General features: G+C 72.3%; 47 protein-coding genes, 3 tRNA genes and 1 other RNA gene. 19 read left to right on the top strand and 32 right to left on the bottom strand.

Annotated features, from left to right (window positions below):
• Positions 1–34: 34 nt before the first annotated feature.
• On the bottom strand, positions 35–415 hold the full coding sequence (locus H9640_RS01975) for an STAS domain-containing protein (RefSeq protein ID WP_191789037.1): 381 nt from the start codon (positions 413–415) through the stop codon (positions 35–37).
• 271 nt (positions 416–686) lie between these two features.
• Between H9640_RS01975 and H9640_RS01970 the strand changes: the two genes are divergently transcribed.
• Together H9640_RS01970 and H9640_RS01965 are read left to right on the top strand one after the other, a co-directional pair.
• Positions 687–956, top strand: a complete 270-nt coding sequence (locus H9640_RS01970; protein WP_191789036.1) for a DUF7218 family protein — start codon at positions 687–689, stop codon at positions 954–956.
• Positions 957–969: 13 nt separating this feature from the next.
• Positions 970–1542 (top strand): DUF6328 family protein, encoded by a 573-nt coding sequence (locus H9640_RS01965; RefSeq protein ID WP_225226511.1) that lies wholly within the window; start codon positions 970–972, stop codon positions 1540–1542.
• A 33-nt stretch (positions 1543–1575) separates the two neighbouring features.
• Here the strand turns inward: H9640_RS01965 and H9640_RS01960 are convergent, their stop codons facing one another.
• The 3 genes from H9640_RS01960 to H9640_RS01950 form a co-directional block, all read right to left on the bottom strand.
• Positions 1576–2037: a DUF1579 family protein gene (locus tag H9640_RS01960; RefSeq protein WP_191789035.1), complete on the bottom strand. Its 462-nt coding sequence runs from the start codon at positions 2035–2037 to the stop codon at positions 1576–1578.
• A 38-nt stretch (positions 2038–2075) separates the two neighbouring features.
• Positions 2076–2477: RNase P RNA component class A (gene rnpB, locus H9640_RS01955), an RNA gene on the bottom strand.
• A gap of 14 nt (positions 2478–2491) precedes the next feature.
• Positions 2492–2878, bottom strand: coding sequence for a tautomerase family protein (locus H9640_RS01950; protein WP_191789034.1), 387 nt, complete (start codon positions 2876–2878; stop codon positions 2492–2494).
• 100 nt (positions 2879–2978) lie between these two features.
• Here H9640_RS01950 and H9640_RS01945 point away from each other — a divergent pair, with 100 nt between their 5' ends.
• Entirely contained in the window at positions 2979–3752 is a 774-nt protein-coding gene (locus H9640_RS01945; protein WP_191789033.1) for a YaaA family protein, read from the top strand.
• 170 nt (positions 3753–3922) lie between these two features.
• Here the strand turns inward: H9640_RS01945 and H9640_RS01940 are convergent, their stop codons facing one another.
• From H9640_RS01940 to H9640_RS01920, 5 genes are all read right to left on the bottom strand, one after another.
• Positions 3923–5152, bottom strand: a complete 1230-nt coding sequence (locus H9640_RS01940) for a bifunctional RNase H/acid phosphatase (RefSeq protein WP_191789032.1) — start codon at positions 5150–5152, stop codon at positions 3923–3925.
• Between the two features lie 360 nt (positions 5153–5512).
• Positions 5513–6322 (bottom strand): hypothetical protein, encoded by an 810-nt coding sequence (locus H9640_RS01935; RefSeq protein ID WP_191789031.1) that lies wholly within the window; start codon positions 6320–6322, stop codon positions 5513–5515.
• Positions 6323–6413: 91 nt separating this feature from the next.
• The gene (locus H9640_RS01930; RefSeq protein ID WP_191789030.1) at positions 6414–6914 is read right to left on the bottom strand and encodes a DUF6318 family protein; all 501 of its coding nucleotides are present in this window, start codon (positions 6912–6914) and stop codon (positions 6414–6416) included.
• An 819-nt stretch (positions 6915–7733) separates the two neighbouring features.
• Positions 7734–8468: a zinc ribbon domain-containing protein gene (locus tag H9640_RS01925; protein WP_191789029.1), complete on the bottom strand. Its 735-nt coding sequence runs from the start codon at positions 8466–8468 to the stop codon at positions 7734–7736.
• Positions 8469–8506: 38 nt separating this feature from the next.
• The gene (locus H9640_RS01920; protein ID WP_191789028.1) at positions 8507–9382 is read right to left on the bottom strand and encodes a Nif3-like dinuclear metal center hexameric protein; all 876 of its coding nucleotides are present in this window, start codon (positions 9380–9382) and stop codon (positions 8507–8509) included.
• Between the two features lie 70 nt (positions 9383–9452).
• Here H9640_RS01920 and H9640_RS01915 point away from each other — a divergent pair, with 70 nt between their 5' ends.
• Both H9640_RS01915 and H9640_RS01910 read left to right on the top strand, forming a co-directional pair.
• Positions 9453–10304 carry a helix-turn-helix domain-containing protein gene (locus tag H9640_RS01915; protein WP_191789027.1) on the top strand — a complete coding sequence of 284 codons (852 nt, stop codon included), beginning with the start codon at positions 9453–9455 and terminating at the stop codon, positions 10302–10304.
• A 4-nt stretch (positions 10305–10308) separates the two neighbouring features.
• Positions 10309–10737 (top strand): VOC family protein, encoded by a 429-nt coding sequence (locus H9640_RS01910; protein ID WP_191789026.1) that lies wholly within the window; start codon positions 10309–10311, stop codon positions 10735–10737.
• A gap of 9 nt (positions 10738–10746) precedes the next feature.
• Here H9640_RS01910 and H9640_RS01905 read toward each other — a convergent pair whose 3' ends face one another.
• The 10 genes from H9640_RS01905 to H9640_RS01860 all read right to left on the bottom strand — a co-directional run bounded on the left by H9640_RS01905 (position 10747) and on the right by H9640_RS01860 (position 26184).
• Positions 10747–12543 carry a bifunctional 3'-5' exonuclease/DNA polymerase gene (locus tag H9640_RS01905; RefSeq protein WP_191789025.1) on the bottom strand — a complete coding sequence of 599 codons (1797 nt, stop codon included), beginning with the start codon at positions 12541–12543 and terminating at the stop codon, positions 10747–10749.
• A gap of 206 nt (positions 12544–12749) precedes the next feature.
• Positions 12750–13610 carry a carbonic anhydrase gene (locus H9640_RS01900; RefSeq protein ID WP_191789024.1) on the bottom strand — a complete coding sequence of 287 codons (861 nt, stop codon included), beginning with the start codon at positions 13608–13610 and terminating at the stop codon, positions 12750–12752.
• A 289-nt stretch (positions 13611–13899) separates the two neighbouring features.
• Positions 13900–16005, bottom strand: coding sequence for an SWIM zinc finger family protein (locus tag H9640_RS01895; RefSeq protein ID WP_191789023.1), 2106 nt, complete (start codon positions 16003–16005; stop codon positions 13900–13902).
• Positions 16002–17165, bottom strand: coding sequence for a VWA domain-containing protein (locus H9640_RS01890; protein WP_191789022.1), 1164 nt, complete (start codon positions 17163–17165; stop codon positions 16002–16004). The genes H9640_RS01895 and H9640_RS01890 overlap by 4 nt, the downstream gene beginning before the upstream one ends.
• Entirely contained in the window at positions 17162–19792 is a 2631-nt protein-coding gene (locus H9640_RS01885) for a DUF5682 family protein (RefSeq protein WP_191789021.1), read from the bottom strand. Before H9640_RS01885 ends, H9640_RS01890 begins: the two co-directional genes overlap by 4 nt.
• Positions 19783–20940: an ATP-binding protein gene (locus H9640_RS01880; protein ID WP_191789020.1), complete on the bottom strand. Its 1158-nt coding sequence runs from the start codon at positions 20938–20940 to the stop codon at positions 19783–19785. Before H9640_RS01880 ends, H9640_RS01885 begins: the two co-directional genes overlap by 10 nt.
• On the bottom strand, positions 20934–24728 hold the full coding sequence (locus H9640_RS19525) for a DUF4132 domain-containing protein (RefSeq protein WP_191789019.1): 3795 nt from the start codon (positions 24726–24728) through the stop codon (positions 20934–20936). The genes H9640_RS01880 and H9640_RS19525 overlap by 7 nt, the downstream gene beginning before the upstream one ends.
• A gap of 329 nt (positions 24729–25057) precedes the next feature.
• Positions 25058–25131: transfer RNA gene (locus tag H9640_RS01870), tRNA-Val, on the bottom strand.
• A gap of 173 nt (positions 25132–25304) precedes the next feature.
• Positions 25305–25787 carry a peroxiredoxin gene (locus tag H9640_RS01865; protein WP_404821877.1) on the bottom strand — a complete coding sequence of 161 codons (483 nt, stop codon included), beginning with the start codon at positions 25785–25787 and terminating at the stop codon, positions 25305–25307.
• A complete protein-coding gene (locus H9640_RS01860; RefSeq protein ID WP_030151692.1) occupies positions 25771–26184 on the bottom strand; it encodes a DUF3052 domain-containing protein in 414 nt (137 codons plus the stop codon). The genes H9640_RS01865 and H9640_RS01860 overlap by 17 nt, the downstream gene beginning before the upstream one ends.
• Before the next feature lie 519 nt (positions 26185–26703).
• Here H9640_RS01860 and aceE point away from each other — a divergent pair.
• Positions 26704–29466, top strand: a complete 2763-nt coding sequence (aceE, locus tag H9640_RS01855; RefSeq protein ID WP_191789018.1) for a pyruvate dehydrogenase (acetyl-transferring), homodimeric type — start codon at positions 26704–26706, stop codon at positions 29464–29466.
• Positions 29467–29538: 72 nt separating this feature from the next.
• Here the strand turns inward: aceE and H9640_RS01850 are convergent, their stop codons facing one another.
• Positions 29539–30225 carry a hypothetical protein gene (locus H9640_RS01850; RefSeq protein ID WP_191789017.1) on the bottom strand — a complete coding sequence of 229 codons (687 nt, stop codon included), beginning with the start codon at positions 30223–30225 and terminating at the stop codon, positions 29539–29541.
• 155 nt (positions 30226–30380) lie between these two features.
• On the opposite strand from H9640_RS01850, the gene H9640_RS01845 reads away from it, so the two are divergent.
• The 7 genes from H9640_RS01845 to H9640_RS01815 all read left to right on the top strand — a co-directional run bounded on the left by H9640_RS01845 (position 30381) and on the right by H9640_RS01815 (position 37575).
• Positions 30381–31493, top strand: coding sequence for a PucR family transcriptional regulator (locus H9640_RS01845; protein WP_191789161.1), 1113 nt, complete (start codon positions 30381–30383; stop codon positions 31491–31493).
• A 140-nt stretch (positions 31494–31633) separates the two neighbouring features.
• Positions 31634–32668: an ACP S-malonyltransferase gene (locus H9640_RS01840; RefSeq protein ID WP_191789016.1), complete on the top strand. Its 1035-nt coding sequence runs from the start codon at positions 31634–31636 to the stop codon at positions 32666–32668.
• The gene (locus H9640_RS01835; RefSeq protein ID WP_191789015.1) at positions 32665–33672 is read left to right on the top strand and encodes a beta-ketoacyl-ACP synthase III; all 1008 of its coding nucleotides are present in this window, start codon (positions 32665–32667) and stop codon (positions 33670–33672) included. Before H9640_RS01840 ends, H9640_RS01835 begins: the two co-directional genes overlap by 4 nt.
• A gap of 138 nt (positions 33673–33810) precedes the next feature.
• Positions 33811–34059 (top strand): acyl carrier protein, encoded by a 249-nt coding sequence (locus tag H9640_RS01830; protein WP_030151686.1) that lies wholly within the window; start codon positions 33811–33813, stop codon positions 34057–34059.
• Positions 34060–34168: 109 nt separating this feature from the next.
• The gene (locus H9640_RS01825) at positions 34169–35413 is read left to right on the top strand and encodes a beta-ketoacyl-[acyl-carrier-protein] synthase family protein (protein WP_191789014.1); all 1245 of its coding nucleotides are present in this window, start codon (positions 34169–34171) and stop codon (positions 35411–35413) included.
• Between the two features lie 216 nt (positions 35414–35629).
• A complete protein-coding gene (locus H9640_RS01820; RefSeq protein ID WP_191789013.1) occupies positions 35630–36388 on the top strand; it encodes a DUF5819 family protein in 759 nt (252 codons plus the stop codon).
• Positions 36385–37575, top strand: coding sequence for an HTTM domain-containing protein (locus H9640_RS01815; protein ID WP_191789012.1), 1191 nt, complete (start codon positions 36385–36387; stop codon positions 37573–37575). Before H9640_RS01820 ends, H9640_RS01815 begins: the two co-directional genes overlap by 4 nt.
• Positions 37576–37632: 57 nt before the next feature.
• Here the strand turns inward: H9640_RS01815 and H9640_RS01810 are convergent, their stop codons facing one another.
• The 4 genes from H9640_RS01810 to H9640_RS01795 form a co-directional block, all read right to left on the bottom strand.
• Entirely contained in the window at positions 37633–38133 is a 501-nt protein-coding gene (locus H9640_RS01810; RefSeq protein ID WP_191789011.1) for a DUF3145 domain-containing protein, read from the bottom strand.
• Between the two features lie 290 nt (positions 38134–38423).
• A complete protein-coding gene (gene def, locus H9640_RS01805) occupies positions 38424–38909 on the bottom strand; it encodes a peptide deformylase (protein WP_191789010.1) in 486 nt (161 codons plus the stop codon).
• Between the two features lie 33 nt (positions 38910–38942).
• A complete protein-coding gene (locus H9640_RS01800; protein WP_307824127.1) occupies positions 38943–39758 on the bottom strand; it encodes a DUF1206 domain-containing protein in 816 nt (271 codons plus the stop codon).
• Positions 39759–40025: 267 nt separating this feature from the next.
• Positions 40026–40376 carry a DUF488 domain-containing protein gene (locus H9640_RS01795; protein ID WP_191789008.1) on the bottom strand — a complete coding sequence of 117 codons (351 nt, stop codon included), beginning with the start codon at positions 40374–40376 and terminating at the stop codon, positions 40026–40028.
• 769 nt (positions 40377–41145) lie between these two features.
• Here H9640_RS01795 and H9640_RS01790 point away from each other — a divergent pair.
• Positions 41146–41847 carry a PAS and ANTAR domain-containing protein gene (locus tag H9640_RS01790; protein ID WP_191789007.1) on the top strand — a complete coding sequence of 234 codons (702 nt, stop codon included), beginning with the start codon at positions 41146–41148 and terminating at the stop codon, positions 41845–41847.
• A 110-nt stretch (positions 41848–41957) separates the two neighbouring features.
• Here the strand turns inward: H9640_RS01790 and H9640_RS01785 are convergent.
• A tRNA-Ile gene (locus tag H9640_RS01785) sits at positions 41958–42031 on the bottom strand.
• Positions 42032–42094: 63 nt separating this feature from the next.
• On the opposite strand from H9640_RS01785, the gene H9640_RS01780 reads away from it, so the two are divergent.
• A complete protein-coding gene (locus H9640_RS01780; protein WP_191789006.1) occupies positions 42095–42601 on the top strand; it encodes a hypothetical protein in 507 nt (168 codons plus the stop codon).
• Positions 42602–42655: 54 nt separating this feature from the next.
• A tRNA-Asn gene (locus H9640_RS01775) sits at positions 42656–42728 on the top strand.
• Between the two features lie 173 nt (positions 42729–42901).
• On the opposite strand, the gene dnaG is transcribed toward H9640_RS01775, so the two are convergent.
• Positions 42902–44839 carry a DNA primase gene (gene dnaG / locus H9640_RS01770; RefSeq protein ID WP_191789005.1) on the bottom strand — a complete coding sequence of 646 codons (1938 nt, stop codon included), beginning with the start codon at positions 44837–44839 and terminating at the stop codon, positions 42902–42904.
• A gap of 79 nt (positions 44840–44918) precedes the next feature.
• A complete protein-coding gene (locus tag H9640_RS01765) occupies positions 44919–45800 on the bottom strand; it encodes an AraC family transcriptional regulator (protein WP_191789004.1) in 882 nt (293 codons plus the stop codon).
• Between the two features lie 88 nt (positions 45801–45888).
• On the opposite strand from H9640_RS01765, the gene H9640_RS01760 reads away from it, so the two are divergent.
• The 3 genes from H9640_RS01760 (at position 45889) to H9640_RS01750 (ending at position 48480) form a co-directional block, all read left to right on the top strand.
• Complete coding sequence (locus H9640_RS01760; protein ID WP_191789003.1) at positions 45889–46344, top strand: VOC family protein; 456 nt, start codon at positions 45889–45891, stop codon at positions 46342–46344.
• An 83-nt stretch (positions 46345–46427) separates the two neighbouring features.
• The gene (locus tag H9640_RS01755) at positions 46428–47276 is read left to right on the top strand and encodes a helix-turn-helix domain-containing protein (RefSeq protein WP_191789002.1); all 849 of its coding nucleotides are present in this window, start codon (positions 46428–46430) and stop codon (positions 47274–47276) included.
• Positions 47277–47421: 145 nt separating this feature from the next.
• A complete protein-coding gene (locus tag H9640_RS01750; protein WP_191789001.1) occupies positions 47422–48480 on the top strand; it encodes an iron-siderophore ABC transporter substrate-binding protein in 1059 nt (352 codons plus the stop codon).
• A 93-nt stretch (positions 48481–48573) separates the two neighbouring features.
• Here H9640_RS01750 and H9640_RS01745 read toward each other — a convergent pair whose 3' ends face one another.
• The 5 genes from H9640_RS01745 to H9640_RS01725 all read right to left on the bottom strand — a co-directional run bounded on the left by H9640_RS01745 (position 48574) and on the right by H9640_RS01725 (position 55279).
• A complete protein-coding gene (locus tag H9640_RS01745) occupies positions 48574–49839 on the bottom strand; it encodes a deoxyguanosinetriphosphate triphosphohydrolase (protein WP_191789160.1) in 1266 nt (421 codons plus the stop codon).
• An 84-nt stretch (positions 49840–49923) separates the two neighbouring features.
• A complete protein-coding gene (locus H9640_RS01740; protein ID WP_191789000.1) occupies positions 49924–50682 on the bottom strand; it encodes a metallophosphoesterase family protein in 759 nt (252 codons plus the stop codon).
• A gap of 114 nt (positions 50683–50796) precedes the next feature.
• Positions 50797–52629, bottom strand: a complete 1833-nt coding sequence (locus H9640_RS01735) for a glycoside hydrolase family 13 protein (RefSeq protein ID WP_191789159.1) — start codon at positions 52627–52629, stop codon at positions 50797–50799.
• A 63-nt stretch (positions 52630–52692) separates the two neighbouring features.
• On the bottom strand, positions 52693–53625 hold the full coding sequence (locus H9640_RS01730) for a sugar ABC transporter permease (RefSeq protein WP_191788999.1): 933 nt from the start codon (positions 53623–53625) through the stop codon (positions 52693–52695).
• A 1-nt stretch (position 53626) separates the two neighbouring features.
• Entirely contained in the window at positions 53627–55279 is a 1653-nt protein-coding gene (locus H9640_RS01725; RefSeq protein ID WP_191788998.1) for an ABC transporter permease subunit, read from the bottom strand.
• Between the last annotated feature and the right edge of the window lie 138 nt (positions 55280–55417).

Here is a 55417-nt window from a genome sequence, read left to right as displayed (position 1 = left end):
CGGCCCCCCCCCCCCCCCGACCGGTCGTCCGGGCTCAGACCGTGCTGTGATGCCTGTCCTCGACCGGACGCTCGATCTGGTGGTGCGGCAGCGACGGGAAGATGTCGATCACGCCCAGCATCTCCAGGACGTCGGTCACGACCGTCGGCGGGTTGCGCAGGCTCACCTGGAGCCCTTCCTCGCTGCCGATCGTGTAGAACTGCACCAGGAAGGCGATCCCGGTCGAGTCCATGAACGTCACCTTCGAGGTGTCGATCACCACGGGCACGTCACGGTCCAGGGCGTTCGCCAGGGCCGCACTCGCCTCGCTCCGCAGGGCGACGTCGATCTCGCCCCACATGTCCACCACGCTCGTGTCGGGCTGCTCGAAGAGCGTGATCCCGCCTGTCGTCGTCGTTGTCCTGCTCGCAGTCATGACGTGAGCCCCCGCTCGTCGCGTTCTCGGCACCCGACGCCTGCAGTGCCGCCAACAGAGCAAGAGTACCCCCTCCAGGCGCCCGCATGACAGCATTCTGGGGATTGCTTTACCTGGAGCGGGCATCAGGTGCATCTCCGGGCGAATCCTCCCCCTGCTCGTGGCGGTCTGACCGGGTCTGCACCACCTGAGCGCACCTTCTCGCGCGAGTGGAGCGCCGTCGTCGTACGGTCGGACGACCTGCCACGACCCGACCCGAGAGGTGGACACCATGCCCAGGCGAGACCCCGGCCCGTCCGTCAAGGACAAGGAGCTGTACGAGTCGCTGCGCGACGAGGGGAACTCGAAGGAGAAGTCCGCGCGGATCGCGAACGCGGCCGCCGCGTCGTCCCGGAGCGAGGTCGGGGCCAAGGGAGGCTCCTCACCCGCCTACGAGGACTGGAGCGTCGCCGAGCTGCGCAAGCGCGCCCGCGAGGTCGGCGTCGAGGGCCGCTCGACCATGCGCAAGGGCGAGCTCATCTCCGCGCTGCGGAACCACTGAGCGGGGCAGCCGGATGAACAGAGGGGCCGACGCCGGCGGCCCCGCGGGATCGGGCACCTCGGGCGACGGGGCCGGCACCGGGCAGCCCGGTGGCGTGCAGGACCGCCCGCGCCACGACTCGCGGGACGAGACCGACGACGAGCGGGCCGACCGGAACTGGGCCGAGCTCCTCCAGGAGCTGCGCGTCACGCAGATGGGCGTGCAGATCCTCACCGGCTTCCTGCTCACGCTGCCGTTCCAGCAGCGTTTCGGCGAGCTCGACTCCGCGCAGCGCAACGTCTACCTGTGCCTCGTGGTGCTCTCGGTGCTCGCGACGGGGCTCCTCGTGGCCCCCGTCTCGCTGCACCGCATGCTGTTCCGCCAGCACCTCAAAGCGCGGCTCGTCACGTCGGCCGACCGGCTGGCCCGGGTAGGGCTCGTGGTCCTCGCGCTCGTCGTCACGGGGACGGTGCTGCTGATCTTCGACGTCGTCGTCGGCTGGACGGCCGCGGTCATCGCAGCGGTCGGCGCGCTCGTGCTGTTCGCGCTGCTGTGGGTCGCGCTGCCGCTCGGGCTGATGCGGCGGGCGCGAGCGGGCGACGAGTAGGGCGAGCGGGCGACGAGTAGCCGGTCGCGGCGTTCAGACCCGGTGGTCGTAGACGGCCTCGACGGCCTCGTACGCGGCCTCGCCCGGCACCAGGTTGAGCATGGTCATGCGCCCGCCGCCGCCCTCGACCGGCGCGACGAAGATCTGCCAGCCCCAGTCGGGGCCCTCCGGGGCCGCGTAGCTCCCCGTGAGTCGCACGACGCCGTCGTCCCCCACCGTCCCACTGAAGAGCATCCACGCGGGCGACGAGTGCCACGAGTCGAGCCACACCGCCGACACCCCCTCCTCGCCCGAGCCGCCGCTCAGAAGCAGGAGACCCTCCTGGGGCGCGTCGCCGTCGGACCACGTGTAGGCGAGGGACACGTACTCGCGCGCCGTGACCGTGACCGACGCGGTCGCGGCCGACGCGACGAACTCGTCGGTCGGGAGGAGACGCTGGCGGTGGACGCCCTGCCACTGCCCCACGAGGTGAGCCAAGCACTCGACGATCCTCATCCCGCCAGCCTACTGACGGGCTGAGGTGGAGGACAGGGCGGATGAGTCGGTCGGTACGCCGGGTTCTGTCCCCGCGCGCGGTTGCCCCCGCACGGGTGACGGCCATCCATCTACGACGTACGTTGCCGCACGCCTCCAGCGGTCTACCCGACTGTGCTTCTCATCAGAGAATCGGGCGGGCCGCCCTCCAACACAGTCTGTCTGACCTTGCTCCAGGTGGGGTTTACCTAGCCGGACCAGTCACCTGGCCCGCTGGTGGTCTCTTACACCACCGTTTCACCCTTACCGCCCGCGACCGGAGTCGTGGGAGGCGGTCTGTTCTCTGTGGCACTGTCCCGCGGGTCACCCCGGGTGGGCGTTACCCACCACCTTGCCCTGTGGAGCCCGGACGTTCCTCGGCGACGCCACGAGGGCGCCGACGCGGCCGTCTGACCGACTCATCCGCTCACGCAGCCTACACGTCCACGCGGTAGCCCAGCGCGAGCTCGTCGCCGCTCTTGCCGCGGATGCCCCAGCTCTCGGGCGGGCTCTCAAGGATGACGACCTCGAGGTCGTCCGCCGCCAGTCCCAGGAAGGGCGCGACGTCGTCGAACATCGCGGCGATGAGCGCCCGCTTGGCCTCGCGCGAGCGGCCCGTGAAGCACACGACCTCGATCACGAGGTAGGCGTCGCTGCGCGCCGGCGCGACCAGGTCGCCGTCCTCCATCAGCAGGAAGCGGTGGAACCGCTTGTCCTCGGGCAGCCCCCAGGCACCGACGACCGCCCGGTGGATCGCGTCGGAGATGTCCTCGCGCCTCATCTCCCAGACCGTGCGGGTGCCGTAGATCTTGACCTGGACCATGCGGCACAACCTAGCGCCGCGGCTCGGGGCGCGCCACGGGTGACCATCGCCACGCGCGCGACGGGCGGGAGGGCCGCCGCGCCCGCCCTAGAGTGGCGGTGTGCTTCTGCTCCTGCCGCCCTCCGAGGGAAAGTCCGTGCCCGACGACGGCGCTCCCCTCGACCTCACGTCCCTCAGCTCGCCGCAGCTCACCCGGCACCGCAAGGCCGTGCTCAAGGCGCTCGTCGCCGCGAGCAGGCGACGTGACGCGCTCGAGGTCCTGGGCGTGAGCAGCGGTCTCGCCGACGAGGTGGCGCGCAACGTGTCGCTCGCCACCGCACCGACCGCTCCCGCCGCGGAGATCTACAGCGGGGTGCTGTACGCCGCCGCCGGCCTGGCCGACCTACCGCCCGCCGCTGCGGCGCGGGCCGAGGACTCGGTGCGGATCGTGTCGGCGCTGTGGGGCGCGGTCTCCCCCGCCGACCGCATCCCCGCCTACCGGCTGTCGATGGGCACCAAGCTCCCGCCGCTCGGGGCGCTCGGCCCGTCGTGGCGCCCCCACCTCGCCGCAGCCCTGGACCCGCGGGCGACCGGCGACGTCGTGATCGACTGCCGCTCGGCGCCCTACGCGGCCGCGTGGAAGGTGCCCGCCGGGGCCGAGCACGTCGCGGTGCGGGTGCTGCGCGAGCTCGACGGCAAGCGCAGCGTGGTGTCGCACAACGCCAAGCACACGCGCGGCGTCCTCACCGGACACCTGCTGACACGCGCCGAGCCCGTGCACACGGCCGACGAGCTGCTCAAGGCCGCGTACGAGCTGGTCGGGACCGCGCTGCTCGACGCGACGCTGCTCCCCGGGGCGCGCGGTGCGGCGACGCTGGAGCTCGTCGTCTCCTGAGGTTCTCTCGAAGCCGTGCGACCTGACGGTGCCGAGCATGCTCGAGACCGGGGCGTCAGATCGCCGAGGACGAGGTTCCGCGTGGTCGAGAACGAGGTGGAGGTCGATGGGGGCCTCATGGCGACCTCGAGGTCGTTCTCGGCACCGGGCGCGCACTGGCGCGCGGGGGCTCAGGGCTCGCTCGGGCACCCGACGACGGTCAGCTCGGTCGCGCCGTCGGCCCACAGCCGCACGATGCTCACCGACCCCGGCGGAACCCGGAAGCCCGCCCAGCGCGAGGGCGGTGCCTCGATCGCCCGCCCGACGGCGGCGCGCACCTGCACCGCGTGACCCACCACGACCACGGTCCGACCAGTGCCCTGCGCGAGAAGATCCTGCAGCCCGGCCCAGACCCGGTCCCCGACGTCAGCCATCGACTCTCCGCCCGGCGCCACCTCGGTGCCCGAGACGAGCCACTGCTCGGGATGCCCGTCCCAGCGCTCGGCGATCTGGCCAGCCGTCAGTCCTTCCCACTCGCCGAAGTGGACCTCGGCGAAGCGCTCGTCGGTGCGGACGTGCAAGCCCAGTCGGCGGCTCACCGCCCGCGCGGTCTCCTGCGCACGGACCATGGGCGACGCGACGATCTCGGTCGGCTTCGGCAGGTCCGTCCAGCGGTCCCGACCGACGCGATAGATCAGGTCGGCCGCCTGGGCGGCCTGTACCCGACCCCGCGCCGTGAGCGACGGGCCAGGGACCGATGAGCCCGAGTACGCCCCCGCGACGGTGAGCGGCGTCTGGCCGTGCCGGACCAGGACGACGGTCAACGGCTCGGCACCGTCGAACCGGGCGCGGGCCCCCGAGGGGCGCGTGGGTGTGTCGAAACCAGGGCCAGCAGCGACGGCACCGGGCGCACCGCTCGCGTCGGCCGGCTCCTCGACTGCCGGGTCCGGGTCCGCCCGCCCCTGGTCGGTCACAGGTGTGGTGTCGGCCGCCGAGTAGTCGTGGGCGATCTCGCCGCGCGAGTCCATGACCTGGTTCGCGAGGGCGTCGGCATCGGAGTTGTCGGCGCGCGGCACCCACTCGTAGGTGACCTGCGACGCGGGCAGGATCAGCGCCGCCTCGGCCGCGAGCCGCCGCATGTCCTCGTGCTTGATCTTCCAGCGTCCCGACATCTGCTCGACGACGAGCTTGGAGTCCATGCGGACGACCACGCGCGCCTCGGGGTCGATCTTCCGCGCGGCGTCGAGCCCCGCGACCAGCCCGGAGTACTCGGCGACGTTGTTCGACACGACGCCGAGGTACCGAGCGCGTTCGGCCAGCACCTCGCCCGTCAGGGCGTCGCGGACGAGCGCACCGTATCCCGCAGGACCGGGGTTGCCGCGCGATCCCCCGTCCGCCTCGACGATCAACGTCCTACCCATGCCTCGTCCTCCACGTCTGCCATCGTCCTGTCGATCCGCTCGGTCGGTGTGCCCGGTCGGTCTGACCGGTCGGCCGTCCCGGGCGAACGTCGCTATCCGGACCCCGCTGAGTCACAGTTCATGGTCGGGACCCGCACCGAGCGGTCGCCTCAGTGTTCCTCGCGCGGGCTGCTGGCGTCGAACCGACGGCGGTGGAGGCACTCCCCGCAGCGGCTGGCTGCGGGGCCGCTGGCTCGCCGGGTCGCTGGCTCGCCGGGTCGCTGGCTAGCTGGTCGCTGGCTGGCTGGTCGCTGGCTGGCACCGAGATGCTGCTCGTTGTCGCTCGTGAGTGCTGCCGGGCGACAACGAGCAGCATCTCGTTCAGTCGAGGGGCTCGGTGACGAGGCGGGAGCGGGCTTCGTGGATGGTCAGGGGCGGGGCGGTGGTCGTGGTGTGGGCGGTGCCGGTGATGGGAGTCCAGGTGGCAGAGCCGGTGATCTGGAAGCGGCCGTGCCAGGTCGTGGCCAAGGTGATGGTCGCGGTCGCTTCCTGGGTGTAGACGTGCGCCACGGTGTGGTGGGGGTAGGCCTGGCCCGGGTCCGAGGTCGTCACGGGCGTGGTGCCGTCGTCGTAGTCCCAGGTGAAGCTGACCGGCGTGGCCTCGATCGTGACGGGGATACCCAGCAAGGTCGTCGTGAACGTCTGGGGTGTGGGGCTGGTATAGGTGATCGTGTCGACGTTGACCAGGGTCCAGCCGTCAGGGGGCTGGATCGTGACCGGGGACGGGGCGATCGTCAGGCGCTGGAACTCGGCCTCCGCCAGGGGCGCCAGGTCCACTGCGGCCAGGCAGTCCCCCGGATCGGCCGGGTTCTGCAGCTCCCAACCGGACAGGCCACTGATCGTGCCGTCCGGGTTGTTGACCCAGGTCTGCTTGAAGATCGGGTCCAACGCGACCTGCTCCGCATCGCACGCCACGACCAGTGCCCCCTCACGCTCCCCCGGCCCGCACGCCCCCACCTGCCCCTTGGTCGTCGGGAAGTCATCCGTGAAACAGATCGACGCGGGCATCCGTCGAAACTCCTCCGACGCTGGCGAACCATCCGCATTCCGCGGCCGATGCGCCGATCCGTCGGCGGAAACATCGATCGCATTGACGAGTACTGAGTCGTTCTGCGCCTGCCCGCTGAGCACACCGTCCTCATTGGCCCTAGCACTCGGTGCACTCACTACGAGACCGAGCGTCAACACCGTGACTGCACCGAACTGAATCGTTCTCCTCATGTCAGCCCTCCACAACGAGGGCGAGGATCTTCCACCCATCGTTCGTGTGGAGTGTGTCAATCTGAAGACGGCCCGAGCTGCCATCATCCTCAGAGATCACTTCTCCCGCTGCGCCTTCGCTGCGATGTGGCGATTGGACGTAGTCCGCGACCACCGGGTAGCCGCCGATCAAAGTATCGAGTGCGCCGACGGTCACCGACGAGAGTTCTAGTTCCGCTCCTGTGTAGGCGTATCCGTTCTCCATTGTCGTGACACTCTCGCTACGAACAGTCGTGCAGAACTCACAGGTCTCCTCCCAGGTCATGGCGTCCCACTCCGCTAAGTCGCCGGTAGCCATGACATACGGATACAGCTCCAGGAAGTACGCCGCCGCCGCAGCAGCCCCGACCTCGTCGGTACGATCCATGTCTGCCGGCCGCTCGGGCTTCACCGGCCCCGCCGGAGTCGGCGTCGGCGTGGGGATCGGCTCCTCGCTCACCACCGGTGCTGGCGACTCGATCACCGGATCAGTCGACGAACACCCCGCCACCAGGCTGGCAAGTACCGCGCCCGTCAGCACCAGCGCACCCCGACGCCGTCGTGCACCTGCAGCGGGAGCAGGATCGCTTCCCGGACCCTCCCAGCCCACGACCTGTGCGGCATGCCGTCTGCCGCGCCCGGCCAACCCCTGCGAACCCATCCCTGCCCCCTCGGTAGGTACCCGGCACAGGGCCACACCGCCCGTGCCTCCCCAGGAACCTAACGGGTCAAAGCACCCCACCGGAACCCCTCGTCCCAGGCTGTGGACAACCACCAAGATCGCCCGCCCATACTCGACAACGCATCCCAAGGGCCAGCGGCGAGCGGCGAGCGGCCAGTGCGAGCCGAACATGCGGTTACCGCCACACGACCATGCGGTTGGCGTCCCGATTCCCCCGAAAACCGACGCCAACCGCATGCTCGGCACCGACGCACCACGCGGCCCCAGACCGGACACGTCCACAAGCACGATCACGATCACGATCACGATCACGATTACCGAGTGTGCAGTTCGGGTCGTCAACACCCCCATCCCTACCGCCCGAACTACACATTCGGCGCCTCGACGACGCGCAGCACCAGGCCCCTCGGAACGGGAAACCCCGACCACGACCTTTCGCCGCTTCGACCACGACCTTGAGGCCGCCAACCGCCCCACAACGACCTCAACCTCGTTCTCGGCGACCCGCACCGGCACCGACCCCGCCCCGGCACATCGGCCCGCCCCCAGCAGACCCCCCGGAAACCACCGAGGCCCCGCCCCCGACGACGGGGACAGGGCCTCAGGCCGCAGCAGGACGGGTCAGGCGTCGAGCCGCACCAGGATGCGCGAGCACTCTTCGCAGCGCGCGACCTGCTCGGGTCCCTTGGCCTTGATCGCGGCGACGTCGGACGGGTTGAGCTCGAGGCGGCAGCCTTCGCAGCGGCGGCCGTTGAGCACGGCGGCGCCCAGACCTCCGAGCTGGTTGCGCAGGCGGTCGTAGAGGGTGACGAGCCCGGCGTCGATCCCGTCGACGGCCTTGGCGCGTGCGGCGGTGACGGTCGCGACCTCGGCGTCGACCTCGGCGAGCTGTGCGTCGCGCTCGGCCTCGACCTCGCGCTTGGCGGCGACGAGCTCGTCGTTGGCGGCGTCGAGCTTGGCGAGCGCCTCTTCGTGGGCCTCGAGGCGCTCCATGACGCCGAGCTCGATCTCCTCGAGAACTCCCTGGCGGCGGGACAGCGACTCGAGCTCACCGACGAGCGCCTGGGCGTCCTTGGCGCCGACCTGGCCGGAGTCGAGGCGGGTCTGGTCGCGCGCCGCGCGGTTGCGGACCTGCTCGACGTCGCCCTCGGCCTTGGTGAGCTCTCGCTTGAGGTCGCTCACGGCGGTGCGGGACGCGACGAGCGAGGTGCTGAGGTCGGAGATCTGCGCGTCGAGCTCCGCGATGCGGGCGATCGAGGGCAGGGAGGCGCGCTTGTGCGTGAGCTGCTGCAGGCGGGTGTCGAGTGCCTGGACCTCCAGCAGTCGTCGCTGGTCCTCGGGGGGTGCAGTGCTCACAGGATGCGTTCCTTTCGATGCAGTTGTGGGGCGCCGTGTCAGGCGCGGTGCGCGGAGCCGATCCGGGCGGTCCAGGGGTCGGTCCGGCGGACGCTCACGCGGGTATCCACCGTACCCGTATCTGCGAGCCGTTCGGTCAGGTCGGCGGCCGCGTAGCGCAGCCAGGGCCACTCGCTCGCGAAGTGCGCGACGTCGACGAGGAACGGCCCGCCCGCGGCGCCCCCCTCGAACTCGGCGCGCTCGCGCAGCTCGGACGCGGGGTGGTGGCGCAGGTCCGCGGTGACGTAGACGTCGGCGCCCGCGCAGCGGACGGCGTCGAACAGCGAGTCGCCCGAGCCGCCGACGACGGCCACGGTGCGCACGGTCGCGTCGAGGTCGCCCGCGACGCGCACTCCTTGCTCGGTCTCGGGCAGCGCGACGGCGACGCGCTCGGCGAAGGCGCGCAACGTCGTCGGCTCCTCGAGGCGGCCCACCCGTCCGATGCCGGTCTCCGCGAGGGCGACGGCGCCGTCGGGTGCGGACGGGACGAGGGGCGACCGGTCCACGAGGCCGATCGCGTCCGCGAGCGCGTCGGCGACTCCGCGCGGCGCGGCGTCGGCGTTGGTGTGCGCGACGTACAGCCCGGTCCCGGCCCGCACGAGGCGGTGCACGAGCGAGCCCTTGAACGTCGTCGCGGCGATCGAGTGCACCGGCCGCAGGAAGAGCGGGTGGTGGGTCACGATCAGGTCGGCGCCCCACTCGATCGCCTCGTCGGCGACGGTCGCGACGGGGTCGACCGCGAAGAGGATCTTGCGCACGGGCTGGGCCGGGTCCCCGGTGACGAGCCCGACGGCGTCCCACCCCTCCGCGGTCGACGGCGGGTAGAGCGCCTCGAGGGTCCGGACGACGTCGGCGAGCGTGGGGTGTGCGGTCACGGGACCAGGCTATCCGCCGCGGGCCGGCGACGACGCGCGCCGAGCGACTCCCGCGACCTACCGTGGGGGCATGGGACAGCACTACGTGCGCGCCTCCCCGACCGGGCCGCTGGGGTCTGCGGTCGGCTCGATCCTGGGCTACGAGATCACGGACGAGGCCCCCTCGGTCCACCGTGGGCTGCCCTCGCCGTGGCTGACGTTCGTCATCAGCCTCGACGGTCCTGTACCCACCGCGACGGGTCCCGGTGACGCGCCGCTGCACCGGTACTCCTCGCTCGTCGGGGGGCTGCACCTGTCCCCTGCCTACATCCATCAGCCCGCGCACCAGGAGGGTGTCCAGCTCGCGCTCGACCCGCTCGCGAGCCGCGCACTGCTGGGCGTGCCGCCCCGGGAGCTGGGCATGGTGACCGACGCCGACGACGTGCTCGGCCCTCTCTCGCGCGACCTGCGGGAGCGGGTCGGCGGGACGGCGTCGTGGGACGAGCGGCTCACGCTCGTCGCCGAGGCGTTGCGCCGCCAGGCCGCAGGCCGCGGGCCCGGCCTCGGACCGGTCCGGGTCGAGGTCGCCGAGGCGTGGCGCCACATCCTGCGCCGGGGCGGCCGGGTGTCCGTGCCCGACGTCGCCGCGCACGTCTGGCTCAGCCCTCGCCAGCTCACGTCGCTCTTCTCGGCCGAGCTCGGTCTGAGCCCCGGCGCGGCGTGCCGCCTGGTCCGGTTCGACGCGGCCAGGGACGAGGTGCGCGCGGGGTTCCTGTCGCCGTCGGGCCTGCACCTCGCGGACGTCGCGGCCCGCACCGGGTACGCCGACCACTCCCACCTGGTGCGTGACTTCCACGCGTTCGCGGGCCTGAGCCCGACGGCGTGGCTCGCCGAGGAGCGCGCAAACATCCAAGCCGGGGGCGGTGCACCGCGAGCAGGCTGAGGTCATGGACACCGACACGACACAGGCACCCCCGGCTCAGGTCTGGCCCACCCTCCAGGCGCACGACGCGTCCGGGCTGATCGACTTCCTCGTCGACGTGGTGGGCTTCCGACGCAACACGGTCATGACCGGCGACGGGGGCGTCGCGCACGCCCAGCTCGACTGGCCGCCGGGCGGCGGCATCATGCTGGGCTCGTTCAAGCCCGACGGCGAGTGGTCACGTCCGCCGGGCACGTTCGGCGGGTACGTGGTCGCCGGGGAGCCCGGCAGCGGGACCGGGATCGAGGAGATCGCGGACCGGGCGGGGCGCGCCGGCGCGGTGCTCGCTCCCCTGCGCGAGACCGACTACGGCAGCCGTGAGCTGGTGCTCGCGGACCCCGAGGGCAACCTCTGGTCGGTCGGGACGTACCGGGGCGAGCCGCGGGCCGCCTGAGCGAGAGCGCTACTTCGCCTGCGAGTAGTCGTCGACGATCGCGACCGTGAGCGGGAAGTCGACGGGGAAGTCTCCGAAGAGCAGCTTCCCGGCCTCTGCGCCCGCGGCCCGGATCTCCTCCGCGACCTGCTCGGCGAGCTCTGCGGGGGCGTGCACGATGATCTCGTCGTGCAGGAAGAAGACCATGTGCGGCTGCTCGGTGAAGGGCGCGGGGGCGCGTCCCGGCCGCGCCGCCCCGGGCATCGCGGCGAGGCGACCGCGCAGGGAGGCCATCCAGCACAGCGCCCACTCGGCGGCCGTCCCCTGCACCACGAAGTTCCGGGTGAACCGGCCCCAGGCACGGGTCTGGCTGCGGGCCCGGGACTGAGCGTCGCTCGACGCGGACTCGTCGTACGCGCTGCCCTGCGTCTCGTCCCAGCCCGATCCGGGTGGGGGCGAGCTCCGGCCGAGGCGCGTGGTGACGATCTCGCCGCGCTCGCCCGCCCGCGCAGCCTGCTCGACGAGGTCGAGAGCACGCGGGAACGCCTTCGCGAGCCGTGGGAGCATACGCCCGCTCTCGCCCGTCGTCCCGCCGTACATGGCGCCGAGCATGCCGATCTTGGCCTGGGCGCGCGTCTCGACCGCACCCGTGTCGACGATGCCCTGGTACATGTCGCCACCGCGCCCGGCCTCGGCCATGACGAGATCGCCCGAGAGGCCGGCGAGCACCCGGGGTTCGAGCTGTGCGGCGTCGGCGACGACGAGCTTCCACCCGGGGTCCGCGACCACGGCCGAGCGGACCTGGTGCGGGAGCTGGAGGGCTCCCCCGCCGTTGGCGGCCCAGCGTCCGGTCACGACTCCTCCGACGACGTACTCGGGCCGGAAGCGGCCGTCCCGCACCCAGGTGTCGAGCCAGTTCCAGCCGTTGGCGGTCAGGAGGCGGCTGAGCTTCTTGTACTCGAGGAGCGGCGCGACGACGGGGTGGTCGACGCGTTCGAGGTCCCACTTGCGCGTCGACCTCACGCCGACGCCCGCGTACTCGAGGGCCTTGAGGAGCTCGGGGGCCGAGTCGGGGTTCAGGGCGGGCGCGTCGAGCGCCGCACGCACGTGCTCGGCCAGGGCCTCGAGCCGCGCGGGCCGCAGTCCGAGCGGCGGCCGCGCACCCAGGATGCCGGTGAGCATCGCGTCGTGCAGGTCCTCGCGCCACGGCAGTCCGGCGTGGCTCATCTCGGCGGCCACGAGCGCGCCCGCGGACTCGGCCGCGATCAGCAGGCGAAGCCGTCCCGGGCCCGACGACGTCGCGACGGCCTCGAGCTGTCGGCGCAGCTCCTCCACCGGGTCGGGTGGGGCGACGGCCCGCCGGTCACCGAGGTCGAAGAGGGCGTCCGGGCGTTCGATCCCCGGGACGGGGGCCGTGGGGACCGGCTGCATGTCGTCCCAGGCGTCCCGCGGGGCCCGCGCCAGGGGCGTGCTCGTCGTGAGGACCGACCGCCGCAGGACGGCCCGGGTCAGGCGCAGGTCGTGCGCGCGCTCGACGCGCAGGCCCGCTGCGAGGGCGGCCGGGTACCAGAGGTTGGTGTCGTCCCACACCCAGCGGGTCGTGGGCGTCGCGGCCGGGGGCGCGCCGGGGGTGGCCGTGTCCACCGCGGGGCTCGGGGGGTCGGGCTGCTCGAGGACGGCACCTGGCCAGGTCGTGCGGCGCGGGGCGGGGCGCTGCCGGCCGCCGCGGGGGTCGAGGTCCTCGACGTCGACGACGCCCGGGTCTGCGGACGACGTGCGGAGCGGGACCGAGTACACGACCCAGAGTCTGCCGCGAGGGTCTGACATCCGGGGTTCCCGCTGCCCGCCTGCAGTGGCCACCGATACGCGCCGTCACGATCACAGATATTGTCGGCAATTCCTGAACGACGGAACCAGAAATCCGCCCGCCGAATGAGAGCATTCTCCTTTGCACCTCCGGAGCCGGTAGATGAAAGACATCCGGCCGCCGACCAGAAGTCGGCGACCGGACGCCTTTCCAGCCGGACGAGGCGTCAGTCCGCGTCGACCTCGAACAGGCTCCGACCGTTGAGCGGCTGCACCGGGCGGCTGTTCTCCGGGTGCACCGCGGTGAAGGCGGCGAGCTGGGACTTCGAGATCGTCCGAGGACGTTCGTAGACGTTCCAGAGCACCCCCTCGCTGCACGGCGGCGTGGTGAGCGACCCGTCGTAGCGGATCAGGTCCGACCACCCGGGCACCAGGTGCGCAGGGTTGATCTCGACAGGCCGGGGCGCGACCGACGAGGTCGCGGTCGCAGCCGACGGGATCGCGTCGAAGAATCCGGCGAGCGCCGCGTTCTCCCGGCCGAGCTCGAGCAGCACCCCGAGCACCGCGAGCCTGCCCTCGGCGCTCTGGTGCACCAGGTGGAGCTCCATCGCGGCCGGCTCGCCGTCGATCATGTGCTCGCTCGGGGTGTGCAGGTGGAACTGCCGGAGCTCGAAGCGGGTGCCGTCGAGCGTGATGGCGTTGGAGCCGACCGTGGTCAGGTCGCCCTGGATGGTCTCCCCGGTGTCGCGGACCGTGAACGCGGCCCGCTCGTAGTCGAGCACGGGCGCCTTGACCTTGCGGCTCTCCGTGAGGGAGCGCAGCGGGATGTCTACCGGTGACTGCCTGCTCGTCGGCGTCGACGCGCACGTCGAGGCGATCTCGCCCCAGTGCTCAGGGCCGGCACCCCCTTCGTAGGACCATCCTCCGCCGGGTGGCGCGAGCTCGAGCGCGCCCGCCGGGATGCTCGCCGGGGCGAGCGCCGCGGTGCTCGTGGGTGCGCTCGCGGGCGCCGCCCACGCGGACACGCCGCCGGTCAGGGCGAGCGCCGCGGCAGTCAAGGGAACGTAGAAAGCTGCGTACTTCGTCATACGGAACTCCGATCACAGGTATCGGTCGCACATGGCGGAAGAATCGACGGTGTGCCGAATCCTTCCGGCCGGATACGTCTTCCCCCGTCCGGCCCGCAGGACACTATGCGCACAATTCGCCGACCATTGAGCCACAAACAGAACATCGACACCTCGGACACATCATCTTCACAACGCCTGGGGCAACGAAGAATGCACTTCAGAGCACCGAAAACTCCGTGACGAAAATGACCAGAACTCTGCGAGGTGCGGATACGCCACGCCCACCCGTACAAGTCGCGGCGCTGCGCTACGCGTCCGCGAGCGCCTCCGCCCGTCCGAGCACGAAGCGTGCCCGGAGGAGCGTCGCGGTCGTCGTGCTGGTCGTCAGCGCCTCGATCGTGCGTCCCACGGTCACCATCCCGAGGTCGTGGGCGAGCCGCGCACGGTCGTCGAGCACGCTCTGCTGGTGCGCGGTGAGCCTGCGGCGTCCGGTCGCGCCGAGGGAGTCCACGACGTCGCGTGCGGGCTCGCACACGCGGGTCACCGGACCGCGCGGCTGCGGTTCGGCCACGTGGACCGCCGCGCCGCGGTGCAGGGCGGCGATCCGCGCCCGCAGCCGGCGCAACGCCGTCCAGCTCACCGCACGGAACGCCGGGGACATCGACGGGGAGAAGAGCTCGACGCTCCCCTGTCCGGTCCGTAGGAACACTCCGACAGGCTCCTCCGACCCCTTCGAGGCGTCGCGCTCGACGAGGACCGCGACCACCTGCTTGCGCGACGCCACGACCGAGAGCAAGGCCTCGATGCTGCGCTCGTGCTCGACGCCGACGCGCAGGACGTGCGTGACGCCGTCGGCGGACGTGACCGGCCAGGTGACGTCGCGGCGGACCTCGTCGACCCCGACAGCCCCGGTCTCGCGCACCATGACGAGGCGGACGCGGCGCCGAGCCCGGCCGAACCCGACCGTCCCGGCGGTCACCCCGTCCAGGTGCTGCGCGATCTCCCGCAGCTCGGCGACGTCGAAGCCCCCGCCGGGGACGAGGCTCGTGCGCGAGGTCGTGCTGATCGACCCGTCCGGCCGCGTCTCGGCGTCGGCGAGCTCGAACGGACCTGCGCACACCGCGGTGACCGACGCCTTCCAGAGCAGCGGCAGGTCGACGTCCCGGCGGAAGGTCGGGTCCGCGCCAGATGGCCGCGCGACCGTCGCGGTCCGCAACGTCCCGTGGCGTGCGTCCCAGGCCGTGAGCGTCAGGCCGCGGGCACCGCTGGGTGCCTGCCACCACCGCACGCCGAGCGGCACCAGGCGACCGGGGAGCTCGTCGCCGGGTTCAGCGTCGGCGGACCTGCGCACTGGTGCCCCCACCAGGTCGGGCAGGGCTCCAACGGGTGCGTCCCGCAACGCCGCCGCGAGCGCCCACGCCTCGGCGAGGGCGCCGAGCGCGTCGGACTCGCTCACGTCGTCGTCGCGCGACGCGAGGCCGTCGACGAGTCCCGCCGCGACGAGCAGCAGCCGGTGGAGCAGCAGCAGGCCCACGAGCCGCGCGCGGGCAGCGGCGCCCCGCAGCCCGTCGGCCGCGTCGGCGCCGAGGTGGGACAGCCCGGCGTCGACCACGTGCCCGACGACGGCGCTCGCCTCCTCGATCCCCGCACGCTGGGCCGTGGTCAGCTCGCCCGAGCGTTCGGCCTCGATCTCACGGGTCCACGGCCACGACCTGCCCTCGTGGGCGAAGACCCGGACGACTGCCTCGAGCCGTGCTGCGGCCTGCTCGCCGGCCGAGCGTGCACCGGCGACGACCATGCCCGCGAACCCCGCGGGGGCCACGAAGACGACCTGGGTCGGGGTGCCGGTGCCGTCCGTCCACGTGATCGTGAGCCGCGCACCGTCGGCCGCGACCTCGCACGCGGCGGGCGCGCCCGGACCGTCCTGCCCGAGCCCGGCGAGCAGCGCGGCCGGGAGCCGTTCGACGACCCGTCGCAGCGCGGGCCTGCCCGCAGCCCGGCACACGGCGACGGGTTCGAGCGCGAGGAGGTCGGCCAGGGCGTCCGGGGCGGTCGCACGGTCGCACGCGCCTCGGTCCGCGGCGACGCCCTCGTCGAGCGTGGTCGGCGCCGGTTTGGCGGGCTCCCGCGGGCCGCCGGGCTCGCGTTCGCGGGCCCACAGGCACGCCGCGACCACGTGCTGGCACACGCCCGCCGTCGGGCACGAGCACGACGCCGCCACCGGACCCTTGGGCCCGAGCCGCACCACCGCGCTCCCGCACGCGACCACGACCTCGGCCGCGGACTCCGACGTGAGCGACACGTCGCCCGCCGCGAGGTCCTTGCGGGCGCGACGCAGCAGACCGGCGTTGGCGAGCGCGACGAGCGCGGCGTCGTCGTATCCCGCGAAGACCGCGAGCCAGTCCGGCGTCATACGAGCACCTCCCCGAGCCACTCGGCGAACCGGTCGGGCGTGAGGGCCGCGACGTGCATGCCGCACTCGGCGAGGCGGCGGGCCGTCCCGTGGTCGTAGACGGGCTCCGCGGCCTCGTCGAGCGCCGCCAGCCCCAGCATTCGGACACCGGACTCCGCGAGCCGCCGCACGCCCGCGAGGAGCTGGGTGACCGAGCCGCCCTCCTCGAAGTCGCTCACGAGCACCACGACCGTGCGGCTCGGGTTCGTGACCTGCTGCTCGGCGTAGCGCACCGCCTTGGCGATGTCGGTGCCACCGCCCAGCTGTGCCGTCAGCAGGACCGCGACCGGGTCGTGCGCGAGGTGCGAGAGGTCGACCACGTTGGTGTCGAAGACCGCGAGCCTGACGGTGATCCCCGGCAGCGCCGACATGATCCCGGCGCACACCGCGCTGTAGAGCAGCGAGGCCGCCATGGAGCCCGACTGGTCGACGAGCAGCACGACCTCCCAGGTGAGCGTGCGGCGCGCCCTCGACACGAACCGCACGTCCTGCACGATCAGTCGCCCGGACTCCGGGTCGTAGCGCGAGAGGTTGGCCGCCAGGGTGCGCTTGCCGTCGAAGTTCTGGCTGACCTTGTGCACCGAGCGGCGTGACCTGTCCTTGCGGCCGGTGAGCGCGGTCGCGAACTGCGGGCGCAGCCGTCGCACGATGTCCTCCACGACGCGCGCGATGACCGTGCGGAGCCCGGCGGCGGCGCGCTCGTCGAGGCGTCCGCGCACCTGCAGGAGAGCGGTCGCGAGCTCCCGGCTGGGCTCGAGGGCCTCGGCCGCGTCCGGGTCGGCGAGCAGGTCCGTGAGCTGGTACCGGCTCACGGCGTCGACCTGCATGCGCTCGAACGTCTCGCGCGGGAAGAGCGTGCGAGCCTGGCCGAGCCAGTCGAGAGCCTTGAGCGCCGACGGGTCGAGGCTCCCGCCGGCGCGCCCGCCCGGCCCCTTGCCCAGGCGGTGCCCGCGCTCGACGTACTCGCGGTCGTACAGGTACTGCAGCGCGCGCTCGACACCGGTGTCGGCCGGGTCCTGCGGGAGCTCCTGGGCGGCGTAGCGGCCCAGGACGAGCCGCCAGCGGCGCGCGGCCTCGAGCTCTTCGGCGGTCGCCCCTGGACGGGCGGTCGGGACGGTCACGGCAGGTTCTCCTGGTCGGACGGAGGGTTGGCAGGGGTGCGCTGCGACGTGCTGACGACCCACGCGCCGAGCCCGTCGCGCGCGAGCATCGCGGAGAGCTCGCGTTCGAGCGCGAGCCCGGCGTGGAGGTCCTGCTCGGTCGCGGCCAGGTGCACGTCGATCCGCTCGGCCCGGGAGCCCGTGCGTGTCGCGACCTGCTGCGCGAGCCGGTGCGTCTCAGCCGGCTTGAGCCACGTGAACGCACGGCGCAGGTCCGGCAGGACGGCCAGGAACGCGTCCCCGTCGAGGTCACGGAGGCCGGTGTGGACGGCGTCGAAGAGCTCGGGGGTGTGCAGCAGGAGGTCGGGGGCGACGCGCAGCAGACCGCCCAGGAAGCGGACGGCGGCGACCGGGTCCGCGCCCGGGCTGAGCTGGGCACGCACCTCCGCGACCAGGACGTCGTCGTCGAGGGCGTCGTCGGTTGCGGCGAGCGCCACGAGGGCACCTCGGACGCCGGGGGCCGCGCTGCGGTCTCCGCGGAGCCGGGCGAGCTCGCGGAGCACGGGTTCCGCTCGGTCCGTCGCGGGTGCGGCACCACTCGTGGGGCGCGCGGCCCTGCGGGGGTCCGCTCCGTCGTCGGGACCGGGTGCGCGTGCGGCGCGCCCCGCCTCCCGCAGGAGGTCGCGCAGGGCGACGAGCGTCCCGACGGCGGCAGGCTCCGCGTCCGCGTCGACCGCACCGAGGCCCGGGACGAGGTAGGCGACGGTGGCGAGGCCGTGGTCGAGCAGGTCCAGGAGGTCGTCTGCGTGGTCCTCCAGGCCCAGCTCGACGCGAGCGTCCCACAGGTCCACGAGGCGGTGCAGCCCGCCCACGACGGACTCGAGCGAGGGGTCGACGTCGAGCGTCGAGCGCAGGAGCGCGACCAGGCGGTCGAGATGCTCCGACAGTCCCGCGACGACGGCCTGGGCCACGAGGCGGGCCACACCGAGCGCCGAGCGCCCCGTCGTCGCGAGCTCGTGCTCGAGGCGGTGGAGGCGGTGCACCGCGACGGCCTCGAGCGTCGCACCCTGGTGCGAGAGCTCGACCAACGACGCCTCGACGAGGGGCGTCCAGGCGTACTCCCACTCCTCGATCAGGAGCCCCAGGCCGCGCCCCGCGACGTGGTCGGGCCCCGAGACCTGGCGTGCGAACCCGCTGCCGACGAAGTCCATGAGCGCCAGGAAGGCCCGGCGCTCCCGGTGGCGCGGCGTGCGGCGCGCGTCGAGACGCGTGCGACGCGGCGTCGAGTCCGTCACCACGAGACGCAGGTCCTCGGCCCGCTCCCTCGCGCGCTGCACGAGCGGCGGCGACGCGGTCCCGGGCGGCACCTCGCCGAGCGCGCGCCCGCCGAACACCTCGGCGACCGCCTGCCCGAGCGGGCGTCCGATACCCACGTCGAGCCCGCCGTCGTCCTTGACGAAGCACGACGTGAGCGCGTCGAGGAGGTCCGTCCGCCCCGGCCACGGGCGCTCGCGCAGGTCCGCGAGACGGGTCGCCTGCTCGGCCGCCGACGCGATCTCGGCCAGGCTCACCTGCGCCCCGCGCGCGGTCGCGGCCGCGGCGACGTCCACGAGCAGAGACGTGCCCAGCGCGCTCGGCCCACCCGGCTCCCGGTGCGCGGCCCAGAGCCGCTCGTAGAAGCCGGGCGACGGCATGCCCGCCCCGTAGCCCCGCAGCCCGTCGAGCCGCTCGTGGTCGTAGCGGATGAGCCAGGCGTCGGCCGACGTCGGCGGGCCGTAGCCCCCGGCGGGACGGCGGCTCAGGACCGCCTCGCCCTCGGGAGCGCCCGTGAGCGCCTCGACGAGCGCGAGCGTGTGGAACGCGCCGGTCACCACGACCACGGGCCCCTCGACCCGGGCCCGGTGCTCGGCGACCCGGGCCGACATGAGGGCCTCGCGCGCGAGCGACCCGTCGGCGTCGAGCACCTCCTCCTCGTAGTCGAGACGTGCGAGACCTGCCCACGCGAACACGTCGTCGAACAGCTCACGCCAGTCCGCGAGTCGCTCGCTCGTGCGTGCCTCGAAGAGGTGGTCCCACACCTCGTCGTGGTCGCGGCACCCCAGCCGCTCGGCGACCGCGGCGATCGTCCGCGAGTGCGCGAGGTTGCGCTCGGACTGGAGCGTGCGGGCGAACGCGTCGTCGCCTGCTCCCTCCGTGCCGTCGTCGGGTGCGACTCCTCCGGCCACCTCGCCGGACCGGTCGCCGGTCGCGCGCGCGCCCCACGACCGGTCGACGAACGCGACCTCCGCGCCCAGCCGGGCCCCGGTGCGCAGAGCCACCCACTCGGGCGAGAACTCGGCGAGCGGGTAGAAGCCCGCGCCGCCGCCCTCGGTCCCCAGGCTCAGGACCGCGACGGGCGGACGTGTGCGCGGGTCGAGCAGCGCGGGCAGGAGCCGCCCGTACTCCTCGGGCCCCTCGACGAGCACGACGGCGGGCCGCACCTCCTCGACGAGCGCCCCGACCGCGAGCGCGCACGCCGGGCTGTGGTGGCGGACCGGCGCGAGGTAGATCCCGTCGGCCCGCAGGCGTTGGACCGCGGCGGCGGCGGCCTGCATGCGCTCGGGCGCACGACCCCACGCGGCTCGCGCCGGCGCCTGCGCTACTGCCACAGGGACTCCGCCGCGGAGAGGAAGGACTTCCAGCGCGGGTCACGTCGGGCCCGTTCGCGCACCACGTTGTCGACGTAGTGCCGCAGCCGCCGGGCGTCCTCCTCGTCGCCCTTGGAGGCCACGCCCGCGAGCTGGCGCGCGACCTCGGCCGGGGTCACGGTGCCGTCGCCCAGGTAGCGGGCCTCGAGCGACGCGGCGACCGCGACGTTCACGGCCTCGGCCGTCGACATGACGGTCTCGGGACGCTTGACGGGCGCACCGTTGCTCGTGGCCCCGGTCCGTAGGTCCTGGAACGCCGTGACGAGCACGTCCAGGACGTCTCGCGCGAGCGGCGGGCGCTCGCCCGCCGGGCCCAGCTCGGCCGTGAGCTGGGCCTCGATGAGGTCGATCTCGAACTGGCGGTCCGTGAGGGGCTTGATCGTCTCGAAGTTGAACCGTCGCTTGAGCGCCGCCGACATCTCGTGGACTCCCCGGTCCTTGAGGTTCGCGGTCGCGAGCACGTTGAACCCGGGGCGGGCCGAGACCCGCGCCTCGCTGCCGAGCTCGGGGATCATGAGCTGCTTCTCGGAGAGGATCGAGACGAGGGTGTCCTGGATCTCGGGCGCGCAGCGCGTGATCTCCTCGAACCGGACGACCTTCCCGGCGCTCATGGCCTGCTGGACGGCCGACGGGACGAGCGAGCGCTCGCTGGGTCCCTCGGCGATGAGCAGCGCGTAGTTCCACGAGTAGCGGACGTGGTCCTCGGTCGTGCCCGCGGTGCCCTGGACCGTGAGGTTCGACGTCCCGCTCACGGCGGCCGCGAGCAGCTCGGACAGCATCGACTTCGCGGTACCGGGCTCCCCCACGAGCATGAGTCCCTGGCGGCCGAGCAAGGACACGACGGCTCGGTCCACGAGCGGGTCGTCACCGTAGAACTTCCGTCGCACCCCGAGCTCGGCGTCGCCCACGACGAAGGCGCGCACGGCCCGTGGACTGAGCCGCCACCCGGGCGGCAGCTCGGAGCCCTTGGCCCGGTCGGCCGCCTCGAGGACCGCGAGCTCGTCCGCGAAACGCACCTCGGCGGGCGGGCGGATCTCCTGGGCAGGGCCGCGGTCGAGGACCGCTGCCTCTTCGTGGGTGCTCGCCGAGGGGGTCGGGGTGGTCACCATGCGCTCTTCTTCTCCCAGGCGGCGTCGAAGCTGCCACCGGCAGCGACGGTCAGGTAGTCGCGGTAGGACTCCGCGACGAGGACGGGCGGCAGGTCCGCGAGGCGCGCCTCGGCGCTCTGCCCGTAGGCCCGGGTCGAGCGGCGGAACACGAGGTCGGTGATCGCCGCGGGGATGTTCTCCTCGGGCAGGAACGCGCCCGTGAACTCGATGACCGCGGTGATCCCGACGCTCGGGTACGCCTTCTCGTAGCCCGAGAACCAGCCGCCGTCCTCGGCCTGGCTGCGCGCGTAGCCGAGCTTCGTCGCCCGCCCGCGGACCGTGAAGCTGTCCGTGAGCCAGCCCTTGCGGTCGCTGATCGCGGTCGCGCTGCGGTCCGTCACGGGCACCGTCACCTGGAGCTGGTCGAACAGCGGCCGGATCTCGTAGTCGGCGAGGTGCTCGCGCCACCGACCGGCCTGGTCGGCGCCGAGCAGCACGCCGTGCGCGACCGAGACCGTCGCGCCCTGCGCGAGGGTCACGTCCTCGTCGTCGACGTCGATGAGCGCTCCGGCATCGCCCGGTCGGAACGCCCGCTGGTCCGGACCGGGGTTCTCGAGCCACACGAGCCCGGCCGCGAGCCGGGACATGACGGGGTGCCCGGCCACGAACTCGAGCCAGTCGGCGACGGGCCACTCGCGCCCCGTGCACATGGCCTCGTAGAGGCGCTGAGTCTGGAGCGCGACGACGGCCTTGAGCTCCTTGCGGCTCGTCGAGAGCAGCGACTTGGCGGCCTTGACCTGGTCGGGGTCGTCGTCCGCGCGGGGCGCGGGCAAGGCCTTGACGACCTTGCCCGCGTCGTTGGTGAGCTCGAGCGTGAACGTGGGCGTGATGCGCCCCGTGTACTCGCGTGACCCGAGGTCGAGGTGCAGGATGCCGTCGTCCTCGAAGCCCGCGGTCTGCACCGTACGGTCGGCGAGCTCCTCGGCGGACCAGCCCCGTCGTTCGGCCAGGTCCTCGGCGAGCTGCTGCGCGGCCGCCTGCACCGTGGCCTGGCGGTGACGCCGCGCCACGGACAGCAGGAGCTGGATCGACGCGGGATCGCCGTTGGCCGCGAGCGCCCGCACGAGGGCCTCGATCTGTGCACGGCGCGTGATGTGCGTCTTGAGGTACTGCTGCACGGCACGCGTCAGGTCGGCGCCGGGCATGCCGACGGTCAGCGCGAGCAGCCCCTTGTCGGCGATGGCCGACCCGAGGTAGTTCGCCTGGTGCTCACGGAACGCGTCCTGGTGGTGCTGGTCCACGGTCCGCGAGGCCTCGGCCTCGTAGTACTGGGGGTGCTGCTTGTACCAGTGCTGGTAGCGGTCGTACCGCTGCTGGGCCTCGCCGTCCGCGTAGGCCCGGCTCTCCTCGGCAGTCGGGCCCTGGGTGTCCTTGCCGATCCACGCGTCGAGCACGAACCGGCCGAGCGCCGCGCGGCTCTCGACGTCGAGCAGGGACTCGTAGCGCGCGATCAGGCCCAGTCCGCTGGGGTCCTTGAGCTTGACCGCGAGCACGACCCACCAGCGCACGACCTCGACGGGCACGGGCTCGCCGTCGGCGGCCCAGCAGAGCGCGGGCAGACCGTCGAGCGGGAACCAGGCCATGCTCGCGGGTGCCTTGGCCTTGAGGCCCTTGGTCGCCTCGGCGAGCAGCGTCGCGGGTGCGAGCTCGAGGGCGATGTCGTCACCGAGCGCCTCAAGAGCCCCGAGGAGCGCGGCGCGGGCCACCTCGCGACGTTCCTTGGCGAGCGCGGCTCGCAGTGCCGGGACCGCTGCCGGGTCGCCGAGGCGTTGGAGCCAGACGGCGGCCGTGACACGGATCTCGGCCTTCCCGTCGCGCAGGCCCTGCTCGGCCAGCTCGCGGGCCCCGACGTGCGACTCGAGCACCTTCTGCGCCGCGACGCGGTGCGTCTTGCCTTCGCCGAGCGCGAGCTCGGCCAACCGCGGGAGGTAGCGGTTCGGGATCGTCGGAAACCCGCCGAGGATCGTGAGCGCGACCTCGAGCCGCTCCGAACGGCTGTACGTCTGGACCGTGCCCGACGGCCGCAGCCCCAGGATCGTGTCGAGCGCGCGCGGGTGCTCGGCGAAGTAGGGCCACAGGTGCTCGGGGGCGAACGTCCCGCGAGCGAACCAGGAGTCGAACACGAGCTCGGCGACGGCCGACTCGGAGTCCTGCACACCGGCCCGCTCGACCCCGTCGGCGAGGATCCGGAGGTCGACCGCGATGTCGGTCGTCGCGTTGAGCTGGTACCAGGGGTAGCGCTGCCTGCCGCCACCGTGCGAGCGCGCGAAGCGGATGTCGTGGAGCATGGTCAGACCGTCGAGCCGGCCCCGGATCGCGGGGGCCTGGAGCTCGACGAGAACGGTGCGCGGCGGCACCTTGGTCAGGGCGCCCGAGAGGTACTGCGCGACCTGCGTGAGGTGGTCGTCGGTGATGGCCGCGAGATCCTTGACGGCTCCCCGGGCGTGCGACAGGCGCCAGCTCTGGGCCTCGGCCTTGGGGAGCGCCTCGAGCGCGGCGAGCTCGTCGCGGGCCGCAGCGAGCCTGCGGTCCACCGCGTCGCGGGCCGAGCGCACGAACGCGTCGCCGAGGGCGACCTCGGGCAGGGGCGTGAACGGCGGGACGTCGAGGGGCTCGTCGACGACGACCGTCGCGACGTCGAGGGCCATGGCCCGCTCGATCGCGTTCGACAGCAACGTGCCGCGCGCGCCCCGGCCGTCGGCCGCATGGGCGCGGCGCAGGGCGTCGATGCCGCCCTCGACCCCGACGAGGTGGGTCACGAGTCCCCCGAGCCGGCTCGCGGGCATCGTGGAGAGCAGGGGTTCGAGGAGCGCGACCTGGCGCTCGGCGGGCAGGGCCGCGAGGTTCCCGGCGGCCTCCTCGCGCACGGACTTGGCGTTGTCGGTCGCGAGCTGGGCGACGAGCCCGACGAACGCGTCCAGTGCGGCGGGCCGGGTCCGCAGGAACCGCAGGAGCTCGACCTTGCCGGTCGCGCGCAGCAGGGGTGCGACCGCGGCGACGTCGGCTGGGTGCGCGACCAGGTATTCCTCGACACCGGGCTGCACCGCGAACACCGCGAGCGGGTCGCCGTAGTAGTCCGCGGTGACGGGGCGGTCGAAGATCCCCGCCACGACGGCGGTCGGGATGCTCTCCTCGGCCACGCCGCCGTCGCGCAGGATCGCGGTCAGGAGCTCGGGGGTCCACTGGCTGCGCACGCCCGGCTTGCCGTTCTTGCCCGTGGTGCGGCGGTCGCCGCACGTCTTGGCGACGTCGGTCAGGAGGGCGGCGAACCAGGCCGGGAGCCGGTCGGAGGCCCGCGAGACGTCGGGCGAGACGGCCGCGAGCAGGCGGCCCGTGCGGACGAGCGCGTCGATCCCCACGGGCTCGGTCAGCGTGTAGAGGTTGCTGCGGGCCGTGGCGCCCTTGTTGACGTTCCAGCCGGGCACGCGCTCCTTGATGGCCTTGTCCTCGGCCTGGGTCGTGTACGTCCAGGCGCCGAGCGTCGCGGGCCGGTTGAGCAACCGGTCCACCGCGTCGTCGCCGCGCTGCGACAGCTCGGTCACGAGCTCCGGCCCGTCGCCCGTGTGGACGTAGGCGATCGCTCGGGCCGCGAGACCTTCGGTGGCCGCGTCCAGGATCTTCAGTCCGTCGACCAGCCGTGCCGAGGGCTCGGCGCGCCGCCGACCCTCTGCACGGCCGGGCGCCGTGCCGCCGCCCTCGACCGCGCCGTCGTGGTCTCCCTGGAGCCAACCCTTGATCTTGTCGAACACGCGTCCCACCGTCTCCTCCGGGCCGCCGGACCGTGTCCGGAGGCCGCCGCGCTCCGTCGGCGCGGCGTCGTCGGTCACAGTAGGAGAAGCCACCGACAGGCGTCGATGCTGCCAGTGGAGATCGGTCGGGTGAATCGGTCGGGGGACGCCCGCCGCGGCCGGTCCCCTCCCCGCCCGACGGCGCCGCGCGGCCCCGGTGGCCGGGGTCCGGCGTGGTGCTGGCTGCCTCCGACCCGTGGTCGACAGGACGCAGGCGGTGCGGCTGGCAGGGGGCGAGGGAGCCTGGCGTTCGCTCGACCTCGCACGCCCTCGCCGAGCGAGAGCTGGGGTGGGCCCGGAGGGACTCGAACCCCCGACATCCACGGTGTAAGCGTGGCGCTCTAACCAACTGAGCTACAGGCCCCAGAACAGCGGTGCACAGCCTACCGGGTCACCGGCCCTGCCTCGCACATCCGCCGCACATCGGGCATCCCGTGCCCGAGGGCGTACGGCTGCCACGGGTGGACCCGGCCAGGAACAACCGACGGGCGCACCACGGCACGAGGCCACGGCACGCCCGTCGAGAGAGCTGCGGGGTCAGAGCTCCGCGAGCGCCGCCCGGTACCCCGCGAGGTCCCGGCGCTGCCCGCGCGGGTTCACGACGGACCACCGCACGACGCCGTCGGCGTCGATCAGGAAGCTGCCGCGGATCGCGAGGCCGCGCTCGTCGTCGAACACCCCGTACTGGCGGGCGACCTCGCCGTGCGGCCAGAAGTCCGAGAGGAGGTCGAACGTGTACCCCTCCTGCGCGGCCCAGGCCTTGAGCGAGAAGACGGGGTCGCACGAGATCGCGTAGAGCGAGACGCCTGCGGTCTCGAAGTCCGCGATGTTGTCGCGGAGCTCGCACAGCTCGCTCGTGCACGTGCCCGAGAAGGCGAACGGCACGAACACCAGCAGGACGGGCCGACCGCGCAGGTCCGCGAGGTGGACCGGGGTGCCGTGCGTGTCGGTGAGCGTGAAGTCGGGGGCGAGGTCGCCCGGCCGGACCGTCAGCTCGGGGGCCTCAGCGGCCACGGCCACGCGTGCCGAGCTTGGTCGCGGACCAGTCCGGTGCGATCGCGAAGGTGCTCGTGGCGTGCAGGCCGGCCGTGGTCGCGGCCTCCTGGAGGTCGTTGTGGCCCACGTGGCCGTCGCGGCCCGCCTTGGGCGTGAAGATCCAGATGAGACCGCCGTCGTCGAGGACCGTCTGGACGTCGACGAGCATGTCGGTCAGGTCGCCGTCGTCCTCGCGCCACCAGACCACGACACCGTCGGTGACGTCTCCGTAGTCCTCGTCCACCAGCTCGGAGCCGACGAGCTCCTCGATCTCGGCGCGAAGGTCGTCGTCGACGTCCTCACCCCAACCGAACTCCTGCACCACATGGCCAGAGAGGAACCCCAGGCGTCCTGCACCCTGGGGGTCCGGCGTCGCTCCCACTTGTGTCTCTTTCCCTTCTTCGTACTGCTCGATGATCTGTGACCTGCTTGGCAAAGGTAGCCCACACCACTCCCGCGTGCCTCAGCAGAGGCGGGTGCGTCGCTCGGGCCTCTTCACCGTGCAGTTGCACCAGTGTTGCGGTGTTCGGCACTCGGCACAACGTCGGCGCGCCACGGGAGGTTCGCCGAGCGCGCGACGGACGTGCCGCCGTCGGGCCGCGTCGAGACCACGGTGACGCCCGGCGGACGGACGAGGACCCCACGCCAGAACCGCTCCTCCACGCTCTGCGCACCGGACGCACACACTCTTGTGTCGTGGAGATCACGCTCTCTTGACCCCCTTGTGGTGTGACTTCCAGGCCGCGGGGTAACAGAATGGTTCGACCACCCGAGAGTGTGGAGGCACAGTCGCCACCAGCGACTGCTACCGCCGCGCAGGAGTGGCTGGAGGTGAGCGGGCACGGTGTACCGCGCCGTGATTCAATCCGAATACCGCTCCGAACAAGATATGAGGTTGCTGGTGGCTTCGTTTGACGAGACCGGACCGCTGATCAACGGTCTGCTCAGCCAAGTACCGGACATCGACCCCGCTGAGACGAGCGAGTGGGTCGAGTCCCTGGACGGACTGATCGACGACCGTGGCGGCCCCCGCGCCCGCTACGTCCTGCTCAACATGCTCAAGCGAGCACGCGAGCGCAACGTGGCGATCCCGACGTCGGTGAACACCCCTTACGTCAACACCATCGGTGTGCACGAAGAGCCGTACTTCCCCGGCGACGAGGCCATGGAGCGCCGCTACCGCAGCTGGAACCGGTGGAACGCGGCCGTCATGGTCACGCGCGCGCAGCGCCCCGGGATCGGGGTCGGCGGGCACATCTCGTCCTACGCGTCCGTCGCGACGCTGTACGAGGTGGGCCTGAACCACTTCTTCCGCGGCAAGGACCACCCGGGCGGCGGTGACCAGGTCTACTTCCAGGGTCACGCGAGCCCCGGCGTCTACGCCCGCGCGTTCCTCGAGGGCCGCCTCTCGGCGGACCAGCTCGACGGGTTCCGCCAGGAGAAGTCGCACGCGGGCGGCGGCCTGCCGTCCTACCCGCACCCGCGCCTCATGCCGGACTTCTGGGAGTTCCCCACGGTCTCCATGGGTCTCGGCCCGGCCTCGGCCATCTACCAGGCGTGGACCAACCGCTACCTGCACAACCGCGGGATCAAGGACACGAGCCAGCAGAACGTCTGGGCCTTCCTCGGTGACGGCGAGATGGACGAGCCGGAGAGCCGCGGCATGCTGCAGCTCGCCGCGCAGCAGGGCCTGGACAACCTGAACTTCGTGGTCAACTGCAACCTGCAGCGCCTCGACGGCCCGGTCCGCGGCAACGGCAAGATCATCCAGGAGCTCGAGGCGCAGTTCCGCGGCGCCGGCTGGAACGTCATCAAGGTCATCTGGGGCCGTGAGTGGGACACCCTGCTCAACGCCGACAAGGACCGTGCGCTCGTCAACCTGATGAACGTCACGCCCGACGGCGACTACCAGACGTACCGTGCCGAGAGCGGCGCGTTCATCCGCGAGCACTTCTTCGGGCGCGACCCGCGCACCAAGCAGCTCGTCGAGAACATGTCGGACGACGACATCTGGGCCCTCAAGCGTGGCGGCCACGACTACCGCAAGCTCTACGCGGCGTACGCGGCGGCCACGGCCCACACGGGCCAGCCGACGGTCATCCTGGCGCACACGGTCAAGGGCTACGGCCTGGGCTCGGGCTTCGCCGGGCGCAACTCGACGCACCAGATGAAGAAGGTCGGCCTGGCGGACCTCAAGACGCTGCGCGACTCGCTGCGCATCCCGATCACGGACGAGGAGCTCGACGCCAACCCGTACGAGCCCCCGTACTACCACCCGGGTGCCGACGCGCCGGAGATCCAGTACATGCAGGAGCGTCGCCGCCAGCTCGGCGGGTACGTGCCCGAGCGTCGTGCGGCGCCGGCCCCGGTCACGCTGCCGGGCGACAAGACGTACGAGATCCTCAAGAAGGGCTCGGGCAACCAGGAGATCGCCTCCACCATGGCGTTCGTCCGTCTGCTCAAGGACCTCATCAAGGACAAGGAGATCGGCAAGCGCATCGTGCCGATCATCCCGGACGAGGCCCGGACCTTCGGTCTGGACTCGATCTTCCCGTCCGCGAAGATCTTCAACACGCAGGGCCAGAACTACCTCGCCGTGGACCGCGAGCTCATGCTGAGCTACAAGGAGTCCGAGGCCGGGCAGATCATGCACACCGGCATCAACGAGGCCGGTTCCGCGGCCGCGTTCCAGTCGGTCGGCACCTCGTACGCCACGCAGGGCGAGGTGATGATCCCGTTCTACATCTTCTACTCGATGTTCGGGTTCCAGCGCACGGGCGACCAGTTCTGGGCCGCGGGCGACCAGCTCACGCGCGGTTTCATCATCGGTGCGACGGCCGGGCGCACGACGCTCACCGGTGAGGGCCTGCAGCACGCGGACGGTCACTCGCCGCTGCTCGCGGGCACCAACTCGGCGATCGTCCAGTACGACCCGATCTACGGCTACGAGATCCGCCACATCGTGCGCGACGGCATCGAGCGCATGTACGGGCCGGGCAAGGACGGTCACGGCGAGGACGGGCGCGACCAGAACGTCATGTACTACCTGACGGTCTACAACGAGCCCATGCAGCAGCCGGTCGAGCCGGAGGACGTCGACGTCGAGGGCATCCTGCGCGGCATCCACCGCATCAAGGTGTCCGAGGCCTCGGGCCCCAAGGCGCAGATCCTCGCCTCGGGCGTGGGCGTGCCGTGGGCGCTGGAGGCGCAGGAGCTCCTCGAGAAGGACTGGGGCGTCTCCGCGGACGTCTGGAGCGTCACGAGCTGGAACGAGCTGCGCCGCGACGGCCTGGCCGCCGAGCAGGACGCGTTCCTCAACCCGGCCGCGACGCCGCGCGTGCCGTACCTGACGGCCAAGCTCCAGGGCGTCGAGGGTCCGTTCGTCGCGACGAGCGACTACGACCACCTCGTCCCCGACCAGGTCCGCCAGTGGATCCCGGGCGACTACGCGGTGCTCGGTGCGGACGGCTTCGGCTTCTCCGACACGCGTGCCGCTGCCCGTCGCCACTTCAAGATCGACGGCCCCTCGGTCGTGGTCCGGGTGCTCCAGCAGCTCGCGAAGCAGGGCAAGGTCCCCGCGGAGGCCTCGGCCCAGGCGATCGAGAAGTACCGTCTGATGGACGTCACGGCCGGCACGTCCGGCAACGCGGGCGGCGACTCCTGATCGTCCCCCGCCCGTAGTGCCCGACGGCGCCGCTCACCTCACGAGGTGAGCGGCGCCGTCGGCGTTCGTGGGCTACGTGCCCGAGCGGTGCTGCTCTGCCTGCGCGATCGCGAGCGTGAGCTCGGACTGGAGCGGCGCGACGAGCGCCGCGTCCGGGTGCATCGCGAGCGACGCCAGGTGGTGCTTGGCCTCGAAGATGCGGTCGGCCTCGATCGCCGCCAGGACGAGCTGGCGGCCCGCAGCCGGCGTGTGCTCCTTGGCCCGCCAGTGGCCCACCCCGAGCCCCAGCGCCTCGACCGGCAGACCCGCCTCGCGCAGGATCTCCATGCTCTCGGCGAGCGCCAGACCCGACGGGTCACGCTCGGCGGCCGTCGCGAAGCGGCGCAGCGCAGCCTCCTGGTCGTCCTCGAGCGAGAGCCGCCCCAGCTCGACGAGCGGATACCACCCGCGCGGGTGGCCCGCGAGCTCTTCCGCGAGCGCCCAGACCGCGAGGTCGGCGGCGCGCTGCTTCTCGCTCTCGTCGGCCGGGGCGGCGAGCGGGTCGGCCGAGACGTGCGACTCGGCCGCACGGCGTCGGACGATCTCGGCGAGGGCCTGGAAGGCCCGCTCGTCGTTGGGGTCGTCGACGAGCATCGCGCGCAGGGCGTCCTCGTGCACCGTGTCGCCGCGGCGTTCGGCGCTGGTCGGACGGCGCGCGCCCACCTTCGACGCCGAGGACGGGCGTCGCATGAGCTGTCGGAGTCGGGGCATCAAGGCCATGGATCGACACTAGCGGCTCCGGTGCGCCTCGCCCCCGGAAGGTCACACAGCGCGGGTCCAGGTTTTGTGGACTCCCCACAACCACGCCGTATGCTCGGGGCGTGCCGATCACGGGGAACACCGACAACCTGCAGCGACTTCGGGACGGTAGCGGCATGCTCGCCGCCGCCGCCCTGCGGCGACTCGACGAAGACCTTCCCTGGTACCGGGCCCTGCCCGCGGAGGACCGCTCGTACGTCGGGCTGGTCGCGCAGTCCGGCATCACCGCGTTCGTGACCTGGTACGCGAACCCGGCCTCCCCGCCGCACGGCGTCAGCGAGATCTTCGCCGCGGCCCCCTCCGAGCTGACCCGGTCCATCTCGCTCCAGCACACCCTCCAGCTCGTGCGGATCGTCGTCGAGGTCGTCGAGGCGTACTCCGACCGCCTCGCGATCCCCGGTGGCGAGCGCGACCTGCGCGAGGCCGTGCTGCGCTACTCGCGCGAGGTCGCGTTCTCGGCCGCGGAGGTCTACGCGCGTGCGGCCGAGGTCCGCGGTGCGTGGGACGCCCGCCTCGAGGCCCTCATCGTGGACGCGCTCATCCGCGGCGACGGCGACGACTCGCTGCGCTCGCGCGTCTCGGCCCTCGGCTGGGGCGGCCAGGGATCCACGCTGGTCATGGTGGGCACCGCGACGTCGGCGCTCGACGACCTGCGCACTGCCGAGCTGCGCCGCGCGACCCGGCGTGCTGCCGGCGACGCGCTCGTGGGCATCCACGGCGACCGCCTCGTCCTGGTCCTCGGCGGGCCGGGCGACCTGCAGGCCGCGGCCGCGTCGCTGCTGCCCCGCTTCGGGCCGGGACCGGTCGTGATCGGCCCCACGGTCCCCTCGCTCGACGACGCCGCCCGTTCGGCCCAGGCCGCGCTCGCGGGCCTGGCCGCCGCCCCCGCGTGGCCCCAGGCCCCGCGCCCGGTCCTCGCCGACGACCTGCTGCCCGAGCGCGTCCTGACGGGCGACACCACGGCCCGCCGCACCCTCGTGGTCCAGGCGTACCGCCCGCTCCTGGAGAGCACGGGTGCGATCCTCGAGACCTTGTCGGCCTACCTCGGCACGGGCCGGTCCCTCGAGGCGGCCTCGCGCAGCCTGTACGTGCACCCCAACACGGTCCGCTACCGCCTGCGCAAGGTCGCCGAGATCACGGGCTGGGACCCGCTCGACGCGCGCGAGTCGTTCGTGCTGCAGGTCGCGCTCGCGCTCGGCCAGCTCTCGTCGGGGCCTTCGGGTCGTTGAGAGCCGTGGGGCACCTGGTCCGACAGCCCGGCGTGGACCACGCCATCCCGCGCCTCTTGTAGGTTCGGCACAAACGGCCCGGACAAGGTTGGTGCGCGTCGTGACGTCACGCCGGGTGACCGGGTTGACACAGTTGACGGGTGCTAGCCGTCTTGTGCCCTGGACAGGGCTCCCAGTCCCCCGGAATGCTCGCCCCCTGGCTCGAGCTGCCCGGGGTCCCCGCGCAGCTCGACGCGTTCTCCGCCGCGTCCGGCCTCGACCTGCGTGCCCACGGCACCGAGTCGGACGCCGACACGATCCGTGACACCGCAGTGGCCCAGCCGCTCATCGTGTCCGCCTCGCTGGTCGCGCTGCGCGCGATCCTCGACGGCCGCGACACGTGCGAGGTCGTCGACGTGACCGCGGGTCACTCGGTCGGCGAGTTCGCCGCCGCTGCCGTCGCCGGGGTCTTCGAGGACGCCGCAGCGGTGGGCCTCGTGACCCAGCGCGCACGCTTCATGGCCGAAGCCGCCGCCGCGACCCCGACCGGCATGGCCGCCGTCGTGGGCGGCGACGCCGAGGAGGTCCTCGCAGCGATCGAGGCCGCAGGCCTGTGGCCCGCGAACGTCAACGGAGGCGGCCAGGTCGTCGCCGCGGGCTCGCTCGAGGGCATCGCGACCCTGGGGGCGAACCCGCCGGCCAAGGCGCGCGTCATCCCGCTCCAGGTCGCGGGTGCTTTCCACACCCCGTTCATGCAGCCCGCGCTCGACGCGTTCGCCCCGGTCGCAGCCGGGTGGGACGCCACGGACCCGCGCCTGCCGTTCCTCTCCAACGCCGACGGCGCCGCGTACGCGAGCATCTCGGGTGCGGAGTCCGGTGGCCTGTTCGGGGTCAAGGAGGACGTGCTCTCGCGCCTCACCGCTCAGATCGCGGCCCCGGTCCGTTGGGACCTGTGCCAGGAGACGCTCGCCTCGCTGGGCGTGACCGCGATCCTCGAGCTCGCCCCGGGAGGGGTCCTCACGGGCCTCGCGCGCCGCACGCTCCCCGGCGTCGAGACGGTCGCGGTCAAGTCGACCGCGGACATCGACAAGGCTCGCGACCTGATCGCGCGTCACAGCGACGCCGCGGGCACCTCGTCGGCCGCTGGACCCGAGGGCGCTGCGGACGGCGCCGCCGCCGCGGAGACCACCGCGTGAGCGCGCTGACCATCCGTCAGGCGGCGGGCGCCGAGTACTCGCGCGTCCTCGGCGTCGGCGGGGTCCGCGGCGAGAACGTCGTGACGAACGACGACCTCGCCGGACCGATCGACTCGTCCGACGAGTGGATCCGCCAGCGGACCGGCATCGTCACGCGCCGCCGCGCGGGCGCCGGGGTCGACGTGGTCGACCTGGCGGAAGCCGCGGCGCTCAAGGCGATCGCCGCCGCGGGCCTGACGGGGGCCGACATCGACGCGGTCCTGTTCGCGACCACGACCTACTTCCACCAGACCCCCGCCGCCGCGGCGGTGCTCGCGGACAGGATCGGCGCGACCCCCGCGGCCGCGTTCGACGTCTCGGCCGCGTGCGCGGGCTACGCCTACGGGATCGCGCAGGCCGACGCCCTGGTGCGCTCGGGCGCCGCGCAGCACGTCCTCGTGGTGGGGGCGGAGAAGATGAGCGACTTCGTCGACCCGACGGACCGGACCATCTCGTTCCTGCTGGGCGACGGTGCGGGCGCCGCGGTCGTCGGACCGTCGGACACCCCCGGCATCGGCCCGACGATCTGGGGCTCGGACGGCGGCAAGGCTCCCGCGATCCGCCAGACGCACGCCTGGTCGGACCTGCGGGAGCACCCCGAGCTGGGCTGGCCGACCCTGCGCCAGGACGGGCAGACCGTCTTCAAGTGGGCGGCGTTCCAGATGGCACCGATCGCCGAGAAGGCGCTCGCCGCCGCAGGCGTGACCGCGCAGGACGTCCAGGCGTTCATCCCGCACCAGGCGAACATGCGGATCATCGACCAGATGATCAAGCAGCTCGGCCTGCCCGAGTCGGTCGCGGTCGCACGCGACATCGCGGAGACGGGCAACACCTCGGCCGCCTCGATCCCGCTCGCGACCGAGCGCCTGCTCGCCGAGGGCCTCGCGAGGTCGGGAGACCTCGCGCTGCAGATCGGGTTCGGCGCGGGCCTGGTCTACGCGGCGCAGGTGATCGTCCTCCCGTAGGGGAGAATCATCCTGTCCGTCCCCCCGGCCGCGTTCCCCGCGGTCCGACCAGGAGCGGGCGACGTACGACCTTTCCACCGTTCCACAGCAAGTTCCCGGTGCCGGACGGCCCCGGCACCCATCACAAGGAGAAACCCCATGGCTTACACCGAGCAGGAAGTCCTCGCTGGTCTCGCGGAGATCGTCAGCGAAGAGACCGGCCTCCCCACGGACGCCGTCCTCGCCGAGAAGTCCTTCACGGACGACCTCGACATCGACTCGCTGTCGATGATGACGATCGTCACGCACGCCGAGGACAAGTTCGGCGTCCGCATCCCCGACGAAGAGGTCAAGAACCTCGCGACCGTCGGCGACGCCGTGTCCTTCATCACGGGCGCGCAGGCCTGATCTTCCGATCTGCGCCAGGTCCAGTGGACCTGGCCGGTGCGGGCCGGCGGTCGACGAACCGCCGGCCTGCCCGCCCCCTTCCCTTCCCCCTCAGACACCTGGAGCTGCCATGACCTCCCTCCGCGACGTCGTCGTCACCGGCCTCGGCGCCACCACGCCGCTCGGTGGGGACGTGGCCTCCACGTGGGCCGCCGCCCTCGCCGGGCAGTCCGGCGCCCGCTCGCTCGAGAACGACTGGGCCGAGCGCTACGAGATCCCGGTGACGTTCGCCGCCCAGATCAAGGTCAAGCCGGAGGACGTCCTCCCGCGTCCCGAGATCAAGCGCATGGACCCCTCGACGCAGTACGCGATGATCGCGGCGCGCGAGGCCTGGGCCGACGCGGGCAGCCCCGACGTCGACGGCGACCGCCTGGGAGCCGTCGTGTCCTCGGGCATCGGCGGCATCTGGACGACGCTCGACGGCTGGGACACCCTCAAGGAGCGCGGCGCACGGCGCATGCTGCCCATGACGGTGCCCATGCTCATGCCGAACTCCCCTGCCGCGTACGTCTCGCTCGAGTTCGGTGCCCGTGCCGGTGCGCACGCGCTCGTCTCGGCCTGTGCGTCGGGTGCCGAGGCCATCGGCTACGGCGTCGACATGATCCGCGCGGGTCGCGCGGACGTCGTCGTGGCCGGTGGTACGGAGGCCACGATCCATCCCATGCCGATCGCCGCGTTCGCGGCCTCGCGCACGCTCTCGCTGCGCAACGACGACCCGCAGGGCGCCTCGCGCCCCTACGACGTCGACCGTGACGGCTTCGTCATCGGCGAGGGCGCGGGCATCGTCGTGCTGGAGAGCGCCGAGCACGCCGCGGCGCGCGGCGCTCGCGTCTACGCCCGCATCGGCGGCGTGGGCCTCTCGGCCGACGCCTACCACATCACCTCCCCGGACCCCGAGGGTCGCGGTCAGGTGGCGGCGATGACCCGTGCTCTGGGCGAGGCGAAGGTCGAGGCGCGCGACGTCGTGCACGTCAACGCCCACGCGACCTCGACCAAGGTCGGCGACCTCACCGAGACCCGGTCCATCCGGACCGTGCTGGGCGACGACGCGGACCACGTCCTGCTCTCGGCGACCAAGTCCATGACCGGTCACCTGCTGGGTGGCGCGGGCGCGCTCGAGACCATCTTCACGGTCAAGGCGGTGCACGAGCGCCTGGCTCCGCCGACGATCAACGTCGCACAGCCGGACCCCGAGCTCCAGGTCCCCCTGGTGCGCGACGTCCCGGCCGAGCTCCCTGCGGGCGACATCGCCGCGATCAACAACTCGTTCGGGTTCGGCGGGCACAACGTGGCCCTCGTGGTGACGAACGCCTGATCCCCTCCTGGGCGTGAGCGCCCGGGAACCCGACGACGCCCGGCGGCGGAGAGGACCTGGTGGTCCTCCCACCGCCGGGCGTCGTCGTGCTCGCGTCGTACGTCTCCCGTCGGTCGGGCGTTCGCGCGGCGGACCGGGGATTCCGTGGGATCGTTAGCACCGGTTATCATTCCTCGAACGCGGTCGTTCGGGCCGTCCTCGATGTGGAGGTACACGGTGAGCTCCGCGGGTTCCCGCACGGTCGCACAACGCGCCGCCCTGGTCGTCGTGGCCGCGCTGGTCGCGTTCCACATGTTCTCGACCTTCCTCTGGGCCGCGCCCACGTCCGCGATCAACGACACGGCCTCCCCCGTCACGTCCAAGCACATGTACCCGTTGTTCGCGCAGAACTGGCAGATCTTCGCGCCGGACCCCCAGTCGGTGGACCTGCGCGTGTGGGTGCGCGCGACGACGAAGGACGAGGCAGGTGTCGAGACCGTCTCCGAGTGGGCGAACCTCGGGGACGTCTTCAACGAGCAGGTCCGGCACCAGATCCTGCCGACGCGGACGTGGCGCATCCCGGTCAGCATGAACCGCTTCTACACGACGTCCTACAGCACCTTGGAGGGCCAGCAGCAGGCCGTGGTCCACGCGGACCACGTCTCGGCCGACGGCGACAGCGGTCGCCAAGACCTCACCAAGGCCCTCCTGGGTACGGGCATGAGCGTGAGCAGCATGGACGACTACCTGCTCTCGGAGGACTCGCTCTACGAGTTCGGCACGCTCGCGGCCATGGACCTGTGGGCGGACACGGAGCTCGTCGCGATCCAGATGAGCACGTCCACGCAGGGCGTCGTGCCGTTCGAGCAACGGCTCACGCCGGGCATCCAGCGCCCGGAGGAGCAGTTCACCAGGCTGGGCTGGCGTGACCCGTCGCCGGTCACCCCCGAGGCCCGGGCCGGGTTCAGCGGCGTCTTCGGAGGGTGGGTCTCATGAGCAGCGACACCGGCGCCACGGGCACGACCGGCCTGTGGACGAGCGCGACCGGCTGGGCGCGCAGCACCTGGGCGGCCGGCGAGTCCTGGATGCTCGACTCCCGCAAGGCCTCCTACGGCGTGGCGGTGCTGCGCATCGGCTTCGGCCTGATCATCGCGGTCCAGCTCGCGGCCAACTGGGGCGACCGCAGCCTGGCCTGGGGTGCCGGGCGCACGTTCGCGCAGGGCCGCGTCGAGGTCGACGAGTTCCCGTCCTGGCTCGACACGTTCTTCAACGGCTCGGCGCCGCCCTGGGCGTTCGACCTGCAGTACCTGGCCCTGATCGCGCTCTCGGTGCTGCTGGTGCTGGGGTGGCGCTCGCGCATCGTCATCCCGGTGCTGCTGGTGCTGTACATCGCGCTGTTCCGGACCAACGCGTACATCGGCGACGGCGGCATCCAGCTCATGCGCATGGTGCTGCTGTACATGGTCTTCGTGGACACGTCGGGCCGCTGGTCCCTGGACGCCCGACGGCGGCGCGCGGCCGCGGAAGCCGGCAAGCCCTCGCGGTCCGCGTCCTGGGCATGGCTCGCGACGCTGCTGCACAACGGGGCCGTGGTGCTCATCGCGTTCCAGATCTTCGTGGTCTACGTGGCCTCGGCCATGTACAAGATCCAGGGCGGCATGTGGCAGCACGGCACCGCGATCTACTACGTGTTCCAGCTCGACGAGTTCTCGACCTGGCCCGCCGTGACCGAGGTCATGGGGCGCTCGGGCGTGCTCGTCGCGATCCTCAGCTACAGCGCGGTGTTCGTGCAGCTCTTCTTCCCGTTCCTGCTGCTTCGTCGCTCGACGCGCATCCTCGCGCTCGTCGCGATCACGGGCATGCACCTGGGGATCGGCGTGCTCATGGGCCTCATGTACTTCTCGATGACCATGATCGCCATCGATGCCATCTTCATCCGGGACGTGACCTACCAGGCCGTCGAGCGCCGTCTGGCACCCGTGCTGCGCCGCGGGTGGGACCGTGTGCGGCGGCACCCCGCGACGCCGACCGAGGCTCCCGGACCCGCGGCCGACGTCGACGACCTCCGACCGGTCGCCGCCGCCCCAGGCCCACCCTCCGGCGCGACGGACGGACCGGACGCGGCACCGGCTCCGCACCCGCAGGCGGCTCCCCCGCAGACGGCGATGCCTGCCGGCTCCTAGTTGCCGGCAGGCATCGAGCGACCGTGAGGCCGCGAGGTCCTCTGGAAGAGGTGCGGGTCAGCCCACGCGGTGGAGCCAGCGCACGTTCGAGTCCTCGCCCGCGTGGCGGAAGGGCTCGAGCTCGTCGTCCCACGCCTTGCCGAGGGCCAGGTGGAGCGCGTCGCGCATGGCGCGGTTGTCGTGCGAGACCTCGAGCGCCGCACGCACCCGGTCCTCGGGGATCATGACGTTGCCGTGCACGTCGGTCACGGCGTGGAAGATCCCGAGGTCAGGGGTGTGGGACCAGCGGGCGCCGTCGGAGCCGTGGCTCGCGTCCTCGGTGACCTCGTAGCGCAGGTGGGACCACCCGCGCAGCGCCGAGGCGAGGCGCGCTCCCGTGCCCTGCACGCCCTGCCAGGCGAGCTCCGCGCGGTAGAGGTCGCGCGCAGCAGGCTGCTCGGTCCAGTCCAGCGTGACGCGCACGCCCAGGACGTTCCCGGCAGCCCACTCCAGGTGCGGGCTCAGCGCCCGGGGCGCCGAGTGCACGAAAAGAACACCGCGTGTGATGGCACCAGTCATGTCGTTCCTCCCTAGGTCGAGGTTTCGTCTTCCCCAACGTCCTCACCAGGGGTGGATCATCATGCCTGATCAACCAGCGGTATACGAGCCATATCTTGCCTGAGAGTCGACCGGATCGCGAGGGGAGGACTCCCCATGGCAGATCTCACCCCGCTGCGGTAGCGCTCCCCGACGGCCTTCTGCCCCTATGCGGACACGTTCCGACTCAGCCGTGCGCCTGTGGGAGGACGCCACGTTCCCCCCTCGTCAGCCGACTCCGGGCCGGGGACGAGGGGGGGACGTGGCGTGACTCAGAGCTGGGCGCGCATCTCCCGCATGGCCTTCTTGCGGACCGCGCGGTCCAGGCGGTCGAGGTAGAGCATGCCGTCCAGGTGATCCGTCTCGTGCTGCAGGCAGCGAGCCATGAGCTCGGTCCCTTCGACCGTGATCTCGTTGCCGTCGAGGTCCATGCCCACGACTCGCGCGTACCAGGCGCGTCGGGTCGGGTACCAGAGCCCGGGGACCGACAGGCAGCCCTCGTCACCGTCCTGGACCTCGTCCGAGAGCTCGACGATCTTCGGGTTGAGGATGTAGCCGATCTCGTCCTCGATGTTCCAGGAGAAGGCGCGCAGGTTGACGCCGATCTGGTTGGCGGCGAGCCCGGCCCGGCCCTCGTAGTCGACGGTCTCGACCAGGTCCGCGACGAGCGAGCGCACCCGGTCGTCGATGGTGGTGATCTCGTCGCACGGTGTGCGGAGCACGGGGTCCGGGATCACACGGATCTCTCTCATCGCCATGGGCGCCATTGTTCCATGTCGCCCCGGCCCGTCTCACATCCGTGCGTACCGGGCACGCGCGAACGAGTACACGCCGTAGGCCGCGAAACCGATGCCGGTCGCGGCCAGCAGGAAGGCACCGAAGGGCTGCTCGCCGATGGTCCGCAGGGCCGCGTCGAGGCCGCTCGCCTTGGCCGGGTCGGCCGTCACGGCGGCGGCCACCACGAGGGCTCCGAGCACACCGAGGGCGATGCCCTTGGCGATGTAGCCGACCTTGCCGAGGACGACGACGGCATGGCCGACCTGGCCGCCGGCGTTGCCCTCGAGATCCTGGAGGAAGCGCTTCTTCCACCCCTTGACCACGTGATAGGCGCCGGCGACGACGATGCCGACCCCGACCGCACCGACGAGGACCCGGCCTGCGCCGTTCGCGAGGAGCGAGGCGGTGAGGCTGTCCTGTTGCCCGCCGCTGCCCGAGCCGCTCACGACCTTGAACGTCAGCACGGCGAGCGCGAGGTAGACGACGGCCTTGCCCGCCGACTTGGCGCGGTATGCCTTGCGGTCCTTCACGTTCCCGCTCGTGCCGGCGATCGCCTCGAGGATCTGCCAGAGGCCCAGCGCGACGAAGGCGACGACCGCGAACCAGAGGACGAACTCTCCGCCGGTCGTCCCGGCGATCTCCTGGAGGGCGCCGGTCTCGCTCGCCTGGCCGCCGCCGGACCCGGTGGCGATCCGGATGGCGATGATTCCGATCATGATGTGCAGCAGACCGCTGACGGCATACCCGGTGCGTGCCAGGACCCGCAAGCCCTTGCTCTGCTGGAGCTGCTGGGCGGTCCCTGACGTGGTGCGGTTGGTACCGGTGGGCACGGTGCTTCTCCTTCGAGTCGACGGAGGTGGCATCCTGACACGCTCCGTCGCGTCTCGCTCGCCGAACGGGACGATCCGACCTTCCGGGAGATATCGGGTCCCTCGCGCGCGGCCCCCGCCGGAGGCCGCCGGGTACCGGCCCCGGCCCCGGTGCCGGCCCCCGTGCCGGTGCCGAGAACGGGATGGAGGTCGTTCCGAGGCCGACGGCGACCTCAGCCCCGTCTTCGACCGCGCGGACCCTCCTGCTCGCGAGGACCGGACGCCACGTCACCTCGCCGTGGCCAGGTAGTCGCGCAGCACCACCGCCTGGTTGTCCTGCTCGTCCTTCGCACCGTAGAGCAGCGTCACGACCGGGTGCGCGGCGACGATCGCCCGCAGCTCACCGACCGCGGGGTTCTGGTCGAGCTCGGCGCGATAGCGCGCGGCGAACTCGGTGAACAGTGCACGGTCGTGGCGGAACCAGGTGCGCAGCTGGTCCGACGGCGCGACCTCCTTGAGCCACCGGTCCACCCGGGCACGTTCCTTGCTCAGTCCCCGCGGCCAGAGCCGGTCGACCAGGACGCGGTAGCCGTCGTCGGGCGCGGGGTCCGCGTAGACGCGGCGGATCTGGAGGGCCATGCCCCCATGGAACGCCGAGCCGCGACATCACGCACGGGCAGACCGGCACCGTGGCGCGGCCACGTCCGGCGAGCGTGCGGCTCGGGCTGTCGTCCGCGGACCGTCGACCGGCCGACCCGCCAACGCCTGCTCGCAGTGCCGCCACACCGCCCCTCAGCCGCTCGCGCTCCTCGGCGGACGTCCGCGCGACGACAGACGGTGGTATCCAGTCGGGCCACCCGAAAGTCGTCGAACTGGACGGCCAGCAAACGTGGGAGCGCTCCTATCGGCACAGGGCTCCTGGCCGTGGTAGACATCGAGAACGTGCAGGACGGCGATCGACCTCAGGGGGCGAGGGCAGGTTCGTATCTACGTTGCGCACGAAATGGCACCGGCTGGTGTCGTCGTGGTGGTGACCGGTGTCGGTCTCATCCTGGCCACGCTCGGGATCTTGCTGATCGCGCGGGTGGCGACCGGTGTGCGGCGGCGCAGGAGCGAGCCGAGCACCGGCGCTCACGGGACCGGCACGGCTCTGGGGGTGGCCTCATCTTCTGGGGGGCGCTGCTCGTCGTCATCGACAGGTGGAACAGCTAGGTGACCGCGCGAGAAGGTCAGTCCGTGGTGCGGACGTCACCTGCGAGGCCGTGGGGGTCCACGAGGCCGGTGACGACGTCACCGGAGCCCGGTGTTCGCTTCGTGCGAACCTGCCGCGCGCGGGCAGCGGCCCGACGCTAGCATCCTGGCAGGAGTCTGGAAGTAGGCCCTGAGCTTCCCTTCACCTGGAGCTGAGATGACGACCTCGTACAACCTGGACCGCCCTCTTGACGTGGACCTCCTGGAGGTCTTGCTGGCCGGCACTCCTCAGCCCGTGGGCCAGTTCATCTTCACGGTCCGCACCGGCGAGTGGTGGTGGTCCGACCAGCTCTACGTGATGCACGGCTTCGAGCCCGGCGACGTCGTGCCGACGACGGAGCTGATGCTCGCGCACAAGCATCCCGACGACCGAGCCCGCGTCCAGGGTGTCCTGGCGAACGCATGCTCGTCCGGGCAGCCGTTCGCGTGCGTGCACCGCATCCTCGATGCGAACGGTCACACCCGGACCTTGGGCGTGGTCGGCCGCGGCCGCAAGGAGCCGGACACGGGCGAGGTCGTCCAGCTCTCCGGCTATTTCGTCGACCTGACCATCACCCAGCGCGAGCTCGCACAGCGCGAGGCGACCGCGGCCATCAAGGCCTCCACGCAAAGCCGCGCCGTCATCGAGCAGGCCAAGGGCGCGGTCATGACCGTCTACGGCATGACCGAAGACGAAGCCTTCGATCTCCTGCGCCACCACTCGAACATCACCAACGAGTCTGTCCGCCACCTCGCCCGCCGACTCATGGACAGCCTCGCCGACGGAGCGGGCGTCAGCGCCCCCACGACCGACGATCTCGACCTGTTCTTCGAGACTCCCTCGGGGAACGCCCTGGACCCCGACGCGGTCGTGTCCTGACACGCACGGATGGCGAGTCCTGTGGGTGCGGCGCGCGGAGGTTCGGAGCCGACGACAGCCGTGGTCGCACCAGCGGTGCAGCCAGCTCCGAGCTCCTCGCGCGTGCAACGTAGGGCAGGTGGGGCTTGAACCCACGACCGGCGGATTATGAGTCCGATGCTCTGACCGACTGAGCTACTGCCCCTCGGCGGACAAGCGTACCGGCAGGCGAGCGCTGGACGGGCGCGCGGGCAGTACCGTGTCTGGCATGGCTCTGTTCGCCCGTAGCTCCCTGCCCGACGACGCCCGCAGGTCCCTGCGCCTCGCCCCGAAGGACGCGGTGCTCGCTTCCGCGCAGCTCGTCGGCGGGTCGTGGGCGGTCGCGACCCGCACCGTCCTGGCCACGACCGGGGATGCCGCAACCTCGCGCCCGTGGTGCGACGTGGACAAGGCGGGATACGACCCGGCCACCGCGTCGATCACGGTCGAGTGGGTCGACGGCACCGCTCCCCTGATCCTGCACCTCGCCGACGTCAAGCGCACCGCGCTGGCCCAGACGGTCCGGGAACGGGTGCAGTCCTCGGTGGTCCTCGCGGAGGTCGTGACGCTCGGTGGCGGGCGCTCCGCCAAGGTCGCCGTTCGCCGGGACAGCGACGGCTCGCTCTTCTCCCAGGTCGTCGCCGAGGCAGGCGTGGACCTGGAAGATGCCCGGACGCGGGCTGTGATCGACGCCGCGGAGGACCGGGTCCGATCGATGTCCGGACTACCCCTCTGATGCTGATAGAGTTTTCTCCGGTCGCCCAACCGGTGAAGATCGGTGGGTGAGCGGTCCCGCGTAGCTCAGCTGGCAGAGCATCCGACTGTTAATCGGACGGTCGTAGGTTCAAGTCCTACCGCGGGAGCAGGACACGAGGCCCCTGGTCTGCGGAAACGCAGACCAGGGGCCTTCTGCATCTCCCCTGACGAGGCACCACGATCCGGCGCCCGGCCGACCGCCCCACCGCGATGTGACCTTCGTCGCACGGCGCGACCGTCGACCGCAGGTCGCGCAGGGAACCCCCACGCCCCCGGATCCTCAGACCCGCTCGCGCAGCTCCCGGCGCTCCTTCTCGACCGACAGCAGCTCGGCGAACGCGGCCCCGTACGCGTCGGGGTCGGCGGCAGGGTCGAGGCGTTGCAGGCGGCTCTTGGCGTCCGCGACGCGCCGCGTGAGACCCAGGTCCACGAACGCCTTGATCACGCCCTGGACGTACCCCTGGATGACGTTCTCGCGGTCCTCGGGCAGAGGTGCGACGGCGAGCTGGTTGACGATGCCCCGCACGGTCTCGGGCGACTGGTCGATCACGTGCTCGACCCACTGCCCCGCGGGGTGCGCGGCGGCGCCCGCCATGCCGCCGGCGGCCCGGATCGCGTCGTGCACGGCCCGCCAGGCCGGGGTCGCGAACGCGGTCTCGGAGAACGCGTCGAACTCCTCGGCCGGCACGTACTGCGGGTACTGGAGCGCGACGAGGAGCGCCTGCCGCTCGAGGCGGGCCACGGGGTCGCGCGGGTCGGGCTGCGCGAAGACGGGACCCGACGGCGCCGCGACGGCTGCGTCGTCGGGCCCGGGTGGTGCCGGGCGGACCGGGGCCGGGAGCGTCTGCGGGACCCCGCCCTTGCCCGCCGCCGCGACCGCGCGCCGCACCGACTCGGAGTCCATCCCGATCCAGCCCGCGAGCATGCGCGCGTACTCGGGCCGCAGGGCCGTGTCGCGGATGCCCGCGACGACCGGTGCCGCTGCGCGCAGCGCCGCCACGCGCCCCTCGGCGGTGTCGAGGTCGAACGTCGCGAGCGTGGTGCGGATGACGAACTCGAACAGCGGCTGGCGCCCCTCCACGAGGGCTCGGACGCCCTCGGGGCCGCGCGCCATGCGCAGCTCGCACGGGTCCATGCCGCTGGGCTCGACCGCGACGAACGTCTGGGCGTAGAAGCGCTGGTCCTCGCCGAACGCGCGGACGGCGGCCTTCTGGCCCGCGGCGTCGCCGTCGAACGTGAAGACGACCTCTCCGCCGAGCGACGCGCCCGACGCGAGCTGGAGCCCGCCCCCCGCGGTCGTGTCCCCGAGCAGCCGGCGCACGATGCGCGCGTGGTCGGTGCCGAACGCCGTGCCGCACGTCGCGACGGCGGTCGTGATCCCCGACAGGTGCGCGGCCATGACGTCGGTGTACCCCTCGACGACCACGACGCGCTTGTTCTTGGCGATCTCGCGCTTGGCGAGGTCGATCCCGTAGAGCACCTGGGACTTCTTGTAGAGCGTGGTCTCCGGGGTGTTGAGGTACTTGGGCCCCTGGTCCTCGTCGAAGAGCTTGCGCGCGCCGAACCCGATGGTCTCGCCCGTGACGTCGCGGATGGGCCACACGAGGCGGCCGCGGAAGCGGTCGTAGATGCCGCGCTGGCCCTGGCTCATGAGGCCCGACGCGACCAGCTCCGCCTCCGTGAACCCGCGCCCGCGCAGGTGGCGCAGGAGCGAGTCCCAGCCGGTCGGGGCGAACCCGACGCCGAAGCGCTCGGCGTCCGAGCGGTCGAAGCTGCGCTCGGCCAGGAACGTGCGCGCGACCGTGGCGCCCGGCGCGAAGAGCTGCTCGGAGAAGTACTGCGAGGCCACACGGTGGGCCTCGAGCAGTCGCTGGCGCTTTCCGGGCTCCTCGGTACGGCGCGGCCCGCCGCCCTCCTCGTACCGCAGCTGGATGCCGACGCGGTCCGCGAGGTACTCGACGGCCTCCGTGAAGGTCATGCCGTCGATCTTCTGCACGAACGAGATGACGTCGCCGCCCTCGTTGCAGCCGAAGCAGTGCCAGCGCCCCACCTGGGGGCGGACGTGAAAGGACGGGGAACGCTCGTCGTGGAAGGGGCACAGTCCCTTGAGCGACCCAACGCCGGCGGGCTTGAGGGTCACGTGCGAGGACACGATCTCGTCGATCCTCGCGCGTTCGCGCACCGCGTCGACGTCCTCGCGTCGGATCAGACCTGCCACGTACCCGAGTGTAGGTGCCGCCACCCACGTGTCACGCCGAGCCCGCTCCCGAGGCGGCCCGGACCACGCCCCGACCCGCTCAGGAGGACGCAAGCTGCAGCAGGCGGGCCCGCGATTCCGCGCACCGTCGGGCGTACGCGCCCGGGGTGTGACCGGTCACGGAGACGAAGTCCACAGCCAGGTGCGCCTGGTCGTAGTAGCCGACGTCGACCGCGAGCGCCGCGAGGTCCTGACCGGGGTCGGCGGCCAGGCGCTCGGCCGCGAGGTGGACGCGGTGGCGTTGCAGGACCCACTTGGGGCCGACGCCGACGCGCTCGCCAAGGAGGCGCTGGAGGCTGCGCGTGCTGGTGCCCGCGACGCGCGCGAGGTCGGCGACGCGAGCGTGCGGGCCGAGCTCGCCCGACGTCGCGGCGTCCAGCACGCGGGAGACCTGGGGCAGCGCGGGGTCCGGCGCGAGCCGGTCGCGCAGGAGGTCCGCGAGGACACCGACGGCGGCCTGGTCCTGGCCGCGCCCGGCGAGCGCGAGGGCCCGCGCCCCCGCCTCGTCGGCCCCCGGCCCCAGGACGCCCGACGCCGGCACGGACGTCCCGCGCGCCACGGCCAGCGCGCCGGGGCGCAGCTTCGCGGCGACGACGACGCCGGCCCCGAGCAGCGTCCGGTCGAACAGCCCGTCGGGGATGCCGTGGGCCACGAACCCGCTCGGCTCGGCGACGAGGTTGACGCACGGGTGCGGGATCACGGTCTGGGTGAACGACTCCCCGACCGGCAGGTCCCAGCGCACGAGCCAGAACCAGTCGACACGGTCCGCGAGGTCCGCCGGGGCGGGCAGGCGCTCGAGCGCGAACGCCCGGCGCGCGGCCGCGGGGTCCACGACGCCGTACGTGGTGGACGGGACGCGAGGGCCGCGCTGGCCGTCGCGACCGCTCGGGGCGCTGCCGGCACCCGCGGGTTCGTGTCGCATTCCTCCAAGACTGCCACCCCGCACCCACACGACGATGGAGCCGACGCACCACGAACCGGCAGCACCCACCACTGGAGGAACCATGGACATGTCAGCCCTGCACCCGAACCTGGCCGTCTCCGACGCGCGGGCCGCGATCGACTTCTACACCGCGGCGTTCGGCGCCGAGGTCGACGACGTCATCACTGCCGGCGACGTGATCATCCACTCCGACCTGCGCCTGCCCACGGCGTCCGGCTTCTCGACGTTCACGGTCGCCCAGGAGTTCCCGGGCGCCGGGTCGGTCGCACCGGATCCCGAGGGTCCGACGCCCGTGTCGTTCACCGTGCCCGTCCCGGACACCGATGCGGCCTACGCCCGTGCGACGGCCGCCGGCGCGACGAGCACGTCCGAGCCCGCGGACTGGTTCGAAGGATTCCGCCAGGCCTCGGTGCGCTGCCCGTTCGGCCACCGATGGTACTTCACGACGGTCGCCGACTCGGTCACGGCCGAGGACGTCCAGCGCGCGAGCGACGCCTGGATGAGCGAGCAGCCGGCGGGCTGAGCCGGTCGGTCGCCCCGGCGGCCGGCCGAGGCGGTCGACCGGCTGGGCGGGCACGAGCGGGCACGGGCGGTAACGTCCTGCCCATGACGATCGACGCGCACCCCGGGAGCATCCGCCTCTGGGGTGCTCCGTCGTCCCCCGACGAGCCGTGGGTCGAGTACCGGGCCCCCGAGGGCCGTCTCGTCGCGGACCCCTGGAGCCTCGCGACCATCGTGTTCGAGCCCGGGCACGCCCGCGAGTGGCCGGGCGAGGTGCACCACGAGCACGAGCTCGTGTGGTGCGAGGGCGGTCCGCTCGACGTCGAGACGCAGGGGCGCCGGTGGCTGGTCCCGCCGACGCTCGGCATCTGGCTGCCCGCCCGCACCCCGCACAAGGTCCGGGCGGATCCCGACGTGACGGTCTACGCCACGTACCTCAACCCCGACCAGGCCGTCCCCCGGTGGGACAGCGTCGTCGGCGTGCCCGTCACTCCCCTGCTGCGTGAGCTGCTCCTGCACGGCCGCACGGCCGTCATGCCCGACGCGAGCCGCCACAACCTCCAGGCGCTCGCGGTCGAGCAGATCGTGCCGCTGCCCGCCGCGAGCATCGAGCTGCGCATGCCGCGCGACGTGGACCTTCGCCACGTCACGGAACGCCTGCTCGCGACCCCGGGGGACGGTCGCTCGCTCGACGCCTGGGCGTCGGAGATCGGCACGAGCCCGCGCACGTTCATGCGCCGGTTCGTCGAGGAGACGGGGCTGTCGTTCGCGCAGTGGCGCATCCTCGCACGCACGGGCGCGGCACTCGTCCTGCTCGCCGGGGGGCGCCCGGTCCGCGAGGTCGCCCGCGAGGTCGGGTACTCGAGCCCGAGCACGTTCGTCAGCGTCTTCCGTCGCACCACGGGCATGTCGCCTGCTGCGTACGCACGCCTGCTCGGAGCGCCCGGCCACTGACCGGTGGCGGGAAACCGGTCATCGCTGGCAGGATTTCTCGATCCCGCCCGGGTTAGCCTCACCTTCGTCGAGCCAACTAAGGCTAGGCTCATCTAACTAGCGGGCGTCGAGTCGCACTGCGAGACGCCTGACGGAGGACCCTTTCATGACCCCGACCACCACCCGCCGTCGCACCGCTCCCCGGCGCCGTCTCCTGGGCGCCGTCGCTGCGCTCACGACCCTGGCCGCGCTCGCGGCCTGCTCGACGGGAGGGACCGACGGCTCGACGCCGGCCCCCGCGGGCGGAGCCGACGTCGCCGCCACGCACCTCGCCGAGGCCGACGCGTTCCCGGTCGAGATCGAGCACACGTACGGCTCGACGACGATCGAGGCCGAGCCGCAGCGCGTCGTGACGATCGGCTGGAGCAGCCAGGACGCGGTCGTCGCGTTCGGCAAGGTTCCCGTGGGCATCGAGAGGTTCACCGGCCCCGGCATCGAGGACGACATCCTGCCGTGGCTCACCGAGACCTTCGAGGGCGCCACACCCGAGCTGCTCACGAGCAACCCCGACGTCCCGTTCGAGCAGATCGCTGCGCTGCGGCCCGACGTGATCATCGCGGTCTACTCGGGGATCACGGACACGGCCTACGAGCGCCTCTCCGAGATCGCCCCGACCGTCGCGTTCCCGGGCTCCGCCTGGGAGACGTCGTGGCAGGACCAGACCACGATGATCGGGGCGGCACTGGGGCAGCCGGCCAAGGCCGACGAGCTCGTCGAGGGCGTCGGGAGCAAGGTCGCCGAGACGGCCGCGGCCCACCCCGAGCTCCAGGGCAAGACCATCACGTACGCGATGAACGGCGAGGGCGGCCTCATCGTCTTCTGCCCCTCGGACCCGCGCATCGAGCTGCTGACGCAGATCGGGCTCGCACCGTCCCCCGGCACCCTCACCGTCTGCGGCGCCGAGGACGCGTCGTCGGTCTCGGTCAGCTCGGAGCTCATCCCCACTCTCGACGCCGACGCGTTCATCCTCATCGACGTCGACGAGACGGTCTACGACACCCTCCTGGGCAACCCGCTGTTCGCGGCGCTGCCCTCGGTCGTCGACGACCGCGTGATCCGGGTCGTCGGCATGGACTACGCCATGGCGACCTCTGCGCCGACCGTCCTGAGCATCCCCTACGCGCTCGACGAGTTCGTCGCCCAGCTCACGACCACCCTCGGCTGAGCAGCCCACCGACAACCACGAACGCCCACGAGCACCCACGAGCACGGCGACGGCCCGACCCCACCCGGGGCCGGGCCGTCCTCGTGCAGCAGGTCAGCGCGGGCCCGAGACCCACCGCTCGTGGAGCTGGTACGCGCTCACGTCGGTGAGCGACGCGACCTGGTCGACGACCACCCGGAGGCGAGCGGCGTCGTCGGGCGCCTCGACCCAGTCCGCCGCGAACGGCGCCTCGAGCGCGTCCGGAGCCTTGTCGATGAAGACTCCGACGAGGTCCGCCAGGACCTGCCGCTGCTGGTGGTGCAGCGGCTCCTGCTCGCGCGGGGCCATGACGTACGCGACCGCCATGCCCTTGAGCGCGAGGATCTCCGCGGACGTCGTCTCCGGGACGACGAGCCGGGCCGAGTAGCGCGTGAGCGGACCGTCTCCGTACTCCTCGCGCGTCGCGGTCTGCGCCGACCCGCTGAAACGCCCGATGAGCTGGCTCGTGGAGTCCTTGAGGGCCGCGAGCGCCCGGCGGGACCCGTCGAACCCGCGCATCAGGTGGCCGGTCGCCTCGAGCCGGGAGATCGCCGCGTCGAGCTCGTCCGCGGTGTACGCGTCGCCGTACCAGGCGCGGACCGCGGCCACGACGCGCGCCCGCTCGTCGGGGTCCGCGAGGACGGCGAGGTCGAGCTTGCCGCCCACGATCGCGTCCTCGACGTCGTGCACCGAGTAGGAGATGTCGTCGGCCAGGTCCATGACCTGGGCCTCCATGCACTTGACGTGCTCGGGGGCCCCCTCGCGCAACCACGTGTAGACGGGCACGTCGTCGGGGTAGACGCCGAACTTGTGCGTCGTGGTCCCGTCCGCGCGCAGGGGCCCCTCGCCCCGGCGCCACGGGTACTTGACGCTCGCGTCGAGGCTCGCGCGGGTCAGGTTGAGGCCCACCGGGGTACCGTCCGCGGCGAAGACCTTGGGCTCGAGGCGCGTCAGGAGCCGCAACGTCTGGGCGTTGCCCTCGAAGCCGCCGTGGTCCGCCATGATCTCCGCGAGCGCCCGCTCGCCGTTGTGCCCGAACGGCGGATGGCCCAGGTCATGGGCGAGGCACGCGGTGTCGACGACGTCCGGGTCGCACCCGAGCGCGCGCCCCATCTCCCGGCCCACCTGCGCGACCTCGAGGCTGTGCGTCAGGCGTGTGCGCACGAAGTCGTCGGACCCCGGGCCCAGGACCTGGGTCTTGGCACCGAGCCGACGCAGCGCCGAGGAGTGGACCACGCGCGCACGGTCCCGTTCGAAGGGCGTGCGGGCCTTGCTCTTGGGCGGCTCGGGGACCCAGCGCTCGACGTCGTCGGCCGAGTATCCGAGGGCGCTTCCTGGCATCGTGTGGGGCACGGGTCCCACCCTATCGACGCGGCGGGTCGCCGTGGTGCTCGTCCCCAGGGCTCCGTCGCGGGCCGCGGCGGCTCAGGCCTCCTCGGCCCGCGCCTGGAGCCCCCGGTAGACGCCCGTGCGCAGCTCGACCTCCCAGACGTCGGCCGTCGGCATGCCGAGCAGGTGGGCGACCGCGATCTCGGCCTCGACGTCGTACGGCACGCGCACGAGCTGAAGCCCGAAGGGCCCTGGCGCCTCGTCGTCCAGGCGCCCCTCGAGGATCGCGTAGCACGGCACGGGCTCGTCGAGCGGGTTGCCCACGCTGCCCACGTTGAACAGCGTGCGCCCGTCGCGCACCTCGACGTACGCGTCGTGGACGTCGCCGTAGCCGACCACGGTGGGCTCCGGCCCCGGACCCGTGAGGTCGGTCGCGCGGAACATCGCGTCGAACTCCTCGTCGCTGTGGTGGAAGTGCACGCGTGTGTGCACGCTGCCCGCGGAGGCGTGGAACAGGCGGATCCGGCGACCGCTCAGGAGCACGGCGTGGCTGAGGGGCAGGGCCGCGAGCCACGCGAGCTGGTCGGGTCGCAGCTCGCCGTGCCACCAGCGCATCTCGGCCGGTGCGTCGGGCGGCGTGACGGGCAGGAAGTCGTCCCAGTTGCCCCGCACGTTCACGGCGCACGCCTCACGACAACGGTCCACGACCGCGCTGCCCCGCGGCCCCTTGCCGACGTAGTCGCCGAGGTTGACGACGTGCGTGATGCCGCGCGCGGCGATGTCCGCGAGGACGGCCTCGAGGGCCGTGAGGTTGCCGTGGACGTCGGACACGACGGCGATCCGGTCGAGGGTCATGCGGGGATCCTGCCACGGCGACGATCTTGCCGAGAAGTGAGCAGATGCCCCTGGCCACAGCGGGTCAGGGGCATCTGCTCACTTCTCGTCACGGGGCCCAGCACACGAGCAGGCTCAGGCGAGCCGCCACACCCCGACGCCCGGGCCGTCGCCGGCCACGTCGAGGCCCGCGGCCGAGACGTCGAGACCCAGGTCGCCGTGCAGCCGCTCGGCGTCGGCGCCCGCGAGCAGGTGCCGCGGCAGGCGCGCCCCGCCCCACGTGTCCCGCGCCACGACGACGAGCACGCGCTCGTCGAGCGTCTCGCGCAGGTACGCCACGGCGTCGTCGTCGACCACGAGCCAGCGCAGCCCGCCCTCGCGCAGCGCCCGGCTCCCCCGGCGCAGCGCGACGAGCCGCCGGTAGACCTCGAACGTGTCGCCGTCCCAGCGGTCCGGGCGGTCCCACGGCATGGGCACGCGCGCGTGCTCGCCGTTGATCCCCGTGAGACCCACCTCGTCGCCCGCGAACATCACGGGCGTGCCGGGGTAGGTCAGCAGGAGCGTCGCGGCGACCTCGACCATCGCGGCCGAGCCCACGATCGAGCGCAGGCGCGGGGTGTCGTGCGACCCGAGCATGTTCCACTGGCGGGAGGTGACGGACCACGGCAGCACGGCGTCGAAGTCGCGCATGGTCTCGACCATGCTGCGCCCGCCCCGTCGCGGTGTCGTCACGGGCAGCCCGAGGAACGGGACGGTCGAGTCGTGCGGCGCGAGCCACGTCCAGATCGGGCGCGTGAACGCCGAGTAGTTCATGTTGGCGTGCCACCCGTCGCCCGCGAGGTCGAGCGAGGCGTCGTGGAAGTGCTCGCTCACCAGGACCGCGTCGGGGTTGATCGCGGCCATGGTCGCGCGGATCCGGCGCGCGATCTCGAGCGTGCGGTCCTCGTCGGCGTAGCGCCCCGTCATGTTCGCGACGTCGATGCGCCAACCGTCGAGGGCGAAGGGCTCCCCCAGGTAGCGCCCGACGACGGAGCCCGGCCCGTCGATCATCCTCGCCCCGAGCGTGGGCGAGCCGTAGTTGAGCTTGGGCAGCGACGCGTGCTCGAGCCAGCCCACGTATCCGGGCTCGCCCGGCGTCCAGTAGAACCAGTCGCGTTCGACGCTCGACTCGTCGGCGTGCGCGCGCTCGAACCACTCGTGGCCCGCGCCCGTGTGGTTGGTCGTCAGGTCGCCGAGGAGCCGCATCCCGCGCGCGTGCACGGCCCGCGAGAGCGACGCGTACGCCTCGTCGCCGCCCAGCAGCGGGTCGACGTGGTCGAACGTGCTCGCGTCGTAGCGGTGGTTGGACCGTCCCGGGAACACCGGGGTCAGGTAGACCGTCCCGACGCCGAGCGACTGCAGGTGGTCCAGGTGCTCCTCGATCCCGCGCAGGTCACCGCCGTAGTACTGCGTCCCGACGCCGGGCCCGGCCGCGAGCGGCTCGTCGTCCCAGGCGGCCGGCTGCGCCCAGTCCGGCAGCGGTCGCGAGCAGGCCTCGGCCGAGCGCGCGAACCGGTCCGGGAACACCTGGTAGACCACGCCGTCGCCCATCCACGACGGGGCGGGCGGGTGCACGGTCAGGCGGAAGTCCGCGGCGTCGGGCACGTCGCGGTCGAAGACCCCGCGCCCGTTGAGCCACCGGTACCCGCCCGGGACGTCCAGGAAGAACCGGTAGCTCGTGACCGGGTTGTGCACCAGGACGTCGGCCACGTACCAGGACTCGTGCTCGTCCTCCCGTTCGAGCCGGGCCTCCGCCAGGCGCGGCTCGCCGTCGCGCACGGTCCGCAGCCACACGGCCCGGACCTGCGCGTCGGCACCACCGGGCACCCGTGGCACGCGCACCCGGACCGGGACCACGTCCCCCAGGGCGGGCGTGCCACCGGGCACGTAGACCTCCGAACCGTCGTGGTGCGCGGCCAGGGCGACCACCTCGCGGGGCGAGGCGGCCCTCCCGGCGGGCGTGACGTCGTCGGGCACGGTGGTGCTCACGGGTCAGCCCTTGACCGAGCCGGCCGTCAGACCGCCCACGATGTACTTCTGCAGGTAGAGGAACAGCGCCAGCACCGGGAGCGTCGAGATGACCGCGCCCGCCGTGAACAGGCCCCAGTTCGCCTCGCGCAGCGACGAGACCCACCCGTACAGGCCGACCGCGAGCGTCCAGTTGGCCTCCGAGGTCAGGACGATGCGGGCGATCATGAACTCGCCGTAGGTGCTGATGAAGGACAGCAGCGCCACGACGGCCAGGATCGGCGCCACGAGGCGCAGGATGATCGTCCAGTAGATCTGGGCGTGCGTCGCACCGTCGAGCTTCGCGGCCTCGTCGAGCTCGCGCGGGACCGTGTTGAAGAACCCGTACATGAGGAACGTGTTCACGCCCAGCGCGCCGCCGAGGTATACGCAGATCAGCGCCAGCTTGCTGTCCAGGCCGAGGGCCGGGACCACGTCACCGAGGCTCAGGAGCAGCAGGAAGATCGCGATGAACGCGAGCATCTGCGGGAACATCTGGATGATCAGCAGCGACGTCAGGCCGGTGCGGCGCCCCGTGAAGCGGAACCGCGAGAACGCGTACGCCGCGGCGGCGCCCATGAGCACCGTGCCGACCGACGTCGCGACCGCGATCACGAGCGTGTTGAGCATCCACGTCCAGAACAGCGAGTCGCCGAGCTCCGCGTAGTTCACCGAGCTCACGTCGGCGAAGAGCGAGTTGGAGCCCGTGAGGGTGCCGTTCTCCGACAGCGACGCCGACAGGACGTAGACCAGCGGGAACGCGGCGAACACGACCGCGACGACGCCCACGAGGTGACGCCAGCCGAGCTCGCTGAACCAGCGGCCGGGCTTCATGCGCGTACGGCCCTCGGGACCGGACGCACCGCCCGAGGACGAGCCCGCCGAGCCGACGGGAGCGGAGACAGAGGTGGTCGCCATGTCAGTTGATCTCCTCGAACTTGCGGGTGCTCCGGAAGGCCAGGGCAGAGATGGTGCCGACGATCACGAAGATGACGATCGACAGCGCGCTCGCGAGCCCGAAGTTCTTCGGAGCCGACCCGTCGACCCCGGAGATCTGGTAGACCATCGAGATCAGGATGTCGGTGTGCCCCAGCGGGACCGAGGCGTCCCCGAACCGTGGACCGCCCCCGGTGAGCATGTAGATGAGCGTGAAGTTGTTGAAGTTGAACGCGAACGACGAGATCAGCAGCGGCGCCGTGGAGATGAGCAGCAGCGGCAGCGTGACCGAGCGCCAGGTCCGCCAGCGGCCCGCGCCGTCGATCTTCGCGGCCTCCATGACGTCCGACGGCAGCGACTGCAGCGCGCCCGTGCAGATCAGGAACATGTAGGGGAAGCCGAGCCAGAGGTTCACGAAGAGCACCGAGAGCTTCGCGAGCACCGGGTCGGTGAGCCACGGGATCTCCGCTCCCCCGAGCAGGACCTCGTTGATGAAGCCGAACCGCGTGTTGAGCAGACCCGACCACAGCAGCGCCGCGAGGAAGCCCGGGATCGCGTACGGCAGGATCATGAGCACGCGGTAGATCTTGCGACCGCGCATGCGCACGTCGTTGAACGTGATCGCGAGGAACAGTCCCAGCAGGAACGTGGTCGCCACGGACCCGATCGCGAAGACGAACGTCCACGCGAGGATCTTGACGAAGGGCTGCGCGTAGCGCCCGTCGGAGAAGGCGGTGACGAAGTTGTCGAACCCGACCGCCACGCGCCAGCCGACGGCGAGCGTCGTGCCGTCCGCGGCCTCGAACTGGCCGTCGTCGTTGGGGGTGTAGACCGTGCCGGTCGTCGTGTCCGTCATGGTGTCGCTCGCGTCGTCGTACTCGAGCGTCGACGTGTAGACGAACCCGGTCATCGCGTCCGGGGTACGGATCGACCCGTCCTCCGGGTCGTCGGACACGGGCACGCGGAGGTTCGTGACCTCCTCCTGGCGCTGGAGCACCTGGCCACGCTCGAGGACCGTGTACCCGGGGACCTCGGTCGCGCGGCCGGCCTCGACCGTCGCGTCCTCGACCACGGTCAGGGGCTGCTCGGCCGAGCCGACCTCGACGTCTCCGTCAGGGGTGACGATCGCGAAGGCGAGCGTGCCGCCGTCCTCGACGACCGTGAGCGGGGCCGACTCGGAGCCCTCGACGCGGCGCTCGTTCTGGACGAGCAGGGCCTCGATGGCCTGCTCCTTGGTCGAGTTGTGCCCCGTGCCGTAGTTGGTGAAGGCGATGTAGCCCGTGTAGGCCACCACGAAGATCTGATAGGCCAGCAGGAAGATCAGGCCCGGCAGGATGTACTTGAGCGGCAGCGCGCGCTTGGAGAAGTAGACCCAGTTGGCCGCGATCAGCATGGCCGCCGACGCGGCGAGGATGCCGTACGACTCGGCCGTCCACGCGGACCAGACCACGTACACGCCCAGCGCGTCGATGACGGCCATGAGGGCGAGCTTGGCGAAGAACCCGGGGCTGTAGTTCCGGGCGTGCGACCCGTCGCGGTCCCGGCGCGGGCGTGACCGGCGCGGCCCCTCGGGCGGCCCGGAGTCCTCCGGAGCGCCGACGGCGGTGTCGGTGGGCGTGATCTGTGGGGCGGACATCGAGCCTCCGTAGTCGTGCGACACGGGTACCGGCCCGCGTCATGGGGCTGGCGCAGCGCCGCTCGTGCGGGCTGCGCCGACGACCCGCGGCCGGGGGGGGGGGGGGGGGGGGGGGGGGGGGGGGGGGGGGGGGGGGGG

Source organism: Oerskovia gallyi (genome assembly GCF_014836745.1).
In the GTDB taxonomy this organism is placed as follows: Bacteria; Actinomycetota; Actinomycetes; order Actinomycetales; family Cellulomonadaceae; genus Oerskovia; species Oerskovia paurometabola.
This window is presented reverse-complemented; position numbering and strand designations above follow the sequence as displayed.

Coding starts and splice junctions, on each gene's coding strand:
- H9640_RS01730 (WP_191788999.1), bottom strand. CDS start 53,625: ATGGCGACCACCTCTGTCTCCGCTCCCGTCGGCTCGGCGGGCTCGTCC.
- H9640_RS01780 (WP_191789006.1), top strand. CDS start 42,095: ATGGCTCTGTTCGCCCGTAGCTCCCTGCCCGACGACGCCCGCAGGTCC.
- H9640_RS01965 (WP_225226511.1), top strand. CDS start 970: ATGAACAGAGGGGCCGACGCCGGCGGCCCCGCGGGATCGGGCACCTCG.
- H9640_RS01950 (WP_191789034.1), bottom strand. CDS start 2,878: ATGGTCCAGGTCAAGATCTACGGCACCCGCACGGTCTGGGAGATGAGG.
- H9640_RS01795 (WP_191789008.1), bottom strand. CDS start 40,376: ATGGCCCTCCAGATCCGCCGCGTCTACGCGGACCCCGCGCCCGACGAC.
- def (WP_191789010.1), bottom strand. CDS start 38,909: ATGGCGATGAGAGAGATCCGTGTGATCCCGGACCCCGTGCTCCGCACA.
- H9640_RS01725 (WP_191788998.1), bottom strand. CDS start 55,279: ATGTCCGCCCCACAGATCACGCCCACCGACACCGCCGTCGGCGCTCCG.
- H9640_RS01940 (WP_191789032.1), bottom strand. CDS start 5,152: ATGGGTAGGACGTTGATCGTCGAGGCGGACGGGGGATCGCGCGGCAAC.
- H9640_RS01740 (WP_191789000.1), bottom strand. CDS start 50,682: ATGACCCTCGACCGGATCGCCGTCGTGTCCGACGTCCACGGCAACCTC.
- H9640_RS01825 (WP_191789014.1), top strand. CDS start 34,169: ATGACCTCCCTCCGCGACGTCGTCGTCACCGGCCTCGGCGCCACCACG.
- H9640_RS01755 (WP_191789002.1), top strand. CDS start 46,428: ATGACGATCGACGCGCACCCCGGGAGCATCCGCCTCTGGGGTGCTCCG.
- H9640_RS01915 (WP_191789027.1), top strand. CDS start 9,453: ATGGGACAGCACTACGTGCGCGCCTCCCCGACCGGGCCGCTGGGGTCT.
- H9640_RS01880 (WP_191789020.1), bottom strand. CDS start 20,940: ATGGTGACCACCCCGACCCCCTCGGCGAGCACCCACGAAGAGGCAGCG.
- H9640_RS01850 (WP_191789017.1), bottom strand. CDS start 30,225: ATGGCCTTGATGCCCCGACTCCGACAGCTCATGCGACGCCCGTCCTCG.
- H9640_RS01970 (WP_191789036.1), top strand. CDS start 687: ATGCCCAGGCGAGACCCCGGCCCGTCCGTCAAGGACAAGGAGCTGTAC.
- H9640_RS01815 (WP_191789012.1), top strand. CDS start 36,385: ATGAGCAGCGACACCGGCGCCACGGGCACGACCGGCCTGTGGACGAGC.
- H9640_RS01900 (WP_191789024.1), bottom strand. CDS start 13,610: ATGACGAAGTACGCAGCTTTCTACGTTCCCTTGACTGCCGCGGCGCTC.
- H9640_RS01845 (WP_191789161.1), top strand. CDS start 30,381: ATGCTCGCCGCCGCCGCCCTGCGGCGACTCGACGAAGACCTTCCCTGG.
- H9640_RS01790 (WP_191789007.1), top strand. CDS start 41,146: ATGACGACCTCGTACAACCTGGACCGCCCTCTTGACGTGGACCTCCTG.
- H9640_RS01910 (WP_191789026.1), top strand. CDS start 10,309: ATGGACACCGACACGACACAGGCACCCCCGGCTCAGGTCTGGCCCACC.
- H9640_RS01905 (WP_191789025.1), bottom strand. CDS start 12,543: ATGTCAGACCCTCGCGGCAGACTCTGGGTCGTGTACTCGGTCCCGCTC.
- H9640_RS01810 (WP_191789011.1), bottom strand. CDS start 38,133: ATGACTGGTGCCATCACACGCGGTGTTCTTTTCGTGCACTCGGCGCCC.
- H9640_RS01975 (WP_191789037.1), bottom strand. CDS start 415: ATGACTGCGAGCAGGACAACGACGACGACAGGCGGGATCACGCTCTTC.
- H9640_RS01765 (WP_191789004.1), bottom strand. CDS start 45,800: ATGCGACACGAACCCGCGGGTGCCGGCAGCGCCCCGAGCGGTCGCGAC.
- H9640_RS01745 (WP_191789160.1), bottom strand. CDS start 49,839: ATGCCAGGAAGCGCCCTCGGATACTCGGCCGACGACGTCGAGCGCTGG.
- H9640_RS01895 (WP_191789023.1), bottom strand. CDS start 16,005: ATGACGCCGGACTGGCTCGCGGTCTTCGCGGGATACGACGACGCCGCG.
- H9640_RS01750 (WP_191789001.1), top strand. CDS start 47,422: ATGACCCCGACCACCACCCGCCGTCGCACCGCTCCCCGGCGCCGTCTC.
- H9640_RS01760 (WP_191789003.1), top strand. CDS start 45,889: ATGTCAGCCCTGCACCCGAACCTGGCCGTCTCCGACGCGCGGGCCGCG.
- H9640_RS01830 (WP_030151686.1), top strand. CDS start 33,811: ATGGCTTACACCGAGCAGGAAGTCCTCGCTGGTCTCGCGGAGATCGTC.
- H9640_RS01960 (WP_191789035.1), bottom strand. CDS start 2,037: ATGAGGATCGTCGAGTGCTTGGCTCACCTCGTGGGGCAGTGGCAGGGC.